51 protein-coding genes, 1 tRNA gene and 2 pseudogenes (1 of these 54 only partly in view) are annotated in these 55734 nt (G+C 71.1%); 19 read left to right on the plus strand and 35 right to left on the minus strand.

The annotated features are described in order from the left end of the window. From ACOFKX_RS01150 to ACOFKX_RS01160, 3 genes are all read left to right on the plus strand, one after another. The coding region (locus tag ACOFKX_RS01150) for an efflux RND transporter permease subunit (protein WP_419825270.1) at nucleotides 1-1761 on the plus strand (1761 nt) is incomplete at its 5' end. Next, complete coding sequence (locus tag ACOFKX_RS01155) at nucleotides 1758-5042, plus strand: efflux RND transporter permease subunit (protein ID WP_419825271.1); 3285 nt, start codon at nucleotides 1758-1760, stop codon at nucleotides 5040-5042. The genes ACOFKX_RS01150 and ACOFKX_RS01155, both read left to right, overlap by 4 nt. Further along, nucleotides 5039-6541: an efflux transporter outer membrane subunit gene (locus ACOFKX_RS01160; RefSeq protein ID WP_419825272.1), complete on the plus strand. Its 1503-nt coding sequence runs from the start codon at nucleotides 5039-5041 to the stop codon at nucleotides 6539-6541. The genes ACOFKX_RS01155 and ACOFKX_RS01160 overlap by 4 nt, the downstream gene beginning before the upstream one ends. Here the strand turns inward: ACOFKX_RS01160 and ACOFKX_RS01165 are convergent. From ACOFKX_RS01165 to dinB, 3 genes are read right to left on the minus strand one after another with little or no spacing between them, the layout of a single operon-like run. Beyond that, on the minus strand, nucleotides 6538-7230 hold the full coding sequence (locus ACOFKX_RS01165; protein WP_419825273.1) for a glutathione binding-like protein: 693 nt from the start codon (nucleotides 7228-7230) through the stop codon (nucleotides 6538-6540). The two genes, ACOFKX_RS01160 and ACOFKX_RS01165, sit on opposite strands and share 4 nt — an antisense overlap. Before the next feature lie 10 nt (nucleotides 7231-7240). Beyond that, nucleotides 7241-8005 (minus strand): 3'-5' exonuclease, encoded by a 765-nt coding sequence (locus tag ACOFKX_RS01170; RefSeq protein WP_419825274.1) that lies wholly within the window; start codon nucleotides 8003-8005, stop codon nucleotides 7241-7243. After that, the gene (dinB, locus tag ACOFKX_RS01175) at nucleotides 7993-9111 is read right to left on the minus strand and encodes a DNA polymerase IV (RefSeq protein ID WP_419827308.1); all 1119 of its coding nucleotides are present in this window, start codon (nucleotides 9109-9111) and stop codon (nucleotides 7993-7995) included. Before dinB ends, ACOFKX_RS01170 begins: the two co-directional genes overlap by 13 nt. A gap of 83 nt (nucleotides 9112-9194) precedes the next feature. Here dinB and ACOFKX_RS01180 point away from each other — a divergent pair, with 83 nt between their 5' ends. Continuing rightward, nucleotides 9195-9470 carry a hypothetical protein gene (locus ACOFKX_RS01180; protein WP_419825275.1) on the plus strand — a complete coding sequence of 92 codons (276 nt, stop codon included), beginning with the start codon at nucleotides 9195-9197 and terminating at the stop codon, nucleotides 9468-9470. On the opposite strand, the gene ACOFKX_RS01185 is transcribed toward ACOFKX_RS01180, so the two are convergent. After that, a complete protein-coding gene (locus ACOFKX_RS01185) occupies nucleotides 9412-10350 on the minus strand; it encodes a YihY/virulence factor BrkB family protein (protein WP_419825276.1) in 939 nt (312 codons plus the stop codon). The two genes, ACOFKX_RS01180 and ACOFKX_RS01185, sit on opposite strands and share 59 nt — an antisense overlap. Nucleotides 10351-10541: 191 nt before the next feature. On the opposite strand from ACOFKX_RS01185, the gene ACOFKX_RS01190 reads away from it, so the two are divergent. Beyond that, nucleotides 10542-12623 carry an autotransporter assembly complex protein TamA gene (locus ACOFKX_RS01190; RefSeq protein ID WP_419825277.1) on the plus strand — a complete coding sequence of 694 codons (2082 nt, stop codon included), beginning with the start codon at nucleotides 10542-10544 and terminating at the stop codon, nucleotides 12621-12623. Then, nucleotides 12623-16798: a translocation/assembly module TamB domain-containing protein gene (locus tag ACOFKX_RS01195; protein WP_419825278.1), complete on the plus strand. Its 4176-nt coding sequence runs from the start codon at nucleotides 12623-12625 to the stop codon at nucleotides 16796-16798. The genes ACOFKX_RS01190 and ACOFKX_RS01195 overlap by 1 nt, the downstream gene beginning before the upstream one ends. 1 nt (nucleotide 16799) lies before the next feature. On the opposite strand, the gene ACOFKX_RS01200 is transcribed toward ACOFKX_RS01195, so the two are convergent. Together ACOFKX_RS01200 and ACOFKX_RS01205 are read right to left on the minus strand one after the other, a co-directional pair. Continuing rightward, nucleotides 16800-17516, minus strand: coding sequence for an endonuclease/exonuclease/phosphatase family protein (locus ACOFKX_RS01200; RefSeq protein ID WP_419825279.1), 717 nt, complete (start codon nucleotides 17514-17516; stop codon nucleotides 16800-16802). Next, nucleotides 17516-17767: a hypothetical protein gene (locus ACOFKX_RS01205; protein WP_419825280.1), complete on the minus strand. Its 252-nt coding sequence runs from the start codon at nucleotides 17765-17767 to the stop codon at nucleotides 17516-17518. The genes ACOFKX_RS01200 and ACOFKX_RS01205 overlap by 1 nt, the downstream gene beginning before the upstream one ends. Nucleotides 17768-17854: 87 nt before the next feature. On the opposite strand from ACOFKX_RS01205, the gene ACOFKX_RS01210 reads away from it, so the two are divergent. Further along, on the plus strand, nucleotides 17855-18193 hold the full coding sequence (locus tag ACOFKX_RS01210; protein WP_419825281.1) for a hypothetical protein: 339 nt from the start codon (nucleotides 17855-17857) through the stop codon (nucleotides 18191-18193). After that, nucleotides 18190-19443 carry a flavin monoamine oxidase family protein gene (locus tag ACOFKX_RS01215; protein WP_419825282.1) on the plus strand — a complete coding sequence of 418 codons (1254 nt, stop codon included), beginning with the start codon at nucleotides 18190-18192 and terminating at the stop codon, nucleotides 19441-19443. The genes ACOFKX_RS01210 and ACOFKX_RS01215 overlap by 4 nt, the downstream gene beginning before the upstream one ends. Here the strand turns inward: ACOFKX_RS01215 and ACOFKX_RS01220 are convergent. The 11 genes from ACOFKX_RS01220 to ACOFKX_RS01270 all read right to left on the minus strand — a co-directional run bounded on the left by ACOFKX_RS01220 (nucleotide 19402) and on the right by ACOFKX_RS01270 (nucleotide 29554). Continuing rightward, nucleotides 19402-20814, minus strand: a complete 1413-nt coding sequence (locus ACOFKX_RS01220; RefSeq protein WP_419825283.1) for a hypothetical protein — start codon at nucleotides 20812-20814, stop codon at nucleotides 19402-19404. The genes ACOFKX_RS01215 and ACOFKX_RS01220 overlap by 42 nt on opposite strands. A 73-nt stretch (nucleotides 20815-20887) precedes the next feature. Then, entirely contained in the window at nucleotides 20888-22951 is a 2064-nt protein-coding gene (locus tag ACOFKX_RS01225) for a S9 family peptidase (RefSeq protein ID WP_419825284.1), read from the minus strand. Between the two features lie 20 nt (nucleotides 22952-22971). Beyond that, nucleotides 22972-23253: a hypothetical protein gene (locus tag ACOFKX_RS01230; protein WP_419825285.1), complete on the minus strand. Its 282-nt coding sequence runs from the start codon at nucleotides 23251-23253 to the stop codon at nucleotides 22972-22974. A 108-nt stretch (nucleotides 23254-23361) separates the two neighbouring features. Then, nucleotides 23362-24159 carry a TrmH family RNA methyltransferase gene (locus ACOFKX_RS01235; protein ID WP_419825286.1) on the minus strand — a complete coding sequence of 266 codons (798 nt, stop codon included), beginning with the start codon at nucleotides 24157-24159 and terminating at the stop codon, nucleotides 23362-23364. A 16-nt stretch (nucleotides 24160-24175) separates the two neighbouring features. Next, a complete protein-coding gene (locus ACOFKX_RS01240) occupies nucleotides 24176-24469 on the minus strand; it encodes an HPr family phosphocarrier protein (RefSeq protein ID WP_419825287.1) in 294 nt (97 codons plus the stop codon). Continuing rightward, nucleotides 24466-24873 carry a PTS sugar transporter subunit IIA gene (locus ACOFKX_RS01245; protein ID WP_419825289.1) on the minus strand — a complete coding sequence of 136 codons (408 nt, stop codon included), beginning with the start codon at nucleotides 24871-24873 and terminating at the stop codon, nucleotides 24466-24468. Before ACOFKX_RS01245 ends, ACOFKX_RS01240 begins: the two co-directional genes overlap by 4 nt. Before the next feature lie 11 nt (nucleotides 24874-24884). Then, on the minus strand, nucleotides 24885-25802 hold the full coding sequence (rapZ, locus tag ACOFKX_RS01250; RefSeq protein WP_419825290.1) for an RNase adapter RapZ: 918 nt from the start codon (nucleotides 25800-25802) through the stop codon (nucleotides 24885-24887). Then, entirely contained in the window at nucleotides 25799-26215 is a 417-nt protein-coding gene (locus ACOFKX_RS01255; protein ID WP_419825291.1) for an HPr kinase/phosphorylase, read from the minus strand. Before ACOFKX_RS01255 ends, rapZ begins: the two co-directional genes overlap by 4 nt. Next, entirely contained in the window at nucleotides 26212-27786 is a 1575-nt protein-coding gene (locus ACOFKX_RS01260; RefSeq protein WP_419825292.1) for a HAMP domain-containing sensor histidine kinase, read from the minus strand. The genes ACOFKX_RS01255 and ACOFKX_RS01260 overlap by 4 nt, the downstream gene beginning before the upstream one ends. Before the next feature lie 34 nt (nucleotides 27787-27820). After that, complete coding sequence (locus tag ACOFKX_RS01265; RefSeq protein WP_419825293.1) at nucleotides 27821-28525, minus strand: response regulator transcription factor; 705 nt, start codon at nucleotides 28523-28525, stop codon at nucleotides 27821-27823. Nucleotides 28526-28570: 45 nt separating this feature from the next. Further along, nucleotides 28571-29554, minus strand: coding sequence for an alpha/beta hydrolase (locus tag ACOFKX_RS01270; protein WP_419825294.1), 984 nt, complete (start codon nucleotides 29552-29554; stop codon nucleotides 28571-28573). A gap of 103 nt (nucleotides 29555-29657) precedes the next feature. Here ACOFKX_RS01270 and guaB point away from each other — a divergent pair, with 103 nt between their 5' ends. The 3 genes from guaB to ACOFKX_RS01285 all read left to right on the plus strand — a co-directional run bounded on the left by guaB (nucleotide 29658) and on the right by ACOFKX_RS01285 (nucleotide 32956). After that, the gene (gene guaB, locus ACOFKX_RS01275; RefSeq protein ID WP_419825295.1) at nucleotides 29658-31115 is read left to right on the plus strand and encodes an IMP dehydrogenase; all 1458 of its coding nucleotides are present in this window, start codon (nucleotides 29658-29660) and stop codon (nucleotides 31113-31115) included. A 117-nt stretch (nucleotides 31116-31232) separates the two neighbouring features. After that, nucleotides 31233-32390 (plus strand): RsmB/NOP family class I SAM-dependent RNA methyltransferase, encoded by a 1158-nt coding sequence (locus ACOFKX_RS01280; RefSeq protein ID WP_419825296.1) that lies wholly within the window; start codon nucleotides 31233-31235, stop codon nucleotides 32388-32390. 32 nt (nucleotides 32391-32422) lie between these two features. Further along, nucleotides 32423-32956 (plus strand): tetratricopeptide repeat protein, encoded by a 534-nt coding sequence (locus ACOFKX_RS01285; RefSeq protein ID WP_419825297.1) that lies wholly within the window; start codon nucleotides 32423-32425, stop codon nucleotides 32954-32956. Between the two features lie 27 nt (nucleotides 32957-32983). Here the strand turns inward: ACOFKX_RS01285 and ACOFKX_RS01290 are convergent, their stop codons facing one another. The 5 genes from ACOFKX_RS01290 to ACOFKX_RS01310 all read right to left on the minus strand — a co-directional run bounded on the left by ACOFKX_RS01290 (nucleotide 32984) and on the right by ACOFKX_RS01310 (nucleotide 39010). After that, nucleotides 32984-33301: a hypothetical protein gene (locus ACOFKX_RS01290; protein WP_419825298.1), complete on the minus strand. Its 318-nt coding sequence runs from the start codon at nucleotides 33299-33301 to the stop codon at nucleotides 32984-32986. Between the two features lie 75 nt (nucleotides 33302-33376). Then, entirely contained in the window at nucleotides 33377-34216 is an 840-nt protein-coding gene (rsmA, locus tag ACOFKX_RS01295) for a 16S rRNA (adenine(1518)-N(6)/adenine(1519)-N(6))-dimethyltransferase RsmA (RefSeq protein ID WP_419825299.1), read from the minus strand. Between the two features lie 22 nt (nucleotides 34217-34238). After that, nucleotides 34239-35261, minus strand: coding sequence for a 4-hydroxythreonine-4-phosphate dehydrogenase PdxA (gene pdxA, locus ACOFKX_RS01300; RefSeq protein WP_419825300.1), 1023 nt, complete (start codon nucleotides 35259-35261; stop codon nucleotides 34239-34241). After that, on the minus strand, nucleotides 35258-36637 hold the full coding sequence (locus ACOFKX_RS01305; RefSeq protein ID WP_419825301.1) for a peptidylprolyl isomerase: 1380 nt from the start codon (nucleotides 36635-36637) through the stop codon (nucleotides 35258-35260). Before ACOFKX_RS01305 ends, pdxA begins: the two co-directional genes overlap by 4 nt. Nucleotides 36638-36730: 93 nt before the next feature. After that, entirely contained in the window at nucleotides 36731-39010 is a 2280-nt protein-coding gene (locus tag ACOFKX_RS01310) for an LPS-assembly protein LptD (protein ID WP_419825302.1), read from the minus strand. A 187-nt stretch (nucleotides 39011-39197) separates the two neighbouring features. Between ACOFKX_RS01310 and ACOFKX_RS01315 the strand changes: the two genes are divergently transcribed. From ACOFKX_RS01315 to ACOFKX_RS01325, 3 genes are read left to right on the plus strand one after another with little or no spacing between them, the layout of a single operon-like run. Beyond that, a complete protein-coding gene (locus ACOFKX_RS01315) occupies nucleotides 39198-40664 on the plus strand; it encodes a leucyl aminopeptidase (RefSeq protein ID WP_419825303.1) in 1467 nt (488 codons plus the stop codon). A 14-nt stretch (nucleotides 40665-40678) separates the two neighbouring features. Next, nucleotides 40679-41119 carry a DNA polymerase III subunit chi gene (locus ACOFKX_RS01320; protein WP_419825304.1) on the plus strand — a complete coding sequence of 147 codons (441 nt, stop codon included), beginning with the start codon at nucleotides 40679-40681 and terminating at the stop codon, nucleotides 41117-41119. 56 nt (nucleotides 41120-41175) lie between these two features. Next, entirely contained in the window at nucleotides 41176-42591 is a 1416-nt protein-coding gene (locus tag ACOFKX_RS01325) for a lipopolysaccharide biosynthesis protein (protein WP_419825305.1), read from the plus strand. Here the strand turns inward: ACOFKX_RS01325 and ACOFKX_RS01330 are convergent. The 9 genes and pseudogenes from ACOFKX_RS01330 to ACOFKX_RS01370 all read right to left on the minus strand — a co-directional run bounded on the left by ACOFKX_RS01330 (nucleotide 42569) and on the right by ACOFKX_RS01370 (nucleotide 48863). Next, nucleotides 42569-42709, minus strand: a complete 141-nt coding sequence (locus ACOFKX_RS01330) for a hypothetical protein (protein ID WP_419825306.1) — start codon at nucleotides 42707-42709, stop codon at nucleotides 42569-42571. The genes ACOFKX_RS01325 and ACOFKX_RS01330 overlap by 23 nt on opposite strands. Nucleotides 42710-42911: 202 nt before the next feature. After that, nucleotides 42912-43041: pseudogene (locus ACOFKX_RS01335) on the minus strand (IS3 family transposase); the annotation flags it as partial. Nucleotides 43042-43054: 13 nt separating this feature from the next. After that, nucleotides 43055-43132 (minus strand): annotated as a pseudogene (locus ACOFKX_RS01340) (hypothetical protein); the annotation flags it as partial. A gap of 342 nt (nucleotides 43133-43474) precedes the next feature. Further along, nucleotides 43475-43550 (minus strand) — tRNA-Glu (locus tag ACOFKX_RS01345). A 41-nt stretch (nucleotides 43551-43591) separates the two neighbouring features. Next, complete coding sequence (locus ACOFKX_RS01350) at nucleotides 43592-44965, minus strand: class II 3-deoxy-7-phosphoheptulonate synthase (RefSeq protein ID WP_419825307.1); 1374 nt, start codon at nucleotides 44963-44965, stop codon at nucleotides 43592-43594. A gap of 33 nt (nucleotides 44966-44998) precedes the next feature. Then, nucleotides 44999-46156 carry a non-hydrolyzing UDP-N-acetylglucosamine 2-epimerase gene (gene wecB, locus ACOFKX_RS01355; RefSeq protein WP_419825308.1) on the minus strand — a complete coding sequence of 386 codons (1158 nt, stop codon included), beginning with the start codon at nucleotides 46154-46156 and terminating at the stop codon, nucleotides 44999-45001. After that, on the minus strand, nucleotides 46132-47652 hold the full coding sequence (cysS, locus tag ACOFKX_RS01360; protein WP_419825309.1) for a cysteine--tRNA ligase: 1521 nt from the start codon (nucleotides 47650-47652) through the stop codon (nucleotides 46132-46134). The genes wecB and cysS overlap by 25 nt, the downstream gene beginning before the upstream one ends. A 17-nt stretch (nucleotides 47653-47669) precedes the next feature. Continuing rightward, nucleotides 47670-48584, minus strand: a complete 915-nt coding sequence (locus tag ACOFKX_RS01365; RefSeq protein WP_419825310.1) for an XdhC family protein — start codon at nucleotides 48582-48584, stop codon at nucleotides 47670-47672. A gap of 9 nt (nucleotides 48585-48593) precedes the next feature. Beyond that, entirely contained in the window at nucleotides 48594-48863 is a 270-nt protein-coding gene (locus ACOFKX_RS01370) for a hypothetical protein (RefSeq protein ID WP_419825311.1), read from the minus strand. Nucleotides 48864-49024: 161 nt separating this feature from the next. Here ACOFKX_RS01370 and ACOFKX_RS01375 point away from each other — a divergent pair, with 161 nt between their 5' ends. Together ACOFKX_RS01375 and ACOFKX_RS01380 are read left to right on the plus strand one after the other, a co-directional pair. Then, nucleotides 49025-49669, plus strand: coding sequence for an RBBP9/YdeN family alpha/beta hydrolase (locus tag ACOFKX_RS01375; RefSeq protein WP_419825312.1), 645 nt, complete (start codon nucleotides 49025-49027; stop codon nucleotides 49667-49669). A 60-nt stretch (nucleotides 49670-49729) separates the two neighbouring features. Beyond that, complete coding sequence (locus ACOFKX_RS01380) at nucleotides 49730-50524, plus strand: transporter (RefSeq protein ID WP_419825314.1); 795 nt, start codon at nucleotides 49730-49732, stop codon at nucleotides 50522-50524. 3 nt (nucleotides 50525-50527) lie between these two features. Here the strand turns inward: ACOFKX_RS01380 and phoB are convergent, their stop codons facing one another. The 4 genes from phoB to ACOFKX_RS01400 form a co-directional block, all read right to left on the minus strand. After that, nucleotides 50528-51217, minus strand: a complete 690-nt coding sequence (gene phoB / locus ACOFKX_RS01385) for a phosphate regulon transcriptional regulator PhoB (RefSeq protein ID WP_419825315.1) — start codon at nucleotides 51215-51217, stop codon at nucleotides 50528-50530. Between the two features lies 1 nt (nucleotide 51218). Continuing rightward, nucleotides 51219-51920, minus strand: coding sequence for a phosphate signaling complex protein PhoU (phoU, locus tag ACOFKX_RS01390; RefSeq protein ID WP_419825316.1), 702 nt, complete (start codon nucleotides 51918-51920; stop codon nucleotides 51219-51221). A gap of 63 nt (nucleotides 51921-51983) precedes the next feature. Further along, nucleotides 51984-52889 (minus strand): PstS family phosphate ABC transporter substrate-binding protein, encoded by a 906-nt coding sequence (locus tag ACOFKX_RS01395; RefSeq protein ID WP_419825317.1) that lies wholly within the window; start codon nucleotides 52887-52889, stop codon nucleotides 51984-51986. A 39-nt stretch (nucleotides 52890-52928) separates the two neighbouring features. Next, nucleotides 52929-54143, minus strand: coding sequence for an ATP-binding protein (locus tag ACOFKX_RS01400; RefSeq protein ID WP_419825318.1), 1215 nt, complete (start codon nucleotides 54141-54143; stop codon nucleotides 52929-52931). A 137-nt stretch (nucleotides 54144-54280) separates the two neighbouring features. Here ACOFKX_RS01400 and ACOFKX_RS01405 point away from each other — a divergent pair, with 137 nt between their 5' ends. The 3 genes in view from ACOFKX_RS01405 to ACOFKX_RS01415 are tightly spaced (at most 7 nt apart) and all read left to right on the plus strand, a layout consistent with a single transcriptional unit that may run on beyond the window. Next, nucleotides 54281-54688 carry a hypothetical protein gene (locus tag ACOFKX_RS01405; RefSeq protein WP_419825319.1) on the plus strand — a complete coding sequence of 136 codons (408 nt, stop codon included), beginning with the start codon at nucleotides 54281-54283 and terminating at the stop codon, nucleotides 54686-54688. Between the two features lie 7 nt (nucleotides 54689-54695). Continuing rightward, nucleotides 54696-54983, plus strand: a complete 288-nt coding sequence (locus ACOFKX_RS01410) for an HPr-rel-A system PqqD family peptide chaperone (RefSeq protein WP_419825320.1) — start codon at nucleotides 54696-54698, stop codon at nucleotides 54981-54983. Beyond that, a protein-coding gene (locus tag ACOFKX_RS01415; protein WP_419827309.1) for an HprK-related kinase A crosses the window boundary here: on the plus strand, nucleotides 54980-55734 show its 5' portion. Its footprint extends 85 nt past the window's final position; only the first 755 of its 840 coding nucleotides appear in the window; it begins with the start codon at nucleotides 54980-54982; the stop codon falls past the right edge of the window. Before ACOFKX_RS01410 ends, ACOFKX_RS01415 begins: the two co-directional genes overlap by 4 nt.

Raw genomic sequence — 55734 nt, forward strand, 5'->3', positions numbered from 1 at the left:
ATCGTCGGGCGGCTGTTCCGCGAGTTCGCGGTCACACTTGCGATCACCATCCTGATCTCGGCGGTGGTGTCGCTGACGCTGACGCCGATGCTGTCGGCGCGCTGGCTGCAGCGGCCGCAGGACGAGAAGCCGAATTGTCTGTCGCGCGCCTCCTCCCACTTCTTCGAGCGCGTCGAGGGCCATTACGAGCGCGGCCTTGGCTTCGTGCTGGCGCGCCAGTTCCCCATGCTGCTCGTGGCGATCGCCACGCTGGTGGTGACGGTGCTGCTCTACCTCGTCATCCCCAAGGGGCTGTTCCCGACGCAGGATACCGGCCAGATCCAGGCGCGGCTGGTGGCCACCACCACCGTCTCCTACGCGCGGATGGACGACCTTCAGAAGCAGGCGGCGCGCCAGATCCTCGCCGATCCGGCGGTGCGCTCGCTGTCCTCGTTCGTCGGCGTCGACGGCTCGAACAACGCCGCGATCAACTCGGGCACGATGCTCGTCAACCTGAAGGACGATCATTCCGGCAGCATGGCGACCGTCATGGACCGCTTGCGCCGTGCGGTGGCGCGGGTGCCCGGCCTCACCCTCTACACCCAGCCGACGCAGGACCTGACGATCGACGCCGAGAGCGGTCCGACCATGTACCGCCTCTCGGTGGAGGGATCGAACACGGCGGACGTGGACGCGGAAGCGAAGCGCATCGTCGCAGCGCTGCGCGGTTCGCCAAAGGTCAGGAACGTTACCACCGATGCGGGGGAGACCGCGCCCGCCGCCTTCGTCGAGGTGAACCGCGACACCGCGTCGCGCGTCGCCGTCACCGCCAGCGCGGTGGACGACGCGCTCTACTCTGCGTTCGGGCAGCGCATCGTCTCGACGATCTTCACCGAGACGGCGCAGTATCGCGTGATCCTGGAGGCGGTGCCCGGCCTCGTCACCGATCCCGCCTCCTTGGGCCTGCTCCATCTGAGCAGCACGGGAGGCACCACGCCGCTCAACGCCATCGCCACCATCCGCGAGGGCCGCTCGCCGCTGCGCGTCGCGCACGTCGCGCAGTTCCCGGCGGCGACGATCGGCTTCGATACCGCGCCGGGGGTTTCGCTCGGCACGGCCACCGGCGCGATCAGCGATACGCTCGCCAAGCTCCACCTCAAGCAGGGCGTCACCACCAGCTTCCTCGGCGCGGCGGGGGCGTTCGGCAACTCGCTCAACAACCAGCTCTGGCTGATCCTGGCGGCCGTGGTGTGCGTCTACATCGTGCTCGGCGTGCTGTACGAGAGCTACATCCACCCGGTCACGATCCTCTCCACCTTGCCGTCGGCCACCGTGGGCGCGCTGCTGGCGCTGTGGATCACAGGGCACGATCTCGACATCATCGGGATCATCGGCATCGTGCTGCTGATCGGCATCGTGAAGAAGAACGCGATCATGATGATCGACTTCGCGATCGCCGCCGAGCGTGACGAGGGGATGGCCCCGCTGGACGCGATCCGCCGCGCCGCCACGCTGCGCTTCCGCCCGATTCTGATGACGACGCTGGCGGCGCTGTTCGCCGCCGTGCCGCTGATGCTGGGTCTGGGCGAGGGGGCGGAGCTTCGCCGTCCGCTCGGCCTCGCGATCTTCGGCGGGCTGCTGGTCAGCCAGCTCCTCACCATCTTCACGACGCCGGTGGTCTATCTCTACTTCGATCGCGCGCAGGCGTGGCTGAAGCGGCGCGGGGCGCCGCCGGGCGGCGTCGAGCGGCCACCGCTGCTCGGGCCGGAAGCGCAGCGGTGAACCTCTCCGCGCCGTTCATCCGGCGGCCGATCGGCACGGTGCTGCTGACGATCGGGCTGGCGCTCGCGGGCATTTTCGCCTTCTTCCGGCTGCCGGTGGCGCCGCTGCCGCAGGTCGATTTCCCGACAATCTCGGTGAGCGCCACGCTGTCCGGCGCCAGCCCCACGACGATGGCGCAGTCCGTGGCGACACCGCTCGAGCGGCGGCTCGGCATCATCGCGGGCGTGAACGAGATGACGTCGCAGTCGTCGCTGGGCTCGACGCGGATCACGCTCCAGTTCGATCTGTCCAAGAACATCGACGAGGCCGCGCGCGAGGTGCAGGCCGCGATCAACGCCGCCCGCGCCGACCTGCCTGCGACGCTGCGCCAGAACCCGACCTACCAGAAGGTCAATCCCGCCAACCAGCCGGTGGTGACGCTGGCTTTGACGTCGGACACGCGCTCGGCGGGCGACATCTACGATGCCGTGTCCAACATCATCCAGCAGCGCGTCAGCCAGATCCCCGGCGTCGGCGACGTGGAGCTCGGCGGCGGTTCGTTGCCCGCCGTGCGCGTGTCGGTCAATCCCTATCGGCTGGCCTCCTACGGCATCGCCATGGAGGACGTGCGCGCCGCGATCGAGGGGAGCAACGCCAATCGGCCCAAGGGATCGATCCAGGGGCCGGACGGCCGCGCGTGGCAGGTCTACACCAACGCCGCCGGCCGCCACGCGGTGGACTATCGCAGCCTCGTCATCGCCTACCGCAACGGCGCGGCGGTGCGGCTGGGCGACGTGGCGGACGTGATCGACAGCGTGGCGGACACGCGCACGCTGGGCCTGTTCAACGGCAAGCGCGCGATCGTCGTCAACATCACCCAGCAACCCAACGCCAACCTCATCAAGATGGTCGACGCGATCCGCGCCGCGCTGCCCGCGCTACGCGCCCAGCTTCCCGCCGACATCAGGTTGGAGGTGGCGTCGGATCGCACCAGCTCGATCCGCGCGTCGATCCACGAGATCGAGGTGACGGTGGTAATCGCGCTCATCCTCGTGGTGCTCGTCGTCTTCGCCTTCCTGCGCGACGTGCGATCCACCGCGATCCCGGCGCTCGCCACGATCGTGTCGCTGCTCGGCACCTTCGGCGTGATGTGGTTCATGGGGTTCAGCCTTAACAACCTGTCGCTGATGGCGATCACGGTGGCCACGGGCTTCGTCGTCGACGACGCGATCGTCGTGCTGGAGAACACCACCCGCCATCTGGAGGAGGGCATGGGGCGGATCGAGGCGGCGCTGAAGGGCGCCTCCGAGGTCGGCTTCACCGTGCTGTCGATCTCGATCAGCCTCGTCGCGGTGTTCATCCCGCTCTTGTTCATGGGCGGCATCGTCGGCCGGCTGTTCCGTGAGTTCGCGGTGACGCTGTCGGCCGCCGTGATGATCTCGCTTCTCCTCTCGCTCACCACCACGCCGATGCTGTGCGCCTGGCTCTTGAAGCCTCGCGACGTGGAGAAGCGGGAAGGTCGCGTCGCGCTCACGCTGGAACGCGGCTATGCGCGCGTCGAGCGCGCCTATGAACGCTCGCTCGATTGGGCGCTGGCGGTGAAGCCGCTCGTCCTGCTGCTGCTGGCGCTGACGATCGGGCTCACCGTCTACCTCTATATCGTGGTGCCCAAGGGGTTCTTCCCGCAGCAGGATTCGCCCATCCTGTTCGCCGGCGTACGCGCGGACGAGAGCGTGTCCTTCCAGTCGATGCAGGACAAGCTCGGCCAGGTCGTCGGCATCATCCACCACGATCGCGCCGTCGCGGACGTCATCGGCTTCACCGGTGGCAGGCGCGCGGGCGGCGCCTTCATGCTCGTGCAGCTCAAACCCAAGGGCCACCAGCGGCGCGAGGCGGCGCGCGCGGTGATCCAGCGATTGCAGCGCAAGCTCGGTCGGGTGAGCGGCATCCGCCTGTTCCTGATGCCGATGCAGGATCTGCGCATCGGCGCGCGCCAGTCCAACGGCACCTACCAGTACACGCTCGTCGCCGACGACGCGGCGACGCTGCGGATCTGGGCGCAGAAGCTCACCGACGCGCTCACCAAGCGGCCGGAGCTGACCGACATCGACAGCGACTTGACGCAGAACGGCGTCGAGAGCTTCGTGAATATCGATCGCGACGCGGCCTCGCGGCTGGGCATCTCGCCGCGCGACGTCGACAACACGCTGTACGACGCGTTCGGCCAGCGATCGGTCGCCAACATCTACGAGGACGTCAACCAGTACAGCGTCATCCTCGGGTGGGACCAGGCGTTCACCGCCGGCCCGCAGAACCTGCCCGACGTACGCGTCGCGGTGAACGAGGCGGCGGATCGGGCGGCGGTGGAGAACACGACGGCGGCCACGGCGGGCAACAGCCTGTCGTCGGGCGCGACCAGCACCGCCAACGACGGCAGCGAGGCGACGGCCGCTGGCACGGGCCAAGCGAGCACCGTGCCCACCAACCCGGCGTTGCGCGATCCCTCCACCGGCATCGCGCTCAGCACGACGGCGCGGCAGATGGTGCCGCTGGACGCCATCGCGCGCTTCGGCGATCACGCCACCGAGGCGCAGGTGAACCACACCGGCACCCAGGTCTCCACCACCATCTCCTTCGATCTCGCCGACGGCGTGGCGCTGAGCCAGGCGCAGGACGCGATCGCCGACGCGCAGGCGCAGATCGCGATGCCGTCCACCGTCTACGGCCGCTTCTCGGGCCAGGCGGCGACGTCGCAGCAGAGCCAGGGGCAGCAGCCGCTGCTGATCGCGGCGGCACTCGTCACCATCTACATCGTGCTCGGCATGCTCTACGAGAGCCTCGTCCACCCGATCACCGTGCTCTCCACGCTGCCGGCGGCCGGCGTCGGCGCGGTGCTGGCGCTGATGGCAGCGGGCATGGAGTTCACCGTGATCGCGCTGATCGGCGTCTTCCTGCTGCTCGGCATCGTCAAGAAGAACGCCATCCTCATCATCGACTTCGCACTCGACGCGCAGCGGACGCGCGGGCTGAGCGCGGAAGCCGCCGCGCGCGAGGCCAGCCTGCTGCGCTTCCGCCCGATCCTGATGACGACGCTGGCGGCGGCGCTCGGCGCGTTGCCGTTGGCGATCGGCTTCGGCGAGGGCGCGGAGCTCAGGCAGCCGCTCGGCATCGCGATCGTCGGCGGGCTGATCGCCAGCCAGCTCCTCACCCTCATCACCACGCCCGTCGTCTACGTCGCGCTGGACCGCTTCACGCGGCCGCGCCCGCGTCGGGGGCCGGCGTTGCAAGAGCTGACCGCATGAAGCCGCTACGACCCGTCGTCATCCTGCTGCTCGCTTGCGGATGCTCGCTCGCGCCACATTATGCCCGCCCCGCGACCGCGCTGCCGCAGACGTGGAAGACCGCGGAGGGCTGGAGCCGCGCCGTGCCCGCCGACCAGGCGCCGCGCGGCGACTGGTGGACGGCGTTCGGCGATCCGCAGCTCGACGCGCTGATGCGCCAGGGCGACCAGCACAACCAGACGGTGGCGCAGGCCGCCGCCACCTACGCGCAGGCGCGCGCGGCGGTGCGCGAGGCGCGCGCCAGCCTGTTCCCGGTCGTCTCGCTGGACGGCTCGGTGACGCACACCCGTTCGGGCTCGGGCCGCACCATAGTCAGCGGCGGTACGGTGAGCGGCGGCGGCACGACCACCACCGGCACCGGCACGACGACGGGTACCGGCACCGGCTCCACCACCGCCGTCGCGACCTCGGGCGCGCGCAGCACCACCAACTACCGCGTCAACATCGGCGCGACGTGGGAGCCCGACCTGTTCGGCGCGATCCGCAACTCCGTCTCCAACGCCGCCGCCACCGCCGAGGCGCGCGGCGCCGACCTCGCCTCCGCGCAGCTCGCCCTCCACGGCGAACTCGCGACCGATTATCTCTCGCTGCGCGGCACCGATGCCCAGCTCGCCGTCCTCCAGGCGACGACCGACGCCTACCGCCGCTCGCTCCAGATCGCGACCAATCGCTACGACGCCGGCATCGTCGCGCGTACCAACGTGTTCCAGGCCCAGTCGCAGCTCGCCTCCGCCCAGTCCGATCTGGAGGGGCTGAAGCGCACGCGCACGCAATATGAGGATGCGATCGCGGTGCTGGTCGGCGAGCCGGCGGCGAGCTTCCGGGTAGCGGCCGTCGCGAACTGGCGGCCGGTGGTGCCCGACGTGCCGCCGGTGCTGCCTTCCACGCTGCTCCAGCGCCGACCGGACATCGCGGCGGCGGAGCGCGCGGTCGCCGCCGCCAACGCCGCGATCGGCGTCGAGCGCGCCGCCTTCTTCCCCGACATCTCGCTCTCGGCGGATTATGGCTTCAACGACAACTCCATCGCCAAGCTGTTCACCTCCGCCGCCTCCTTGTGGTCGGTGGGTGCGCAGGTCGCGCAGACGCTGCTCGATTTCGGGGCGCGGCGAGCGCGGGTGGCGCAGGCGCGCGCGGCCTACGACGCGGCGGTGGCGGGCTATCGCGGTACGGTGCTCACGGCCTTGCAGGACGTGCAGGACAATCTCGTCGCGCAGACGATCCTGGCGCGGCAGGAGACGCTGCTGCGCACCGCGTCGGAGGCGGCGGATCGCTCCGAGGCCTCGATCCGCGACCAGTATCGTGCCGGCATCGTCGTGTTCACCGACGTGGTGACCGCGCAGGCGACCGCGCTCAACGCGCGTCGCGCGCTGGTGCAGGCCCAGCTCGACCGACAAACAGCCGCCGTGGCGCTGGTGCAGGCGCTGGGCGGGGGGTGGACCGCCTCGCCGGCGACCCGCTAGCCCTTGCCGTGCCCGAACAGGATGCGCCGGCTCTCCTCGTCCGAGACGCTCGGCGCCTTGTTGATCTCGTCGGCCAGCGCGTAGGCGCGCTGCGTGGCCGAACGCGCCGCGATCACCTCGAACCAGCGCTTCAGGTTGGGGAAGTCGGCCAAATCCTGCCGCTGGTTCTTGTACGGTACGATCCACGGATAGGCGGCCATGTCGGCGATCGTATAGTCGTCGCCCGCCAGGAAGGCGCGATCCGCCAGCCGCCTGTCCATCACGCCGTAGAGCCGCGCCGTCTCGCGGACGTAGCGATCGATCGCGTAGGAAATCTGCTCGGGCGCGTACTGGGTGAAGTGATGGTTCTGCCCCGCCATCGGCCCCAAGCCGCCCATCTGCCAGAACAGCCACTGGAGCACCTCGGCGCGGCCGCGCACGTCGGCGGGCAGAAAACGCCCGGTCTTCTCGGCGAGGTAGAGGAGGATGGCGCCACTCTCGAAGAGCGACACGGGCGCGCCGCCGCCGACAGGCTCGGTGTCGACGATCGCGGGAATGCGGTTGTTGGAAGCGATCGCCAGGAAGTCCGGCGCGAACTGCTCGCCCTTGGAGATGTTCACCGGATGGATCCGGTAGGGGAGGCCCGCCTCCTCCAGGAGGAGCGTGACCTTGTGGCCGTTGGGCGTCGTCCAGTAATGAAACTCGATCATCGTTCTGTCCTCACAGCAGAAGTCCCTGCATCGGCCCGCGTTCCTGCCGCATGCCGCCACGCCCGCGCCGCTCGATCTCGGTGGTCGCCGAGAAGCGGACATCCTCGTCGCGATCGCGCGCGTATCGCTCCAGCGCCTCGTCCTCCAGCTCGGTCCAGTGCCTGCCCCGCTCGGCACCTGCGGGGACGCGCGGTAACAGCCCCGGCTCTTCGGACCAGGCGATGAGCTGCTCGACCGACGCCTCGGCGAGCATGTCGCGCAGGTGGTGCGCGCTGACGTAGGCGTCGGGCATGGCGCGGTGGACGGGCAGCCCGATCGCGCGGTCGAGCCCCGTCGGCATCCGCCAGTAGCGCAGCACCTGGTTCGAGAAGGAGGGCGCCGACGGCCACAACCGCAGCGCGCATTTCCACGTGCAGATCCAGCGCGCGCCGCCGGAAAGCTCGGGCGTGCAGAAGCGCTGCTCGAAGCTCGCGCGGTGCGCCGCGAGCGCGAGCACGCCGGTCTCGGGCTTGAGCACCGCCGGCGCGACATCCGGCCATAGCCCGGCGCCTTTCACGTCGGCGTCGATGATGTGATGCACCGCCATCGTCACGGGCGGGATCGCGCGCTGGGGATCAACGAGGAGCGCGCCGCGTGCCGCGCTCACCGCCCAGCGGCCGTCCGCCTCCTGCACCACGTCCTGCCAGCCGATCTCCACCACGCCATGCGCGGGCGGACGCGAGCCGGTGGTCTCGAGGTCGACGACGCGGATGCGGGGAGGGGTCACGTGCCGCATATAGGCGCGGGCGCGGCGTCGAACAGCGCGAGCTGCCGGTCCTCGGCAACCGGCCGCGCCGGCCGCGCGCCGTCTAGCGCGGAGAGGGTAAGGCCGAGGAGGCGCACCGGCCGCTCCATCGGGCAGAGCGCGGCGAGCAGTCCGGCCGCGGCGCTCGCCAGCGCGGCGCGGTCGGCGATGGGATCGGCGAAGCTGCGCGCGCGAGTGACGATGCGAAAATCGTTGTACTTCACCTTCAGCGTCACCGTTCGCCCGCGCGCCTGCGCCCGCGCGATCCGCTCCCAGGCCGCGTCGGCAATCGGATCCAGCGCGGCGAGGAGGTCGGACGGCGCGGAGAGATCGTCGGTGAAGGTGCGCTCCGCGCCCACCGACTTCCTGATGCGGTGGGATCGCACCGGCCGCTCGTCGAGGCCGCGCGCCGCGCCGTAGAGGTAATCGCCCCAGCTTCCGAAATGCTCGCGCAGCCACTCGGCAGGCTTCGTGGCGAGATCGCCGCCGGTGGCGATGCCAAGCCGCGCCATCTTCTCCGCCGTGCGCGGGCCGACGCCGTGAAAGCGCGCGATCGGCAGCGACGCGACGAACGCCTCCGCCTTGCCGGGCGTGATGACGCAGAGTCCGTCCGGCTTGTTCTGGTCCGACGCGAGCTTGGCCAGGAACTTGTTGTAGGACACGCCGGCGGACGCGGTGAGGCGCGTCTCCGCGAGGATGTCCGCGCGGATTGCCTTGGCGGTATTGGTGGCCGAGCCCAGGCCGGCGGCGTCGGCGGTGACGTCGAGATAGGCCTCGTCGAGCGACAGCGGCTCGATCAGGTCGGTATAGCGACCGAAGATGGCGCGGATCTGTCGGGACACCTCGCGATAGGCCTCGAAGCGCGACTTCACGAAGATCAGGTCGGGGCACAGCCGCCGCGCCGTCACCGAAGGCATCGCCGACCTCACCCCGAAGCGCCGCGCCTCGTAGCTCGCCGCCGCGACGACGCCGCGCCCGCTCGATCCGCCGACCGCCACCGGCTTGCCCCGGAGCGCAGGATCGTCGCGCTGCTCCACCGACGCGAAGAAGGCGTCCATGTCGACGTGAATGATCCGCCGATGTCCATCCGCCGGCATCTGCGGGATATAGGCCGCGCGCGGCGTTCCCGGAACCGGCGCGGGCACGGGCGCGTCTCAGCGCCATGACGAGGAGCGAGGCGATGCTGCGGGACTTGGCGGGAACTTTGCTGGCGGGTGCGGTCAACCAGGCGCCGGGCGCGCCTGGAGGTAGCGGCGATCCGCTGGCATCGACGCTGATCGGCACGGGCGCGACGCTGGCGATGACGCGCGGGCGCCGGCCGGTCGGCCTCGTCCTGCTGGCGGCGGGCGGTTACCTGCTGCTCCGCGACGTGCGCCGCGCACGGGCGACGGCCGTGCTCAACCCGCCGCCGGCGCCGCGTCCTGTGCCGGCTGCTGGGCACCCTGCCACCGCTTAGGCGGCGTGATGACGGCGTTGATCGTCGCGCCGAGCAGGATCGCGTAGGACGAGACGAACAGCCACATCAGCAGCACGACCACGGCGGAGAGCGAGCCGTAGGTGGCGTTGTAGTTGCCGAACTGCGAGACGTAGAAGCCGAGCGCGATCGTCGCCGCGAGCCACAGGAGTGTCGCCAGCGCCGAACCCATGCTCTGCCACTGCCATCCCGCCGGCGCGCGGGCCGGGCCGAAGCGATAGGCGGCGCCGATCGCCGCCGACGCCAGCAGCGCCGCCACCATCCAGGTGCCGACCTGGACGAGGAACGCCACCACCGGCCCGAGGAAGGCGGTGATCGTCGTCACCCAGGCGAGGGCGGTGGCGGCGAACAGCCCCGCCACCACGGCGACGACCGCGCCGATGATGATGCCGAAGGAGACGAGCGTCGTCCGTACGAGGCTGCGATCCTCCTCCTGCGCGTAGATGACGTTGAGCGCGGCCATGATCGCGGAGGAGGCGCGCGTCGCGCCGTAGATCGCGAAGAACAAGGCGACCACCAGCCCCAGCCCGGTCTTGCCCGAAGAGGCGGTGACGATCCCGACGAGCTGATTGACGATCAGCTCGGCGGCATCCTTCGGAACCACCGTCACGATCGCGCGGATGTGGTCGGCGATCGAGCTCGGGTCCGCGACGAGGCCGTAGGTGAGGATCACGGCGGCGAGCAGCGGCGCCAACGACAGGAAGCAGTAGAAGGCGACGCCCGCCGCCATCAGCCCAATATTCTCGCTGCCCATCCGCGTCCACAGCCGGCCGAGAAAGCGCCTGGATCGGGCGAAGCCGGTCCCGCGAGGCTCGGCGGCATCGCCTATCGTTCGTGGACCGTGCCCGGACCCGTTGGCCATCCGTCTTCCTCCCCGCTCGTTCCGGCCCCAACCCGCGAGCGCGCGCAGGTGTCCCGTCCGCCCCGAGTGGCCTTGCGAGAAACGGGTGTGCGCAACCGCCGATTTGGCTAAGGCTCCGCGAACGAGGGGCGCGAACGCGCAGGCGTGTGGGGGAGGCCTTGGCGGAAGGCGGCGGGGAAAGAGCGGGAGGCTTGCGTCGTCGCGCCGCCGCGCGTCGCCGCGTCGCGCTGTGCTGCGCCGCGCTGATCGCCTCGCCGCTCGCGGCGCAGAAGCAGGTGCCCGCCGGCGCGATCGGCCCCGCGCAGCCGCCGCAGGCGATCGATCCCGCGAACGATCCGAGTTTCGACGCGGTGCTGCCCCCGCTCGATCAGGTGCAGGCGCCGCCCGCCGCGCCAGCTGTCGCCGCCACCGCGTCCACGCCGGCGGACGCGATCGCGCCGCCGCCCCCCGCCGATCCGGCGCTGACCGCCCCGCTGCCGTCGCTCGCCGGCTTTGATCCCACGCCCGACATCGGCAAGGCCGCCGTGCCTTCCAAGGACGAGGCGCGGATCCGCTACACGGTGACGCTGGAGGGGCTGAAGGAGATCGGCCTGGCCGCCGACTTCAAGGCCTCCTCCGCGCTAGACAAGGGCCAGAAGGCCGCCAACGCGGCGCAGGTGCAGGCGCGCGCCGTCGAGGATGTCGGCCTCGCCGAGAAGCTTATGCGCGCGCAGGGCTATTACGATGCCCAAGCGAGCTTCACCGCGCTGCCGGTTGCGGACCGGGCGAGCGAATATGCCGTCACGATCACCGCCACTCCGGGCATGCGCTACGATTTTACCGCCATCGCGATCACCGGCGCCGCGCCCGAGCCGACGCGCATCGCGCGCGATGCGCTGGCGCTCAAGGTCGGCGATCCAATCGTCGCGACGCAGGTGCTCGCCGCCGAGGCCAATGTAGGCCTCGTGCTGCCGCAACAGGGCTATCCCTTCGCCAAGACGGGCGATCGCGACATCGTGCTCGACGACGCCGTCCACGGCGGCGACTATACGCTGCCGCTCGATGCCGGGCCGCGTTCCATCTTCGGGGGCTTGCGCACGGAGGGGGACGATATCTTCCGCCTCGACCACCTCGCCGTCTTCCCACGCTTCGAGCGCGGCGAGCTGTACGACCAGCGCGGCGTCGAGGATCTCCGCCAGGCGTTGGTCGCCACCAGCCTGTTCTCGTCGGTGGCGGTGCAGCCGGTGGACAGCGGCGCCAAGGACGCGGCAGGCAACGCGATCGTCGATCTGATGGTCACGCAGCACAAGGGACCGTGGCGCGTGTTGTCGGGCTCGGCGGGCTACGGCACCGGCGAGGGCGCGAAGGTCGAGGCGGCTTGGACCAACCGCAACCTCTTCCCGCCCGAAGGCGCGCTGACCGTCAGCGCGATCGGCGGCACCAACCAGCAGGGCGCCAACGTCGCCTTCGTGCGCTCCAACGCCGGCCAGCGCGACCGCACCTTCACGATCTCGGGCGGGTTCAACCGTTCGGACTACGACGCCTACCAGGCCAACACGCTCAACCTCGACGTGGTACTGGCGCGGCAGTCCACTCCGATCTGGCAGAAGCGCTGGACCTGGTCGGTTGGCGTATCGGTCATCGGCACCAACGAGCAGGGCGCGGCGCTGACGCTGGACGGCGACCGCCCGCGCCGCAACTACCTGATCGGCGCGATCCCGCTGCAGGGCGGCTACGACAGCTCGGACGACCTGCTGAACCCGACCAAGGGGTTGCGCGCCAACCTGAAGATCAGCCCGGAGACGTCGCTGCAGTCCGGCCTGCACGGCTATGCTCGCGTGGAGGCCAATGTCGCCAAGTACCAACCGATCGGCAAGTCGATCGTGCTCGCGGCCCGCGTGCGCGTCGGCTCGATCCTAGGCGTGAGCCTGGACGACATCGCGCCGTCGCGTCGGCTGTACTCGGGCGGTGGCGGATCGGTGCGCGGCTACGGCTTCCAGAAGATCGGGCCGCAGGACGTGCAGGACAATCCGATCGGCGGCCGCACCGTCACCGAGTTTGGCGCGGAGCTGCGCTACCGCTTCGGGAATTTCGGCATCGTGCCGTTCCTGGATGCCGGCCGCATCGGGCTCGGATCGACGCCCGGCATCGGCGGCCTGCAATACGGCGCCGGCATCGGTGGCCGCTACTACACCAATTTCGGGCCGCTCCGGCTCGATGTCGGCACGCCGCTCAACCGGCGGGCGGGGCAGAGCCGGATCGGCGTGTACCTCTCGATTGGGCAGGCCTTCTGATGGCGGCGCGGATCGCGAAGTGGGTAGGCGTCGTCCTCGGCGTGCTGGTCGCGCTGGTGCTGGCGCTGCTGCTGTTCCTGAACACCGGGCTGGGCAAGCGCTTCATCGGCGGGCAGCTTGCCGGGTATACCACCGCGTCCGGCATCAACGTCCGCGTCCACGACGTCGAGGGCTCGATCTACTCGCGGTTCACGCTGCACGGGCTGGAGGTTCGCGATCCGAAGGGCGTGTTCCTGTCGGCGCCGGCGGTGACGATCGACTGGCATCCGCTCGCCTACGTCCGTTCGCACATCGATCTGCGCGAGGTGCTGGCGCACGAGATCGTGCTCCACCGCCTGCCCGAGCTGAAGCCCGTGCCGAGCGACCCGAACGCGCCGACCATCCCCGATATCGACCTGACGCTGGGCCACCTCAAGGTCGATCGTTTCGTGGTGGAGCCGGCGGTGGACGGCAGGCGCCACATCGTCTCGGCGGAGGGATCGACGACGATCGCCGATCGCCGCGCGCAGATCGCGCTGGACGCGGGCGCGGTGGTGGCACCGGGCGTCGCGGGCGGCGATCGCCTGCACCTGAAGCTCGACGCCGTGCCCGACGCCAACCGGCTGCTGCTCGACCTCAAGCTCGCCGCGCCGGCGGGCGGGCTGGTGGACGGCTACGCGCATCTCGGCCGCCCGCTGGCGCTGTCGGTGGGCGGCAAGGGCGATTGGGCGGCGTGGAACGGGGTGCTCTCGGGCACGCTGGGCGGCGCACCGCTCTCCGACGTGACGCTCACGGGGCGGAGCGGCACCTTCCGCGCGCTGGGCAGCCTCCAGCCCGGCATCATGCTCACCGGGCCGGCGGCGCGGCTGGTGGAGCCGACGATCGCACTGGATGCCACCGCCACGCTCGACAAGCGGCGCGCCGACACGCGGCTCAAGCTGCGCTCGGCGTCGCTGGCGGTGGACGCGGCGGGCCTGCTCGATTTCGCGGAGAGCCGGTTCGGCAATTTCCGCGTCAATGCGGCGCTGCTCAAGCCCGGCACGATCGCCGCCAACCTGTCCGGTCGCAACGTGAAGGCGGCGCTGGTGCTCGACGGCGCCTTCGCGCGGCCGGTGATCGACTATCGGCTGAGTGCCGACGCGATCGCGTTCGGTACCACCGGCGTGGAGAAGCTCGCCGCGGCGGGCAAGGCGCGGATTAACACCGACAAGATCATCGTGCCCGTCCACGCGACCGCGCTGCGCGTAACCGGGCTCAACGCGGCGGCGGGCGGGCTCGTCACCCATCTCGCGATCGATGGCGACCTCGCCTATGCCAAAGGCCAGCTCTTCTCCGACAATCTGCGCCTGCGATCGGACAGGATCGATGCCACCGCGCTGATCCTCGCGAACTTCGGCACCGGCACCTATACCGGCGCCTTGAAGGGCCGCGTCAACGACTATGACGTGAACGGCCTCGGGCGCATCAATCTCGTTACCGACGCCAAGCTGGTGCCGACGCCGGGCGGCGGCTTCGGCATCAAGGGCCGGGTGCGGATCGTCACCAAGCGGATCACCAACGCGACGCTGGCGCAGCAGCTCGGCGGCAACGCGGTGATCACTGCCGATGTCGGCTACGATCCCAAAGGCGGCGCCACCGTGCGCAACCTCAGGCTCGCCGCCCCCGATTTCCGCATTACCGGCGGGGAGGCGAGCTACCGCCTGTCGGACGGCGCGATCCGCGCCAGCGCGGTGGGTTCGTCCAAGACGTACGGGCCGTTCTCGTTGATCGCGGCGGGCACGGCGGCCAACCCGCGCGTGGTGCTGAAGGCGGCGCGGCCGGGTGTCGGCATCGGGCTCACCAACCTCGATGCCACGCTCACCGGCACGGCGGCCGGCTACCGCGTGCTGGCGACTGGCGGATCGCAATATGGCGCCTTCGATGCCGACGTGCTGGTGCGCGCCGGCAAGGGGCCGCTGGCGGTGGACGTCAACAGGCTGCTGATCGCGGGCATCACCGTGCGCGGCAGCATCGTGCAGGCGGCGGCGGGGCCGTTTGCGGGCATGCTCACGATCGCCGGCTCCGGCGTCAACGGCCAGGTGCGGCTGGCGGCGGCGGGCAGGAACCAGCAGGCGTTCGTGAACCTGCGCGCGGCCGGCGCGCGGCTGCCGGGGCCGGACGGGCAACCGGTGACGATCGGCTCGGGCCTCGTCAACGCGGTCGTCACGATGCTGCCGGGCGGCCCGTCCGCGCGCGGATCGCTGGCGCTCGTCGATCTCCGCACCGGCGAGACGATCGTGAAGTCCGCCCGCGCCACCTTCGACTATGCCGGCGGACGCGGCCGCGTGGCGCTGACGGCGGCGGGCACGGCGGGCGTGCCGTTCGACGTGGCGGCGCAGGCGGCGATTGCGCCGGATCGCATCCTCGCCAACCTGCGCGGCACCGCGAACGGCCTCGCCTTCCATCTCGCGCGGCCCGCCGTCGCGGCGAAACAGGGTGGCGACTACGTCCTCGCCCCCGCCACGATCGTGCTGCCGCAGGGGAAGGTGACGGTGAACGGACGCTACGGCAGCCGCATCGAGGCGCACGCCAGCATGGCGGGCATGGACATCTCGATCGCGCAGGTGTTCGCGCCGACGCTCGGCATCGGCGGCAAGGCCAGCGGCACCGTCGACTTCTCCGCGCCGAGCGCGTCCGCGATTCCGACCGCGCGCGCGCGAATCGACGTGACCGGCTTCACGCGCACCGGCGCACTCACCGTGTCGCAACCGATCGACGCCGCGCTGCTCGCCACGCTCGATCCGGCGGGTGGTGCGCGGCTCGCGGCGCTGCTGCGCCGGCAGGGCGCCGTGCTCGGCCGCGTGCAGGCGCGTCTCGCGCCGATCCCGGCGGGCGGCGGGACGTGGACGGCGCGGCTGATGCAGGCGCCGCTCTCGGGCGGTATCCGGTACAACGGGCCAGCGGAAGCTTTGTGGTCGTTGACCGGGATCGCCGGGCAGACGGTGTCCGGCCCGCTCGCCGTCGGGGCAGATTTCGGTGGGCGGCTGGACAGCCCCAACCTCACGGGCGTGATCCGCGCCAACCAGCTCCGCTACGAGAACACGACCTACGGCACGACCATCACCGACGTTCGCATCGACGGCCGCTTCACGCAGAGCCAATTCGTGTTGAACGCCTTCCAGGGCAAGGCCGGCGACGGCACGGTCTCGGCGCAGGGCCGCGTCGGCATCGATGCGGCGGGCGGCTTCCCCATCGATATCCGCGCGAAGCTGGATGATGCGCAACTCGCCAACTCCGACGCGGCGGCGGCGCGCGTGTCGGGTTCGATCGCGGTCACCAACTCCAAGGCGGCGGGCGGGCTCGTCAAGGGCGACATCCGCCTCTCCCGGGCCAAGTACCAGATCGCCTATCAGGGCGCGGGCGCGGTGCCCGAGCTCACCGGCATCCGCCGCAAGGGCGCGCCCGCGCCCAAGCCCGTCGCGGGGCCGGCGCCGACCAACTGGAAGCTCGATCTCCACATCCATGCCGACAACCAGATCTTCGTCACCGGCATGGGGCTCGACTCCGAGTGGAAGACCGACATGCGGATCGGCGGCACGACGGGTAAGCCGAGCGTCGTCGGGCGCCTGCAGGTGGTGCGCGGCACGTTCAGCTTCTCCGGCCGCCGCCTGACGCTGGACGACGAGAGCGCAATCACCTTCAACGGCCCGCTCACCGATCCCGAGCTCGCCATCGTTGCCTCGACGACGGTGCAGGCGGTGACGGCGACGATCACCATCGGCGGCCACGCGCAGCGGCCGCAGATCGGCTTCTCATCGACTCCCTCGCTGCCGCAGGACGAGGTGCTGTCGCGGCTGCTGTTCGGATCGTCGGTGACGTCGCTGACGCCGGCGCAGGCGCTCCAGCTCGCCGCCGCGCTCAACTCGCTGCGCAGCCCGGGCGGGGGCGGGGGCTTCAACCCGCTCGGCAAGCTCAAAGGAGCGGCGGGGCTCGCCAACCTGTCGGTGCTGGGCGCCGATCAGCAGAGCGGGCGCGGCACCGCGTTGTCGGCGGGCAAGTACATCTCCAACAACATTTACGTGCAGGTCATCACCGATGCGAAGGGCTTTACCCAGACGCAGCTCACCATCGGGCTCTCCAAGGCGCTGAGCCTGCTCAGCCAGGCGGGCGGCTATCTCGGGCCGAGCGTCTCGCTGCGCTACTCGAAGCAATATTAGCTCATCGCAGCCGCACCTCCGCCCACACCGGCAGGTGATCGGAGGCGCGCGCCGCGAGCGGGCTGCGGTGGGTTCCGGCATCAATCACGGCAAGGTCGGGCGTCGTCATGATCCGGTCGAGACGCGCCACCGGACGGCGCGCGTGGAAGCTCGGCGGGGTGGCTGCGAAGTGGAAGGCGCGCGCGAAATCGCGCAGGCAGCCGCCGCCCAGGCTCCACTCGTTGAGATCTCCGGTCAGCACCGTCGGCAGGCGCTCGGCGCAATCCTCGACATGCCCGATCACCGCGCGGGCCTGCCGCCGCCGCCATAGCCCCGAGAGATCGAGGTGCATGCCCACCAGCCGCAGCGCCACGCCCCGAACGCGCACCTCCGCCATGACGGCGCCGCGCGGCTCCAGCACCGGCAGCGGCCACACGCGGCACGACAGGATCTCGGCGTCGCGGCGGACGAGGATGGCGTTGCCATGCCAGCCAAGCCCGCCGGGTCGGATGTCGAACGGCACCGGCTGCCATCCCCCTTGGGCAATCAGCTCGAACGGCAGCGCGGTCTGTCGCGCGCCGAGCCGACGGTCCGCCTCCTGCAGCAGCACGACGTCGGCGGAGAGTTCGGCCAGCACCGCGAGGATGCGCTCGGGCCGACGCAGCCGGTCGGTGCCCATGGCCTTGCGGATATTGTAGCTGGCAATGCGGACGTGGCCGGCATCGCGGGCGGGGTGCATCACCGCCTATGCTCGCGCGCGCGAAGCCACAGCCAGGACAGCCCCGCTACCGCGGCGCCGCCGGCGAGCAGCATCAGCGCGCCGTTGTCGCCCGCCGTCCGCGTCACCGCCATAGCGCCGCGCCGGTAGAGGTCGCGCCCGGTATCGAACGCGCCGCGCGCGGCCTCCGGCACATCGTCGAGGGCGTCGCGCACGCCGTCCGCCAGCTTGGCGCGTAAACGGCGGTCGCTAAGGCTACGATCGTCGGTCATGCGCGTTGTGTCTCCCGTCCGTCACGGGGCCGAACGCCCGATCGGACGCTTCGTTCTGGGCCGGGAGAGACAGTCATGCGAGCGTGGATGGCCGCGGCGGTGGGCGCGATGCTGACGGCACCGGCGCTGGCTGCCCCGCCGGTAATGCCCAACGCCTTCAACGATCGCCTCGCGCGCCTGTCGCCGACCGATCGCTTGGGCGCGCTTCGGCGCGCCGTCACCAGCGGTGACAAGCGATGCGGCCGGCTCGACGCGGGCGACTATCGCGGGCCGTGGGGGAACCTGCGGGTGTGGCAGGTGCACTGCACGCCGGGCGGCGACTACAATGTGTTCGTGGGCCCGGCCGGCGAGATCCAGGTGCGGAGTTGCGCCGAGCTAAAGGGGCTCGACTTCATGCAATGCGCGCAGCGGCGGCCGAAGCGGTGATCGACATTGCCATCGTCGGTGCCGGCGCCGCCGGCGTGGCTGCGGCGCGCTCGCTTGCACGCGACGGGCGGCGGGTGGCGCTGTTAGAGGCGTCGCAGCGGATCGGCGGCCGTGCGCGGACGGAAGCGGTGGCGGGCATGGCGCTCGATCTCGGCTGCGGCTGGCTGCACTCGGCCGAGCGCAACGCGTGGACGCGGATCGCGGAGGAGGCGGGCTATACCGTCGATCGCACGGCCGCCGCCTGGGGCCGGCAATGGCGCGACCTCGGCTTCTCCGCCGCCGATCGCGCCGAGGCGGAGCGCGCGCGCGAGGAGTTCGCGGAGCGGGTGGCGGGGCTGACGCGATCGGACCGTGCCGCCGACGCGCTAGAGCCCGGCGGCCGGTGGAACCCGTGGCTTCAGGCGATCAGCGGCTACGTCAACGGCGCCGCGCTGGAACATGTGTCGGCCGCCGACTACCTCGCCTACGATCGCGCCGCGAGCGACTGCAACTGGCGGGTGCGCGAGGGCTATGGCGCGCTTGTCGCCGCGTCCCTGCCGGCGACCACCGAGACGCATCTCGCCACCCCCGTGACGTCGCTGGCGCTCACGCGCGTTGGCGTCGCGCTCGCCACTCCGCGCGGCACCGTCGAAGCGCGGACGGCGATCGTGACGGTGTCGAGCACGGTGCTGGCGGACGAGCGCCTCCGCCTGCCGCCACAAGCCGCCGATCACGTCGAGGCCGCGGCCCGGCTGCCGCTCGGCGTCGCCGACAAGCTGTTCCTGGCGATCGACGATCCGGCGATGTTCGAGCGCGAGACGCACCTGCTCGGCGATCCGCACGACGCGAACACCGGCAGCTACACGATCATGCCGATGGGGCGCCCGGTGATCGAGACCTTCTTCGGCGGCCCCGGCGCCGAGGCGCTGGAGCGAGAAGGAGCGGCTGCGGCCCAAGCCTTCGCGCTCGACGAACTGGCGGCGCTGCTCGGCAGTGGCGTGCGCCGCGTCCTGCGCCCGATCGCGGCGAGCGCATGGCGGCGGGCGGATCATGTCGGCGGCTCCTACAGCCACGCGCTGCCGGGCCACGCGGCGGCGCGGGCCGTGCTGGCGGCGCCCGCCGAAGATCGCCTCTTCTTCGCGGGCGAGGCGACGCACCCAACCGACTACTCGACCGCGCACGGCGCCCACGACAGCGGCGTGCGCGCAGCGGCGGAGGCGCAGGCCGCGCTAGGCGGGGATCGCCGCCACCGGCAGCAGTCCGCTTCGTAGCAGCACCGACAGCAGGCAGGCGCCGGTCGTGGCGGCGATCGTCGCGCGCAGGCGGCGGCGATCGACGTCCTCGCACGCCCCCAGCATCGCTGCCGCCAGCATCGTCGCCGCCATCAGCCACAGGTGGTAGCGCAGGTCCGACGCGATGCTGACGATCGCGAAGCTCGCCGTCATCAGCGTCGCCGACGCGGCGAGCGCCAGCCCTACGTCGCGCGGCGGCTGACGCGGCGTGGCGGCGAGCGTCCACCAAAGCCCACCGGCGAGCAGCCACCACACAGCCGGTACGCCCGCCGGCGTCGCGGCCACGCCGGCGGCGAGCCGCGCCAGCCACGCGGTGAACGCCCGCGCCGGCTCGCCGATCTGGTGCGGATTGGAGAGCGACACGGGCGGCGCGGTCGCCAGCCGCTCGGAGTAGGGCACGGCGACGCGGAGATTGTCGTTGAGGTGCGCGAGCCGGTGCGCGGCCCAGGCCGCCGGGTGCGCGGCGATCATCTCCAGCCACTGGCGTTCGATCGGCGGCGCGTCCTCGTCGCGGTCGAAGGCGAGCGTGGTGGCGATCGCGCCGCACTTGCTCGTGTCGCCCAGCGGATCCCAGTAGAAGGGGGTGTAGCAGCGGACCGCCTCGGCGCGCGCCCATAGCGTCGATGTGAGGCCGGGCAGCGTCGCCAGGCCCGCGCGATGCGCGATCCCCGCCATGTCGAACAGCGGCAGCGTGCGCTCGACATGCGATCGCTCGGCACCGAGCAGGCGGTGGTTGATCGGTCCCGACACGCCGATCCCCGCCATTACCGCGAGCCCGAGCAGCGCCACGCGCGCCGCCGGCCGCCGCGCACCCCATCCGCACAGGCCGAGCGCGAGCGGCGCGACCGCGAATACGGCGTTGGCGCGCAACAGCCACGCATAGGCGACCAGCCCGCCCGCGAGGCCGGTCGCCCACAGCGGCATCCGCCGCCCGCCGAGCCGATACCAGCCGACGATACCCGTCGCCGCCACCAGCGCCCCGATGAGCTGGCAGTCCTTGAGCACGCAGCCCATCCAGTCGGTGACGATCGGGAACAGCCCGCCCGCCAGCACCGCCGCCGCCGACCGCATGGCGCCGCGCCTTGCCAACGCGCCTGCCAGGAGGCCCAACCCCGCCCAATAGAGCCCGAGCTGCACCGCGAGCATCGGCGCCGATCCCGACAACCGTGCCCGCCCGAGCAGCGACCACAGCACCGCCATGATCGGCGGGTGCCAATCGTCGTAGCGCCCGGCGAGCGCCTGCCTGTATTGAACCATCCCATCGTAGGTGATGACGCCCGGCGTCGCCGCGAGGAACAGCGCCATTCCGATCGCGGCGGCGCCAGGCAGGAAGCGCGCGTGGCCGGTCACCCGCATGACCTGGAACCGCCGTCTTCGGACGTCAACCGCGCGGCTTCACGGGCGGGCGATGGCGGGCGACGCTCTAGCCGATCGCCGCCAGCATGAAGGCGAACGCCTCCGCCTGCTCGACGAGCGAGTCCCACCGGCCGGATTTGCCGCCGTGCCCCGCGCCCATGTTGATCTTGAGGAGCAGCGGGTTGTCGTCCGTCTTGGACGCGCGCAGCCGCGCCGCCCACTTCGCGGGCTCCCAGTAGGTGACGCGCGGATCGTTGAGGCCGCCGGTGATCAGCATCGGCGGGTAGGGCTGCGCGCGGACATTGTCGTACGGGCTGTAGGACGCGATCAGGTCGAAGGCGGCGGCGTCCTCGATCGGGTTGCCCCATTCTGGCCACTCGCCGGGCGTCAGCGGCAGCGTCGCGTCCAGCATGGTGTTGAGCACGTCGACGAACGGCACGTCCGCCACGACGGCACCCCACAAAGCGGGATCGGAGTTGGCGACGGCGCCCATCAACTCGCCCCCCGCCGAACCGCCGTTGATCGCGATGTGGCCCTCGCCCGTCCAGCCCTGCGCCACGAGGCCGCGCGCGACGTCGACGAAGTCGTTGAAGGCGTTCTGGCGGTGCACCGTCTTGCCGTCGAGATACCAGCGATAGCCGAGATCGTCGCCGCCCCGGATATGCGCGATCGCGCACGCCCAGCCGCGATCCAGCAGGCTCAGCCGCCCGCCCGAGAAGCCCGGCGGGATGGCGATGCCGTAGGCGCCGTAGCCGTAGAGGAAGAGCTTGCCGGTGCCGTCGCGCGGATAATCCGCCGGGTAGACGATCGAGACGGGCACCTGCGCACCATCCCGCGCCGTGACGGTCAGCCGCTCGGTGGCGTAGCGCGTGGGATCGTAGCCGGACGGTATCGCGCGCACCTTCCGCGTCGTCAGCGTGCGCGCGTCGGGATCATAGTCGAAGACCGTGTCGGGCGTCACCATCGAGGCGTAGCCGATGCGGTAATCGGGCGTGTCGGACTCGGGATTCGTGCCGAGCGCGGCGGTGTAGCTCGCCTCCGGAAAGGCGACGCGATGCTCGGCGCCGTCATAGCCGCGCAGGCGGATCTGATCGAGGCCGGCGACGCGCTCCTCGATCGCGAGGTGGCGCACGAAGCTGGAGACGCCGCGCAGATACACCTCGTCGGAGCCCGCGATCACCGGCTCCCAGGTCTCCGGCGTCTGCGGGTCGGCGGAGGCGAGGCGGAAGTTGACGTGGTCGTCGTTGGTGAGGATCCATAATCTGCCGTGTGCGGCGTCGACCGAATATTGCCGCTTCGTCACCCGGCGGGAGACGAGCAGCGGCTCGATGCCCGGGTCGGCGGCGGGGATCAGTCGCACCTCGCTCGTCTCGTGATCGTTGGTGCCGACGACGATCCACGCGCGATCGGTGGTGCGCGAGACGCCGACGTTGAAGCCTTCGTCCTCGATCTCCTCGTAGAGCATCGCGTCGCCGGCCGGATCGTCGCCCAGCCGGTGCAGCCGGGCGCGGTAAGTGCGCCACTTGTCGTTGACCTCGGAGTAGGCGATCGCGTCTGAACTCGCGAACCAAGCGATGGCGCCGTTGGCGATGGCGGTGACGGTCTCGACGTCCGCGCCGGTCGCGAGGTCGCGGATGCGCAACGTAAAGCGCTCGGCGCCGCTCGTGTCCGCCGACCAGGCGGCAAGGCGGCCGTCGGGGCTGATCGCCAGCGCGCCGAGCCGAAAATAGACGTGGCCCGCCGCCTCCGCCGCTTCGTCGACGATGACCTCGTCGTTGCCGCCGCCGTCGGCGCGCCTGCGCCACCAGCAGCGATACTGCGCGCCCGGAGCGAACGCCCACCAGTACAGCCACTCGCCGTCGCGGCGCGGCACCGAGGCATCGTCGTCCTGGATGCGGCCCTTCATCTCGGCGAACAGCGCGTCGACGGTGGGCCGCAGCGGCGCCATCGCTGTCTCGAAATAGGCGTTCTCGGCGGCGAGATAGCCGAGCACGTCGGGATCCTCGACGGTCGGGTAGCCGGGATCGCGCAGCCACGCATAGTCGTCGGTGACGGTGCGGCCGTGGTGCGTGACGGCGTGCGGCCGGCGCTCGGCGACGGGGGGCGGGGGAAGCGTGGCGGGATCGATCATGGCGGCTCTCTACGCCGGCCTCACCCCGCGTCCATCCCCAGCATCCACTCGGCGAGGCGGACGGCGGCGACGCGGCCGCTCGGCGCCTTTCCCTCCACCTCGGCGCGATGGATCATGATCCAGCGCAGGCACTCGGCGCGGCTGGCGAAGGCGGGAAACTGTCGCAGCGCCGGCCGCCGCGTGACCGCGTCGATCAGGAAGCGTCGCACCGGCGCGCCACCGGCGCGCGTGGGCATCGTCACCGCCGGCACCCAGTAGGCGAGGTCGGGACGAAGCACGGCAAGGTCGGTGACGATCAGCATGGACGCTTCCCTGAAGGCTGTAGGACGGTGCGGCTGATCCGGATCAGGCCCGGTGCATTACCCGGCTATGAGTGATCGGAGGCGATGATCGACGATGCCGCTGCTGATCTAAACCGCCAGTGACAGGACGGTATAGGCCATCACCGCGGTCGCTACTGCCGCGTTGAGGCTGTCCGCCTTGCCGCGCATCGGCAGCTTCACGCGTAGGTCGCACGCATCCTCATATTCGGCCGGCAATCCCCTGGCCTCGTTGCCGACAAGGAGGAAGGTGGGGGCGGGATAGGTGGGCTCGCGATAGTCGATCTCCGTGCGCAGGCTGAGCGCGACCAGCGTGCCGGGGCCGGCGCGCAGCCAGCCGATGAACTCCGCCCAGGATGCGCGCGCGATCGCCTGCGTGAACACGGCGCCCATCGAGGCGCGCACCGCCTCCAGAGAGAAGGGATCGACGCACTCGTCCACCAGGATCAGCCCGCCCGCGCCCACCGCGTCGCCGGTGCGCAGCATGGTGCCGAGATTGCCGGGATCGCGTAGCGCCTGCGCCACCAGCCAGATGCCCGACGCACCGCGATCGAGCGCGGCGAGATCGGTTTCGAACTCGTCGTAGACGCCGAGCACCGTCTGCGGGTTGTCCTTGCCCGAGAGCTTGCCGAGAATGTCCGCCGTCGTCTCGACCGCCTCGCCGCCAGCCGCCTCGCAGGCATTTGCGATCCGACGGAGCAACGGATGGTCCCGCATCTCGCGGGCATGGAAGATGTAGCGGGGGAGGCGTCCTGCCTCCTCCGCCTCCGCAACGATGCGCAGCCCCTCGGCGAGGAACAGTCCTTCCTCGCGGCGGTGCCGCTTCTCGCGCAACGCGCGGACCCGCTTCACCAGCGGGTTGGAATAGGCGGTGATCTCGCGGGGCATGACAGACGGCGGGGCGTCAATCCTCGCCGAAGCGATCCTCGACGAGGGCCACGAGCAGCCTCAGCGCCTCCTCGGCATTGTCGCCGGACGCGCTGATCGTGACGTGATCGCCCATCGCGGCGCCGAGCATCATCAGCCCCATGATCGACGTGCCGGCCACCGACGAGCCGTCCTTCTCCACCGCGATCTCGGCGTCCTGCGCGGAGGCGAGCGTCACGAACTTGGCGGACGCGCGCGCGTGGAGGCCGCGCTTGTTGGCGATCAGCACCGTCTTTGTCAGGGGCTCGCGGCTGACCGGCGCCGCGCTCACGCCGCCGCCTCGCCCAGCACTTCGGAGGCGACCGAGATATATTTCCGTCCCGCATCGCGTGCGGCGGCCACGGCGGCCTTGATCTTCATCGTGCGGCGCGCCGACGACAGGCGGATCAGCATCGGCAGGTTGACGCCCGCGATCACCTCCACCCGCTCGGGCTTCATCAGGGATATGGCGAGATTTGACGGCGTGCCGCCGAACAGATCGGTGAGGATGATCGCGCCGGTACCGCGATCGACGGCGGCGACGGCTGCGGCGATGTCGTCGCGGCGCGCCTCCATAGCGTCGTCCGGCCCGATGCAGATCGACGCGATCGCCTCCTGCCGGCCGACGACATGCTCCATCGCGGTCACGAACTCCTCGGCCAGTCGGCCATGCGTCACCAGCACCAGACCGATCATTCCACTACCCGCTATCCGCTTCCAGCGATCGGCATCCCGTCACCCCCGTGCGTTACGTCCCGTACGTGCAGGGCGAGATCGCGATGGACGATGGTGGGCGAAAAGCCGCGCTCGCGCAACCGCGCGGCGATCGTTTCGGCGATGTGGACCGAGCGGTGTTTCCCTCCGGTACAGCCGAACGCGACGGTGACGTAGCTCTTTCCCTCGCCCTCGTAGCGCGGCAGCAACAAGCCGAGCAGCTCCTCGATGCGCGTCAGCGATTCGGCGTAGGCGGGATCGCCGGCGACATAGGCGGCCACCGCCGGATCGAGCCCGGTCCGGGGCCTCAGCGCCGGCACCCAGTGCGGATTGCGCAGGAAGCGCATGTCGAAGACGAGGTCGGCGTTCCTCGGTACACTCCGCGAGTAGCCGAAGGACAGGATGGTCAGCGTCGTGCCGGCCTGTCCCGCCGCGAACAGCGCGCGGATCTGCTGCTGGAGCAGGTTGGCGCTGCTGTCGGTCGTATCGATCAGGTGATCCGCGGCGCGGCGCACCGGATCGAGCAGCTCGCGTTCCCGCGCGATGCCGTCCTCGGCGGGCCGGTCCGGCGCCAGCGGGTGGCGGCGGCGTGTCTCCGAATAGCGGCGCTGGAGCTCGGCGCCGGCGCAGTCGAGGAAGAGGATGTCGGCGTCGGCGCCCTCGTCACGCAGCCGGCGCACGCGCTCGGCGATCGCCTGCGGATCGAAGCCGCGCGTGCGGCTGTCGATGCCCATGGCGAACGGCCGGTCGTCACCGCCCGCCGGTGCCGCGGGTGCGTCGAGCAGCCGGTTGAGCAGGGTGAGCGGGAGGTTGTCGACGACCTCCCAGCCGGCATCTTCCAGCGTCTTGAGCGCGGTCGACTTGCCGGCGCCCGAGAGGCCGGTGACGAGCAGGACGCGCCGCTCGGTCATGCCGGCAACGCCTTCAGCATCCACTCGACCTTGATCGGCGCGGACGGCTCCAGCGCCGCGACGCGGCCCGCCGGCAGCACGACGCCCGCCACCATGCGCGTCTCGGGCTCGGGCAGGCGCGGCGGCGCGACGTCGCAGGCGACGACCAGCGCCACCTCCGCGCCGATCTCGTACGGCATCGACAGGATGCCGACCCCGCGAACCTCGATGCGGCCGGCGATGGTGGCCGGCGCGCTCGCCCATAGCCGGCCGTCGCGCGGCTCGACCATGGTGTAGTCGTCGCACACCAGCGTCGCGCCGCGATCGATGAGGCGCAATGCGAGATCGGATTTCCCGCTGCCAGACGGCCCCGCGATCAGGATCGCACGGCCTTCGATCGCGACGCAGGAGGCATGGATGGTCTCCGCCGTCATACCGGTGGCGCCGAGGACAGGGTGACGACGAACTGCGCGCCCTGCCGCCCGTCGGTGCGATCGGTGACGGTGATGCCGCCGTCGTGCCCGTCGGCGATGGCGAGCGCGATGGCGAGGCCTAGCCCGGAGTGGCGGTCGCCGGGCTTCGCCTCCGGCCGGTCGGTGTGGAAGCGGCGAAAGATCGCCGCGCGCTGGTCCATCGGAACCCCCGGCCCCTCGTCCTCGATGGTGAGGCGCACCTTGCCGCCGACCTCGATCGCGGCGATCTCGACGAGGCCGCCGGGCGGCGAGAAGCTGACCGCGTTGTCGAGCAGGTTCGTCACCATGCGTGCCAGCCGGTTGCCGTCGCCGAGCACGACGGCGCTATCCACCAGCGGCCGCGCGAAGGCGACGCGCACGTCGCGGTTCTGCCCGCGCCCCTCGCGATAGGCGAGCAGCGCTTCGATCAGCGGACCAAGATCGATCGCCTCGAACCGCGCGCGCGACAGCTCGCCGTCCAGCCGCGAAACATCGGCGACGTCGGTGACGAGCCGATCCAGCCGCACCACGTCGTCGCGCACGATCCCGATGAGCTGCGCCTGAAGCGCGGGGTCTTCCACCATCGCAAGGCTGTCGACCGCCGAGCGCATGGAGGCGAGCGGATTCTTGAGCTCGTGCGACACGTCGGCGGCGAACGCCTCCACCGCGTCGATGCGCTTGCGAAGCGCGCCCGACATGTCCGACAGTGCGCGGGCGAGCAGCCCGATCTCGTCGCGGCGCGAGGGCAGGCGCGGCACCTGCACCTCGCGCGCGCGGCCGAGGCGGACGCGGTGCGCGGCGATCGCTAGGCGTCGGAGCGGCCGGGCGATGGTGCGCGCGAGATATAGCGAAAGCCCAATCGAGATGGCGAGCACCGCCGCGATCACGACGCCGATGGCGAAGCGCTCGGCGCGCACGATCCGGGTGATGTCGCGGGCATTGTTGGTGGTGAGCAGCACGCCGACTTGCCGCACCGCGAGCGCCGCGGAGATCACCGGCGTGCGATCGGGCGCGACACGGTGCGCGGAGACGACGGTGCCAGGCCGCGCGCGCGCCGCTACCGCCTCCGGCCAGGCGGCGGCGACGTCGCGAGATGGCTCGACGAAAGGATCGAGCGGATCGGTGCCCATCACGCTGTCGAACGTCCGGTCCATGAAGCGCGCGACATGCTTCTTCCACGGCTCGGCGTCGGGATCGTGAAGCTGATAGGTGGCGGGCGAGAGCATCCAGCTGTCCAGCGTGCGCGTCCCCGTCGCCGGATCGTAGATGCGCAGCCGCTCGCCATCCACCGCCGCGATGCGCGCGGCCAGCGTGGCGCGCGCGGCGGCGGGCGCGGCGGCGAGCGCGAGGCCGATCATCTGCACGTCGCTCGTCGCCTGATCGGTGCGTTCCTGGCCGACGCGGCTGCGATAGCTGTCGAGGTAGAAGAAGCTTCCCGCCAGCATCGCCAGCACGAAGATGTTGACCGCCAGGATGCGACTGGTGAGGGACCAGCGCGCCCACCACGCCACGAACGGCCGCTCCTCGGCCGCGCGGGGGCGGGGGAGCCCCATCTCGTCCGCGCGGGCGCGCGATTGGCTGATTTCGTCACTCCTCGGCAAAGCGGTATCCCACCCCGTAGAGCGTCTCGATCGCCTTGAACTCCGGATCGGCGGCGCGGAACTTGCGGCGCAGGCGCTTGATGTGGCTGTCGATCGTGCGATCGTCGACGTAGACATCGTCCTGGTACGCGGTATCCATGAGCTGATCGCGTGACTTCACGAAGCCCGGCCGCTGAGCCAGCGCCTCCAGGATCAGGAACTCGGTGACCGTGAGCACCACGTCGCGGCCGCGCCAGCTCACCTTGTGGCGCGCGGGATCCAGCGCCAGCGAGCCGCGCACCAGTCGATCGGCGGCGGGCGGCTGCGCGTCCGCCGGCGCCGCGCGCGCGTCGCTGCGGCGCAGGATGGCGCGGATGCGCGCGATCAGCAGCCGGATCGAGAAGGGCTTGGCGATGTAATCGTCCGCGCCCATCGCCAGCCCCAGCGCCTCGTCGAGCTCGTCGTCCTTGGAGGTGAGGAAGATCACCGGCACCTGGCTACGCTCGCGCAGGCGGCGCAGCACCTCCATGCCGTCGATGCGCGGCATCTTGATGTCGAGCACGATCAGATCCGGCGGATCGGCCGCGAAGGCGCGCAGCGCCACCTCGCCGTCGGTATAGACGCGCACGCCGAAGCCCTCCGACTGGAGCGCGATCGAAACCGACGTCAGGATGTTGCGATCGTCGTCGACGAGGGCGATCTGCGCGGCCATCTCGCGGCGACGTAGCAGACGCGCCCGCGTCCGCAAACGGACGAGCTATCCTCCGTGCCGCGCTGCCCATAGCCGGAACTGGTCGGGCCAGGCGGCGCCGGGGTTCGCGGCCGGCAGCCCGACGCCGAAGCCGTGGCCGCCCTTCTCCAGCAGATGCGCCTCGATCAGTACGCCCGCGCCGTGGCAGGCGGCCACCCAGGCGATCGAACAGGCCGGGTTGACGATCGGATCGTCGAGCGCGTGGACGAGGAAGCAGGGCGCCGTCTCCTTGCCGATCCGCGTGACCGGCGAACGCTTCGCCACCAGCGCGGCGTCGGGATCGGGGCCGAGCAGGTTCCTGCGCGAGGCGATCTCGGCGCAGGGCGGCTGCAACGTCGTCACCGGGTAGGCGAGGCCCACGAAGGCGGGCTTGGGCGAGGCGCGATCGGCGGCGTCGACGGCCTCGTACAGCGGCTCGTCCCAGCCGGTCGCGAGACTGGCGGCGAGATGGCCGCCCGCCGAGAAGCCGAGCACGCCGACGCGATCGGGCGCGACGCGGAGCGCGCCGGCCTGCGCGCGCGCGACGCGCATGGCGCGGATCGCGTCCTGCACCGGCGCGTCGGTCCGATTGGTCCAGCCTTCCGCCGGCAGGCGGTAGCTGAGCACGAGCACGGTGTAGCCCATCGCGGTCAGCCGCCGCGCCACCGCCGTGCCTTCGTTCTGGACCGACACATAGGCGAAGCCGCCGCCGGGGATCGCCACGATGGCGGCGCCGTTGGGTTCGGCGGCGCGGTAGACCGAGAGCACCGGCGCCGCCACGCCGCGCAGCCGGAACTCGCGCCGGCCGCCGCCGCCCTCTTTCTTGAGCGAGGCCTCGGGCAGCTCCACGGGCAAGCCCGGCGGATCGCCCGGCCACAATCGGATCGTCTCGGTGCCGGCATTGTCCTCGATCGGCGGCGCGGCGGCGATCACGCCCGCGCCGGCGGCCGCCGCGAGCAGCGTGCGGCGGTCGATCGCGCCGAACGGCGCCGCGTCGGTTTTCCGGATCATGCGCGCTGATCGCGCACGCGCCGGCGGGTGGCAAGCCGCGCGGCCCCCGCCTATAGGGAGCCGACGACTCTTGCCCTTCCCCTCCCGCGAAAGCTCGTCGCCCATGGACATCCGCCTCGGCCTCACCTTCGACGACGTGCTGTTGCAGCCCGCCGAGTCCGAGGTGCTGCCGTCGATGGCGGACACGCGCACGCAGGTGACGCGCGAGATCGCGCTCACCATCCCCGTCCTCTCGGCGGCGATGGACACCGTCACGGAGGCCGACATGGCGATCGTGATGGCGCAGCTCGGCGGGCTGGGCGTGCTCCACCGCAACCTGACGGTGGATGAGCAGGCTGCCGCCGTGCGCGCCGTCAAGCGCTACGAATCGGGCATGGTGGTGAACCCGATTACGATCGCGCCCTCCGCCACGCTGGCCGAGGCGCAGGCGCTAATGACGCGGCACCGCATCTCGGGCGTGCCCGTGGTCGAGGCGTCCGGGCGGCTGGTCGGCATCCTCACCAACCGCGACGTGCGCTTCGCCGGCAATCCGAGCCAGCCCGTCTCCGAGCTGATGACCGCGCAGAACCTCGTGACGGTGCCGCTCGGCACCGGGCAGGAGGAGGCGCGCCGCCTGCTCCACCAGCGCCGCATCGAGAAGCTGCTGGTCGTGGACGAGGATTATCGCTGCGTCGGCCTCATCACCGTCAAGGACATCGAGAAAGCCGTCACCTATCCATCCGCCACCAAGGATGGAACCGGGCGGCTTCGCGTGGCGGCGGCGACGACGGTGGGCGATACCGGTTTCGAGCGCACGGAGGCGCTGGTCGACGCCGAGTGCGACCTCATCGTCATAGACACCGCGCACGGCCACAACCGCGACGTCGCGCGCGCCGTCGCGCGGGTCAAGCGGCTCTCCAACCAGGTGCAGGTGGTCGCCGGCAACGTCGCCACGGCGGAGGCGACGCGCGCGCTGATCGACGCGGGCGCGGACGGTGTTAAGGTGGGCATCGGGCCGGGCTCGATCTGCACCACCCGCGTCGTCGCTGGCGTCGGCGTGCCGCAGCTCACCGCGATCATGGACGCGGCGGAGGAGGCGGCGAAATCCGGCGTGCCGGTGATCGGCGACGGCGGCCTTCGCACCAGCGGCGACATCGCCAAGGCGCTTGCGGCGGGCGCGTCCACGGTGATGGTGGGCTCGCTGCTCGCCGGCACGCAGGAGGCGCCGGGCGAGAGCTTCATCTTCCAGGGCCGTGCATACAAATCCTATCGCGGCATGGGCAGCGTGGGCGCGATGGCCAAGGGCTCGGCCGATCGCTATTTCCAGCAGGATATCAAGGATCAGTTGAAGCTCGTGCCCGAAGGCATCGAGGGGCAGGTCGCCTATAAGGGCCCGGCGCGCGACGTCATCCACCAGCTCGTCGGCGGCGTCAAGGCGGCGATGGGCTATACCGGCAGCCACACGCTCACCGAGTTTCGCGAGCGCGCGCGCTTCGTCCGCATCACCAACGCGGGCCTGCAGGAGAGCCACGTCCACGACGTCGCGATCACCCGCGAGGCGCCCAACTATCCGACGCGCTGAGCCAGCTCTCGCGATGATGCCCGTTAGCTCTGAGCTCGTCGAAGGGCCGCTCGGTTCCGTCTGGAGGAGGGCAGGGCTTCGACGGGTTCAACCCGAACGGCTTGCGGTTTCGGCGCGATGACCCCGCAGGCTCGCGCACAGGCGGCGATCGAGGTGCTCGACGGCGTGATCGAGGCGACGCGCGGTGGCGGCGCGGCGGCGGACACGATCGTCCAACGCTACTTCAAGCAGCGTCGATATGCGGGCTCCAAGGACAGGCGGGCGGTGCGCGAGCTCGTCTACGCCGCCATCCGGCGGGCGGGCGACCTACCGGTGTCCGGACGCGCGGCACTGATCGGCGTAGCCGGTGACGAGCCGTCGCTGGCGGCGCTGTTCGACGCGTCGCCCCACGCCCCGGTCCGCATCGTTGACGGTGAGCCGATCGCGCCGGCGGGCGAAGGGCCGGCGTGGCTCGATGGCCGGCTCGACGGGATTGGTCTGCTCGGGCGCGCGCCGCTCGACGTACGCGTCAACACGCTCAAGGCGTCGCGCGAGACGCTGGCGATCTCCGGCTCCGCGCCGACGCCGCACGCTCCCGACGGCCTGCGCCTGCCCGAGGGCACGCGCGTCGAGGCGCTGCCGGAGTGGCGCGACGGGCTGATCGAGGTGCAGGACGAAGGCAGCCAGCTTGTCGCCATCGCCTGCGACGCCAGGCCGGGCATGACCGTCGTCGATCTCTGCGCGGGCGCGGGCGGCAAGACGCTGGCGCTCGCCGCCGCGATGCGGAACGACGGCGCGATCGTGGCGGCCGACACCGATCGCGCGCGGCTCTCGCGCCTGCCGCCGCGCGTGGAGCGCGCCGGCATCGACATCGTCACCACTGCGCTGCTCGATCCCGGCCGCGAGGCGCCGGCGCTCGCCGATCTGACCGATCGCGCCGACCTCGTCGTGATCGACGCGCCCTGCTCGGGCACCGGCACCTGGCGGCGCAATCCCGAGGCGCGGTGGCGCCTAAGCGAGGAGCGGCTGGCGCGGCTCGTCCATACGCAGGCGCGGCTGCTGGAGATTGGCGCGGCGCTGGTCCGTCCGGGCGGCGCTCTCGCCTATATCGTCTGCTCGTTGCTGGGCGAAGAAGGGGCGGAGCAGGCCGGCGGTTTCCTCGTTCGGCATCGCGGTTGGCGGGTGGACCAGATTGCGTTGCCCGCCGGCACGCCCGACGGCGCTGGCCTTCGCCTCACGCCCGCGCAGGACGGCACCGACGGCTTTTTCGTCGCGCGCCTCCGGCGGCCATGCTAGTCGGCGGCGCGACCGTCCCGCCGGAGACATTCATGCGTTTCGCCGTTCCCGCCGCCGCCCTGTCGCTGACGCTGCTCGCGGTATCGAGCGGCGGCAGCGGGCAGAAGCCGGATGATCAGGTGGCGCCGCGTTCCACTGCTCTCCAGCGGCGGGGCGAGGGTGCGCTGGCGGCGGGCAACCCTGCGGCCGCCAACGATGCACTGGAGGCGGCGATCGTCGCCGATCCGCGCAACCGCGCCGCCTTCGTGGCGCTCGGCCGCGTCGCGCAGGCGCAAGGCCTGCCGGGCAAGGCGATCCGCTACTATAAGGACGCGCTCCAGCTCGATCCCAATGATCCGAGCGCGGTCGGCGGCGAGGGCGAGGCGCTGGTGCAGCGCGGCGCCGTCGATCGCGCCAAGGCGAACCTCGCCAGGCTCCAGACGCTGTGCAAGGGCCCGTGCCCGCAATCCGCTTCGCTCGCCGCCGCGATCGCGAAGGGGCCGCCACCCGCGGTGCGGACCGCGCAAGCTAGCGACAAGGTGCCGCCCAAGGGGCAGGAGACGACGGCGGCGCCCGCCAAGAACTGAGGCGCCGCCACCCGTCTGGCGGCGGTGCTACCAGTTCCGCCCGTTGTGCTTGGCCCGGTAGATGTGGCGGCTGGCGCGATCCTCGCGATGCTGGAGCACGGCGCGGTCGTAGCCGTTCAGGTGGCCGCCGTTGCGATAGCGCATCCGCGTTTCCTGGCGATGGATCGAATGCTGCTGGCGCTCGATGCGCCGCGCCTCGTGCGGGGTGAGCTGGCCGGTGCGCAGGCCGTGCTCGATGCGGCGATCCTGATTGTAATGGCGCTGGTCGACGGGCTGCGACTGGGCGGCGCCGGCCGCGATGCCGATCCCGGCGGCGGTGATCATGATGCGGTGTAGGATCTTCATGCTACGCTCTCCTTCTGTCGCCTGAACTAGGCGCGGTGCTCTGAACGCGCGAGGAACCGGCCTTGCAGCCGCGGTTCAGGACAGGGCGGCGGCGAGCGCCACGAACTCCTCGACCATCAGCGTTTCCGGCCGCCGCTCCGCCGCGATGCCGAGCGTCGCGAGCGCGTCGAGCGCGTGCGGCATGGACTTCAGGCTCTGGCGCAGCATCTTTCGGCGCTGGCCGAACGCCGCGGCCGTGATCGCCGAGAGCCGCCCCGGACCGACGCCCTCGGGCGCCGCGTGCGGCACCAGGTGAACCACCGCCGACATCACCTTGGGCGGCGGCACGAAGGCGGAGCGGTGGACGGGAAGCGCGATCCGCGTCTCCGCCCGCCATTGTGCCAGCACCGACAACCGGCCGTAAGCGCCGGAGCCGGGTCGCGCGACGATGCGATCCGCCACCTCGCGCTGGAACATCAGCGTGGCGGACGCCCACCAGGGCGGCCAGGGGTCGGCCTCCAGCCAGCGCACGAGCAGCGCGGTGCCGACATTGTAAGGCAGGTTGGACACGATCCTGACGCCGCGTTCCAGCCGCGCCGGCTCGTCGAGCGCGAGTGCGTCGCCCTCCACTACGTCGAGCCGACAGGGCGCGGCGGCGGCGATCTCCGCCAGCGCGGGCAGGCAGCGGCGGTCGCGCTCCACCGCCGTCACGCGCGCACCGGCGCGGAGCAGCGCGCGGGTGAGGCCGCCGGGACCCGGACCGACCTCGTAGACCTGCTGCCCATCGAGATCGCCCGCCGCGCGCGCGATCCGGTCGAGAAGCTGGGGGTCGGTGAGGAAGTTCTGGCCGAGCGCTTTCGATGCGGCGAGCCCGTGCGCGGCAATCACCTCGCGCAGCGGCGGCAGCGCGTCGAGGCCGCTCGCGGCCTCGCTCACGCCGGTCGATCGTCGGCCGATGTCACGCCGCCGCCAAGCGCCGCTCCGCCGCCTCGGCCGCCATGCGGATCGCGGCGACGGTGGCGCCGGGCAGGGCGCGGTTCATGCCGGCGATCTCGAAGGCGGTGCCGTGATCGGGTGAGGTGCGCACAATCGGCAGCCCCAGCGTGATGTTGACGCCCTCGTCGAAGTGCAGCGTCTTCAGCGGGATCAGCGCCTGATCGTGGTAGCAGCACAGCGCCGCGTCGTAGCGCGCGCGGGCGCGGGGATGGAACATGGTGTCCGCCGCCAGCGGCCCGGCCACGTCGAGCCCCTCCTCGCGGAGCTGCTCCACCGCCGGGATCAGCACCTCCACCTCCTCGCGCCCGAGCGCGCCATGCTCGCCGGCGTGCGGGTTGAAGCCCGCGATCGCGAGGCGCGGCGCCGCGATCCCGAAATCGCGCTGGAGCCCGCGCGCCACCACGCGCGCGCGGGCCACGATCGCGTCGACGGAGAGCAGCGCGGAGACATCGGCGAGCGCGACGTGCGCGGTGAGGCACACGGTGCGCAGGCTCGGCCCCGCCAACATCATCGCGACGTTGCCGGGCGACACGCCGCAACGTTCGGCGACGAACTCGGTCTGGCCGGGATGGGTGAAGCCGATCGCGTAGAGATCGCCCTTGGAGACGGGGCCGGTGACGACTCCGCCCGCCGCCCCCGATCGCGCGAGGCCCACCGCCATCTCCAGCGCCATGATCGCGCAGCGCGCGCCGGGCATGTTGGGGTGGCCGGACACGATGTCGCCGGCGTCCTCCACCTCCAGGATCGGCAGCGCGTCGGCGAAGCGGCCGTGCGCCTCCGCCGGGTCGCCGATCCGCGCCAGCGGACCCGGCCACACGGCGGCGATCGCGCGCGGATCGCCGACCGCGAAGAAGGGGCGCAGCCCCTCTGCGTCGCGCCGTTCCCACGCCTTCGCGATGCATTCGGGCCCGATCCCCGCCGGATCGCCCATCGACACCGCGAGCGGCGCGGCGGGGCCGGCACCGTCCGGGCGAGCCTCGCTCATCGGTACTCGATCACCGCGTCGCGGCGCAGATCGCGCAGGTAGCGACGCGCGCGCAGGTTCACGCGCTGTTCGGTCATCTGGTTGTAGATCGCGTCGAAGGAAGGCGCGCGCGCCTCCTCGGGATCGTCGCGGCCGCACACCACCAGCACGCGGATGCCGTCCTCCACCGACCCGAACGGATTGGTCGCCTGGCCGATCGAGAGCTGCGCGATCTGCTGCTGGAGCGCGACCGGCAGGTCGCGGATGCGGACGTCGTCATTCTCGACGACGGCGGCGTCGAAGCGGGCGGCGACGTCCTTCACCGCGCCACAGCCCGCCATCTTGTGAGTCGCGTCCGCGAAGGCGGAGACGCGCGGCACCGCGGTCGCCTGCGCGGTGCCCTTGGGGAAGGCGATCGCCATCTGCTTCAGGCTGAGCGTCGCGTCGCGCGGGTCGGCGGTCAGCACCTGGCGCTGGTCCGACACCGCGATGATTGAGTAGCCGCCGGGCACCGCGATCGGCGCGGAGACCTGGCCGGGCTGCATGTCCGTCACCATGCCCGCGATCGGCTGTGGGAGCTGCTCGGCGCGCACCCAGCCGAGATCGCCGCCCACCGCCGCGGTGGAGGCCTCGGAATATTGCCGAGCGTAGGCGACGAAGCTGCCACCCTTCTTGAGTTGCTCGAACACGCGGTCAACATTGGCGTGGACCTGCGCGTCGGTCTCGGGAGTGGCGGAGACGAAGATCTCGCCGACATGATATTCCTTGGCGCCCTTCGACGCCTTGAGGCGCGAGATGACGCCCTTCACCTCGTCGTCGCCCACCGACACGAACGGCTCCACCTTGCGGCCCAGCACGCGCTGCCAGGCGAGTTCGCCCTCGATCTGACGCTTCATCGAGGCGGCAGACGTGTTCTTGGACTTGAGGAAGGCGGTGAACTGGTCCGGCGTCTGCTTGAACTGCGTCGCCACGCGCGCGAAGGTCTGGTCGATGGCGTCGCGGTCGACGGTGATGTCGTTGGCCTTGGCTTCCTGGATCTCCAGCGTCTCGTCGATCAGGTTGCGCAGTACCTGGAGGCGGAGCTGGGCGGTCTCGTCGGCCGAAGGCGTCGTCTGGCTGTTGGCGGCGAGCACCAGGTTCAGCCGCTGGTCGACGTCGGTGTCGGTGATGATGAAGCCGTTGACGATCGCATTGGCCTTGCGGACGTAAGGATCGTACTTGCCGAATATCTTCACGTCGGTCGGTAGGTTGAGCGGGTTGTCGGCGGCGGGCGCGACATCGTCCTGGGCAACGGCGTGGCTCGCGACCGCGAGCGAGAGCAGGGCGGCGATCAGCCGGGCCGATGTCAGCCGGGTTGGAGCGCGGCGCGGCCGCGGCGTGGAGAAGTCGAAGGTCACGATATCCTCTGTCTTCCCGTCCGCGGCGCGTGCGCGTCGCAGGCCATGCGCGGACCGTGCCCGCCCCGTCGCACCCGGATGCTGAACCCGGGCTTAGCGGCCAAGGTTCTTGAAGGCCAGTTGGAACTGCACCGTGTTGCCGCGCCGCGCGTCGCCGAACGCGGCGAAGTCGCGGCGGTACTGCACCGAGGCGCGGAAGCAATCGTCCTCGTAGGCGACGCCGGCGCGCGACTGCACCGGATCGAAGCCGTTGGCGGTGGACGACAGGAAGTTCTGCTCGTCCCTGGCGTTGGTGAGGTCGAAGGTGGAGGAACCGAAGAACGACCAGTGCCTGAGGAACGACACGCGCGCGCCGACGCGCACCTCCTCGTGATCGCGCAGATCCTCGATGGTCGGGCTGATGTGGCGGTTAAGATCGAGGTAGCCGATCAGCAGGTAGGTCTTGGCCGTGCCCAGCGTGGCGTCGATCTCGTTGCGGCGGAAGGCGAGATCGCCCTTGTCCAGCCGGTAGCGATGGATGATGCTGACGAAGCTGCCGTAGCGCAGCGTCGTGCGCCCGACCACGTCGGACCAGTTGGCGTTGAGCCCGGTGCCGTCCGGGAAGATCGCGCCGGGGCCGGCGACGCGGTAGCTCTGGCCGATCACCGAGCGCCACTCGAAGCGCGGCAGGTCGAGCGCGTATTCCAGCCCGTAGGTGGCACGCGTGTCGCCTTCCCAGCGATCATAGCCGTTGAAGCGGTTGAGCGCGAAGAGGTTCGAGTCTTCGAGGTCGATCGCGCGCGCGTCCTCGTTGGGGATGGCGAAGTTCCTGGTCTTCGGCCCCGCGACGAGCTGCACGCGCGGCGTCACCCGCTGCGTGCCGCCCAGGAATTCGCCGACGAAGGGCCAGCGCACGTCGGCCGCGACCGCCGCGATGCCGCGCGTCGCCCAACCCCGATCGCCACGATAGATGACGGTGGTGGTCTCGTCGTTGTGGACGCTGTGGTAGAGGTCGCCGCGCGCGTAACCGGTGAAGGTGACGATCTGGCCGCCACCGGTCAGCAGCCACTTCTGCCACTGGCCGCCCGCAAAGGCGCGCTGCGTATCCTGCCCGTCGTCGCGGGTGATGGCGAGCGTGTTGGCCTGGAGCGTGAATGTCCCGCCGAGCAGGCTCTCGCCGATGCGGCGCCGGTAGTCGATCAGCGGCAGCGCGATCGGCTGGCGCTTCTGATCCTGCCCCAGCACCAGCGTGCGGAACCGCCAGCCAGCGATCGACAGGTAGCTGTCGTCGTCGATCCGCTCGGCCTTGAGCACGGTACGCAGCCGATCGTCGTCGGAAATGTCATAGCGGCGCAGGAAGGTCTTGTCGGTCACCTCGCGCACCGATCCGCTCAGCGTCCAGTCGGGGCCGAGCTGGTAGCGGCCGCTGGCGTCTAGATAACCGCGGAAGGCGCGCGAGCCGTTGGCCTGATCGTTGACCGCGCGCGTGCTGTAGGTGGCGTAGCCGTGCACCTGGAAGGCGCCGGTGCCGCTCAGCTGGCGGTACTGCCCCTCCAGCATTGGGGCCACGGCGGAGAAGAGGTGCGGCGTGATCGTCGCGTCGCGGTTGGGCGCGAGCCGCCAGTAATAGGGCGTGGCGACCTCCAGCCCGTTGCGGCTATTGTAGCTCAGGTCCGGCACCAGCAGGCCCGAGCTGCCGCCGTCGCCGGTGCCGTCGGGATGCGAGAAGGCGGGCAGCCAAACGAACGGCACGCCCAGGAAGCGCAGCCGCGCGTCGCGGTAGGAGACGCGGTGGCGCGCGGGATCGTAGACGACGCGCTCGGCGGTGATCTCCCATAGCGGCTGCTTGGGGCAGCCGCCCTCGGTGGTGACGTCGCACGGCGAGTAGGCAGCGCGCTCCAGCGTGTAGACGCCGGCCTCGCGGCGGCCCTTAGTGGCCGCCATGCGACCGCCATTCTCCAGCACCAGCAGCATGTTCTGCGCGACGCCGTCCTTCAGGTCATCGGTGAGCTCGGCCTCGTCGGCGTAGGAGATGTCGCCCTGGGGGTTCTCGATCGCGACCCGACCGCTGGCGTGCGCGCGGCCGGACTGCCTGTCCCACACCACCCTGTCGGCGCGCAGCCGGTTGCCTTGCCGGATCATGCGGACGTCGCCCGTCGCGGTGACGAGCTTGGCCTGATAGTCGTACTCGATCGCGTCCGCGGTGAAGGCGACTTCATTGTCGGCAAGCGGGCGCGGTGCGTCGGACACCGACAAAGCCGGGATTGACGCGGGCCGTGCGACGTCCGCGGCCGCCTGCGACGCGGCGGGCGCGGGGGCGAGCGCGAGGACGAGGGGCAGCGCGGTCGCGACCAGGCCGGCCGCCGGCCGGGCGTTCGGGCAATCCAGCTTCACTCGTCCCCCGGTGCCCTACGGCATCCCTGTCGCCGCCGCTATCGCACCCGTCGCGACGCTCCGCAATCTGGAGAAGTTGGCGGCGAAAGCGGCAGGGTGGCGCACGCGGACGCGAGAGGCCATATGCGGCGCTTCGTCGCGGCCGTCGCCGCCCCAGAAAGGCCAGTTCTCGCCGATGCCATCTCCGATGCTTTCCGTCCGCTTCGCCGATGCGCGTCCCGCCGGTTCCCACGTTCTCGTCGTGCCCGTCGCCTCGGGCAAGGTCGAGCCGGGCGCGCTCGGCGCGCTGGGCGACGCCGCCGCCTTCGCCGCGCGCGCGGCCGCCGCCGCGCGTTTCGAGGGCGAGGCGGCGTCCGTGGCCGAGATCTACGTCGCGGCGGGGGAGGGCGCGTCGCGCGTGCTGCTCGTCGGCACGGGCGCCGGCGACGACAAGGGCTACGAGAAGGCCGGCGGCGCGATCGTCGCGCGGCTGCTCACCTCGGGCGAGACGACCGTCGTGGTCGATCCCGGCGGGCATCAAGAGGCGGGCGCGAAGCTCGCGCGGCTGGGCTACGCCGCGCTGCTGCGCTCGTGGCGCTACGACAAGTACCGCACCACGCAGAAGCCGCGCCAGAAGCCCGGCCTCACGGAGCTGGTGATCGTCAACGCCGGCGCCGAGGCGGAGGCGGACTTCGCGCGCCGCGCCGCGCTGGCCGAAGGCGTGTTCCTCGCCCGCGAGCTCGTCACCGAGCCCGCCAACATCATCTATCCCGAGAGCTTCGTCGAGCGCGTGCGCGGCCCGCTGGAGGCCGCCGGCGTCGAGATCGAGGTGCTCGATCCCGCCGCGATGGCCGCACTCGGCATGGGCGCGCTGCTCGCGGTGGCGCAGGGCTCGGCCCGGCCCGGCCGGCTGCTCGCGATGCGCTGGCGCGGATCGGGTGCGGAGCCCACCGCCTTCGTCGGCAAGGGCGTCACCTTCGACACCGGCGGCATCTCGATCAAGCCCGCCGCCGGCATGGAGGACATGAAGTGGGACATGGGCGGTGCGGGCGCCGTCGCCGGTGCGATGCTCGCGCTCGCCCGGCGTAAGGCGAAGGCGCACGTCATCGGCGTGTGCGGCCTCGTCGAGAACATGCCAGACGGCGCCGCCACGCGGCCCGGCGACGTGGTGACGTCGATGTCGGGGCAGACGGTGGAGGTCATCAACACCGACGCCGAGGGGCGGCTGGTGCTCGCCGACGCGATGACGTGGGTGCAGCGCACGCACAAGGTGAAGACGGTCGTCGACTTGGCCACGCTCACCGGCGCGATGGTGGTCAGCCTCGGTCATGAGTATGGCGGCCTGTTCTCCAACGACGACGGCTTGGCGGGCGACTTGATCGCGGCAGGCGAGGCGGCGGGCGACCGGCTGTGGCGCTTCCCGATGTCGGACGCGTACGACAAGCTGATCGACAGCCCGATCGCCGACATGAAGAATGTCGGCCCGCGGCCGGCGGGATCGATCACCGCCGCGCAATTCCTCAAGCGCTACGTCGAGGAGGGGGTGCGCTGGGCGCATCTCGATATCGCCGGCATGGTATGGGCGGCGAAGGCCGGCACGCTGTGGGACAAGGGCGCGACCGCGTTCGGCGTGGCGCTGCTCGATCGCTTCGTCGCCGACACGCTGGAGGGCTGATCGGGGAGAGGCCCGTGCAGGTCGATTTCTACAGGGTTGGCGGAGCGGTCGCGCCGGTGCTGGCGTCGATCGCCGGGCGCGTACTGGCGGGCGGCGGGCGGCTGCTGGTGGTCGCCGAGGAGGCGGTGGCGGGGGAGCTCGACGCCGCGCTATGGGCGGTCTCGCCCGAGAGCTTCCTGCCGCACGGCCGCGCCACCGCCGGCGATCCCGGCGCGGACCAGCCGGTGCTGATCGCGCAAGCGTGCGAGGCGCCCGCCAACGGCGCCCGCCACGTCGCGCTGGCCGATGGCGCGTGGCGCGACGGCGCGCTCGACTTCGATCGCGCGTTCCACCTCTTCGGGGAGGAGGCCGTTCCCGCCGCGCGCGAGGCGTGGCGCGGGCTCGGCCGAGTCGAGGGCGTGACGCGCAACTTCTGGTCGCAGGACGAAGGCGGCCGCTGGCGCAAGACCGGCTGAGCAGGCGCGGCCGGCGGGAGGTTTCCGCCCCCGCGCCCCGCTGCTACAGCGCCGCGATGGACGGCTCCCGATCCGGCCCGCCGCCCGCCGGCCTGCCCACTGGCACCGAGGCGGACGTCGCCGCCGATCTCGGCGCGTTCGAGGCCGGCGTCGCCCGGGACGAGGGGGCGGAGCCCGCTCACCGCGTCGTCTTCCGCCGCATGGCGCGCAACGTCGGCTGGCTGCTCGGCGGGCGCGGCTTCCTCGGCGTCGCGAGCCTGGGCTACCTGGCGCTGCCGGCGCGTGCGCTCGGGCCGCGCGACTTCGGGTTGTTCATGCTGATCCTCGCCTACGGGCAGACGATCGCCAACCTCGTCTCCTTCCAGTCGTGGCAGGCGGTGGTGCGCTATGGCGTGCCGCATGTCGAGGCCGGCCGCCGCGACGCGCTCGCCCGATTGGTCGGCGTCGCCGCAGCGCTCGACTTAGCGGTGGCCTTGGTTGGCGCGGGCCTCGGCGTCGTCGCGCTGCCCCTCGCTGGCCACTGGCTCGGCTGGACGACGATCCCGACCCGCGCGGTGGCGGCGTTCGTGGCGCTGCTGCTCCTCTCCACCGGCACGGCGGCGAGCGGCGTGCTGCGCCTCGTCGACCGCTTCGATCTCCTTACCTACGCCGAGGCGGTGGGGCCGACGATCAGGCTGGGCGGTGCCGCGCTGGCGTGGTGGCTCGGCGCCACGCTGCCGGGCTTCCTCGCTATCTGGGCGGGCGCCGCGATCGCGCAGGCGGCGGCGACCTGGGGCTGCGCCTTCGCCGCCGGCGGCACGCGCCTCGCGCTCGGCGGCGCCGCCTTCCGCCAGGCGGTCGTGGAGAACGGGCGGCTGCTTCGCTTTCTCGTCCAGACCAACCTGTCGGCGTCGCTGGGCCTGCTCAACCAGGTCGGCACGCTGGTGGTGGGGGGCGTCGCGGGGCCGGCGGCGGCGGGCGGCTTCCGGCTCGCCGCCAAGCTCGCCAAGTCGCTCGCCAAGCCCGTTCAGCTCGTCGCGCGCGCTCTCTTCCCCGAATTCGCCCGGCTAGTGGCGGACGAGGGCCGGCGCGACGCCGCCACGATCGTGCTGCGCCGCGTTACCTGGGCGGCGACGGCGGTGGGCGCGGTGACGGTGATCGTCGTGGCGCTGGCGGGGCGCTCGATCCTGCGGCTCGTCACTGGGCACGATTACGGCTTCGCCTACCCCTATCTCGTCGCCTTCTCGATCGCGGCGGCGATCGAGGTGTCGGGCTTCGCGCTGGAGCCCTTCCTCAACGCCAGCGGGCGGGCGGGGCGCGTGCTCGGCGCACGGGCGATCGGGGCGGGAGCCTATTACGCGCTGCTAGCCGTCCTCGTCCCCGTCTTCGGCGCGATCGCAGCCGCCGTCGCGCTGATCCTCGCCAACGCGCTGGTGCGGCTGCGGCTCACGTTCGATGTCGCGCGCCTGCTCAGGCGGCGGCATCCAGGCTGAAACCAATCACTACGGCAGCTCGCACCACAAGCCAGATGTCGAGCGCCGCCTTGCTGGTACGGTCGGCGTCGGTGCCGGCGCTGCCGTCGGACGCAAGGCTGCGCAGCGTCAGAGACATCGCGGCTGTCACCCTGTCGCGCGGCACCAGCCTAGCGAGACGCTCGATCGGGCGCCACGCGCGAGCGGGTCGGTGCGTATCAGCTCGGCGAAGTCATGAGGCTCGACCTTATCGATCGGTCCTCCCGGCCCCCAGCGCGCCATGACGTGCTCCAAGAAGCTCTACCGGTCATGACATGACTGGAGTTCGGGGCTGGTATGGTGCCTCTCGGGGCGGTGTCGACCACCAGCGCCAGGCACTCCCGCGTAAGTCGTCGACCACCGCCAGATGCGGATGCGCCGGTCGCTGATCAGCGTGTCGCTGACTAAATCGAGGCTCCAGCGCTGGTTCGGCCCCCTACGGTAACGCGCTGCTGATGCTGTGCTTACGGCACACGTCGACGCTCTTCATCCCGGCCTCCTGCTCACGCAGAACCGCGATGATCTGCTCCTCGCTGAACCTGGTCTTCTCCCTACAAAAGTGGACTCTGGCTCAAGCTGGAGGAGTTCAGGGGAGCACGTCACTGTTGGAACTGCTTTCGACATTGATCCTAAGACACTTGTCCTGCGGGCTCACCGCATAGGGTGTGCCGAAACCTCGCCCAAATCACATAAGCTTGGCGGCTGATCCCGCGCCTAGCCGAGCTGCTGGTTCGAGGGACCGGCCGGATCGCGCGAGCGCTGCCCTCCGCGCTTTTCCGCTGCCGTTCAGGAGCGCTTATTACCGAACCGCTTCCGTAATCCACTCGCCCCGGCTGGTCCGGCGACTCTAAGCTGGCGATAAAGCTGGTGACCCCTACGGGAATCGAACCCGTGTTTTCGCCGTGAGAGGGCGACGTCCTGGACCGCTAGACGAAGGGGCCGTGCGGAAGAGGGCGCTCTCTATGGGTGCCACCCCACTCCGTCAAGCGGCGTGGCGCTCACGCTCCCGCAACTCGTCGTTCAGCATGTCGGCGAGCAGAAAGGCGAGTTCCAGCGATTGTCCGGCGTTAAGACGCGGATCGCAGTGCGTGTGGTAGCGTGCCGCCAGACCCTCATCGGTGATGGCGATGGCGCCACCGGTGCATTCGGTGACGTTCTGCCCTGTCATCTCGATGTGGATCCCGCCGCCATGCGTGCCCTCGGCCCGGTGCACTGCGAAGAACCCGCGTACCTCGGCGAGGATGCGCTCGAACGGCCGCGTCTTGTAGCCGGCGGGCGACTTGACCACGTTGCCGTGCATCGGATCGCACGACCACAGCGGCAGCCGCCCTTCGCGCTTCACCGCGCGCACCAGCGGCGCCAGCCCCGGCTCGACTTTGTCGTGCCCGTAGCGGGTAATGAGCGTCACGCGCCCCGGCACGCGCTTGGGATCGATCGTGTCGAGCAGTCGCAGCAGCGTGTCGGGATTTAGACTGGGGCCGCACTTGATGCCGATCGGGTTGCCGATGCCGCGCAGGAACTCGACATGCGCCGAGCCTTCGAAGCGCGTGCGGTCGCCGATCCAGACCATGTGCGCCGAACAATCATACCAATCACCGGTCAGCGAATCGCGCCGGGTCAACGCCTGCTCGTAGGGCAGCAGCAGCGCCTCGTGGCTCGTGTAGAAGTGCGTGCCCTGAAGCTGCGGCACGGTCTCGGGATCGAGCCCGCACGCCGCCATGAAGTCGAGCGCGTCGCCGATCCGGTCGGCCAGCGCTTGGTAGCGCTCGGCCCAGGGCGACCGCCCCATGAAATCCAGCGTCCAGCGGTGGACTTGGAGAAGGTTGGCATAGCCGCCTTGCGCGAAGGCGCGCAGCAGGTTGAGCGTGGCGGCGGACTGGTTGTAGCCGCGCACCATCCGCTCGGGGTCGGGGATGCGGCTCTCGGGCGTGAACGCGATGTCGTTGACGTTGTCGCCGCGATAGGAGGGCAGGGAGACGCCGCCCACCTCCTCCATCGGCGCGGAGCGCGGCTTGGCGAACTGGCCCGCCATGCGGCCGACCTTCACCACCGGCAGCTTGGACGCATAGGTGAGCACCACCGCCATCTGGAGGATGACGCGGAAGGTGTCGCGGATGGTGTCCGGGTGGAACTCGGCGAAGCTCTCGGCGCAGTCGCCGCCCTGCAGCAGGAAGCCCTTGCCCGCCGCGACCGTCGCCAGCTCCGCGGTAAGCGCGCGCGCCTCGCCTGCGAAGACGAGCGGCGGGAAACGCGCGATCCGCGCCTCCACGTCCGCCAGTACGGCGGCATGAGGATAGTCGGGAAGTTGCCGCGCCTCGTGCGCGCGCCAGCTGTCGGGTGCCCAGGAGGTGACCATGACGTCCATCCTTTCTCGGTCGGAGGCCTTGGTTCAAGCGGGTCGCGATAGCAATGGAGGATCGTTCACGCGTGACTTCGCGAAATATTCTTCGACCTGATGGAGGATGCGCGCCGCCGCGATACCCTTTCCATACGGGAAGTTCGGACGGGCCATCACCGCATGGTCGGCGGGGTCGTCGAGGATGCGCGTCGCCGCCGCCACGATCGCGTCTCGATCGGTGCCGACGAGGCGGAGATTGCCCGTGGCCAGCGCCTCCGGCCGCTCGGTGACGTGGCGCAGCACTAGCGTCGGCACGCCGAGCGCGGGCGCCTCCTCCTGGATGCCGCCGCTGTCGGTGAGGATCAGGTGCGCGGAGGCCATCGCCGCCACCCAGTGCGGGTAGCTCAGCCCGGACGTCAGCATGATCGCCGGATGATCTGCGAGGCGCGCGCGCACCATGTCGCCGACCGCCGGGTTGGTGTGGACCGGAAACGTCACCACGACGTCGCCCCGATCGGCGAGCGCGAGCACCGCCGCGCAGATGCCCTCGACACCGCTTCCGAAGCTCTCGCGACGGTGACAGGTCACCAGGATACGCCTGGGGCACCCACGTTCGGGCAGGGCGAGGCGGTCGCGCATCCACAGCAGCGCGTCGATGCCTGTGTTGCCGGTGATGATCGTGGCGCCCTCGCAACGCTCGCCTGCCAGTTTGGCGGCCGCCTCCGGGCTCGGCGCGAAGAGCAAGGTCGCCAGCCGATCGATGGCGATACGATTGCGCTCCTCGGGCCACGGGTCGGCGAGGTCGCCCGATCGCAGCCCGGCCTCGACATGGCCGAGCGGCACGCCGAGCGTCGCGGCGGCGCGGGCACCGGCGAACGCAGTGCTGGTGTCGCCTTGGACGAGCACCATGTCCGGGAGATCCTGCGCCAACCGGGCGACCAGCGCGGCCTTGAGGCGGGTGGCATAGGTGTCGGGGCAGCTATCGTGCGCGACTTCGATCCGCTCGTCGGCCGCAAGGCCGAAGGCGGCGAGCGCCTCGTCGAAGAGCACGCCGTGCTGGCCGGTGGCGAGGATGCGGTGGTCGATGCGCGCGCGGCCCGTCGCGGCGAGCGCAATCGGCGCGATCTTGATGGCCTCGGGGCGCGTGCCGACGATGCTGAGCAGCCGGATCGGCCGACCCTCCATCAGTCGGTGAGCGCCGGGCGCCATTCCCAGCGCACCGTGTCCCCGTCCATGATCTCGACCCCGGCGGCACCGAGCCGGTCGCGCGCGGCGTCCGCTGCCGCGAAATCCTTGGCGGCGCGCGCCGCCTGGCGGTTGCCGAGCAGCGCCTCGACCGCGCCAGCGTCGAGCGACGCCGTCTCGGGACGCAGCGACAGGTCCGCGCGCGCGGTGCGCAGCAGGTCAAGCCCGAGTGCGGCGTCGAAACTCGCGAGCAAACGACGCTTCGCCCGCGCGTCCAGCCGGCGGTCTGCGAGCATCGCGTCGAGGACGGTGAGCGCGACGGGCGTGTTGAGGTCGTCGGCCAGCGCCGCGTCGAAGCGATCGACATGATCGGCGGCGGCCGGCGGCAGTTCGCACTCGGACTGATCGCGGAAAACATCGAGCGCGGCGCCGCGACTGAAGCGCTGCTCGGCCGCCCAGCCGTCGATCGCCGCGTCGGCGGGCGCGGCCTTCGCGACGGTGCCGACCAGCCGCTTCAGCCGGGTCAGCGCCGCCGACACCGCGTCGAGCGAGAATTCCAGCTCGGAGCGGTAGTGCGCGGACAGGCACAGCAGCCGGTAGGCGAGCGGATGGACGCCGCGCGCGACGAGCGCGCCGAGCGTCGCGACGCCGCCCTTGGACTTCGACATCTTTCCCGTGCGATCGACGAGGAAGTTGTTGTGCATCCACCAGTTCGCACCGGTGTCGGCCGAGCAGGTGAAGGCTTGGTTCTGCGCGATCTCGTTGACGTGGTGGATCTCTCGGTGATCGATCCCGCCGGTGTGGATGTCGAAGCGGCGGCCGAGATACTTCATGCTCATCACCGAACATTCGAGGTGCCATCCCGGCGCGCCGGGGCCCCAGGGCGACTGCCACTCCATCTGCCGGCGCTCGTCGGGCGGCGAACGGCGCCAGATCGCGAAGTCGTGCGGCTGCCGCTTGCCCTGCACCTCGCCGATGCGGCCGACCTCCGGCCCTTCGGGCGCCGCGCGGGCGAGGAAGCCGTAGTCGGGCACCTTGGAGGTATCGAAATACAGGCCGCCCGCAATCTCGTAGGCGGCGCCGTGCTTTTCGATCGCGCGAGCGAAGGCGATCATGTCCTGGATATGATGGGTCGCGACCGACCAGATCGAGGGATCGAGGACGTTCAACGCCTTGAGGTCCGCCTTGAAGAGGGCGGTGTAACGGGCGGCCACCTCCCACGCCGTCTCTCCGGCCGCCTGTGCGGCCAGCTCCATCTTGTCGTCGCCGGCATCCGCGTCCGACGTGAGGTGACCGACGTCGGTGATGTTGACCACGTGCGTGGTGGCGTAGCCTTTCCAGTTGAGCGTCCGGCGCAGCGTGTCGGTGAACACGTAGGCGCGCAGGTTGCCGAGATGCGCAGCCGAGTAGACGGTGGGGCCGCAGGAGTAGAGCCGCACCATGTCCGGATCGATCGGCCGGAACGGTGCCGCCTCGCGCGTCAGGCTGTTGTAGAGGGTGAGGGGCTTGGCCGTGCTCATCGCCGGCGCTTACCTCGTCACCCCCGGTCCGAGAAGGCCCGGACCGCGCCCGCGGCCACGGACAGCGCGATCTCGGCGGCGCCGATCGCGCCGATCGGCACGCCTGCCGGCCCCTCGATGCGGCCGAGCGCGGCCTTGTCGAAGCCCATCGCGGCCAACCGCGCCAGCCGCCCGGCGTGGCTCTTGCGCGATCCGAGCGCGGCGATGTAGCCTGCTTCGGACCGCAGCGCGGCGGCGAGCGCGGGATCGTCGATCTTGATGTCGTGGCTGAGCGTCACGACGGCGGTCGCCGGATCGGGACGGGCGGCGACCACCGCCTCGTCGGGCCAGCGATCGTCGAGCGTCGTTCCCGGAAAGCGATCCTCGGTCAGGAAGCGCGCGCGGGGGTCGATGATCGTCACGCCGAAGTCGAGTTCGCTGGCAAGCGTCGCGAGCGACTGTGCGATCTGGACGGCGCCGACGATGAGCATGCGGCGGGGAGGGCGATAGGTGTTGACGAAGCCCTCGCCGGCACCTTCGACGGTCACGCCGCTCCCATCGTCCGTCGTCAGGACGAGCGCGCGACCGTCGGCGCGACCGGCGGCGATGCGATCGAACAGCGCGGGCGCGAAGCCGCGCTCGCCGACCGGCTGGACCATGACCTCGATCTCGCCGCCGCAGGGAAGCCCCACCTCCCACGCAGCAGCGTCGGCGACGCCATAGCGTAGGCGCCGGGCGTCGCCGCCCGCGATCACCTGCGCGGCGTTGGCGAGCACCTCGCCCTCGACGCACCCGCCCGAGACAGAGCCTTCGAAACGGCCATCGGCGGCGACGAGCATATGGCTGCCGCGCGGGCGCGGCGCCGAGCCCCAGGTCCGCGTGACGGTGGCGAGCGCGAGCGGCTGATCGCGCCACTCCGTCGCGCGCGCGAGAAGACGGTCGATATCGGACATGAGACCGATCTAGCGCGGCGCGGCGTTCCCGCAAGGCGACCGGGACGTAGCGGGCGCCGCGTCGGCACGCATCGCCACATCCTCCAGCCCCGCCTCGCCGAGCCGCGCCGACGCGGTGAGGAGCGCGTTCGAAGGCAGCGCCGATCGCACCGGGCTGGAGCAGCAGCGCGAGCGTGCGCTGTTCGCGCGGAGGGTCGCGGCGAACCAGAGGTGGAGCAGGAAGCGACCTCCATCGCCCACGTTCGTCACAAGTCGATCGACATAGGCGTACTCCGGCATCTTGCTGAGCCGCGAACAAGTCGCAACACGGTTCGTCGTGCCCGAAACTCTTGCCTGGAGCGAAGCGGTCAAACCTTGCGACGAGATGAATGGCCTAGCCATGGACTCGACTGTCCATGCGCATAGCTTGAGTGTGCCACAGGAGAGGCGAGGAGGTTGCCATGTTCCAGGATCGGCTCAGTCGCACGCCCACCTGCCTGACGCTGCCGGGGCTGGACGGCAGCGACGCGAGGCACTGGCAGTCGCTGTGGGAGCGCGAGCGCCCCGGTATCGAGCGCGTCGATCTCGGCAACTGGTCGAATCCGTCGCGCAACCAGTGGATCTCGCGGCTGGAGCGTGTGCTCGCACGGGCGGACGGTCCGGTCGTGCTGGTCGCGCACAGCCTCGCCTGCCATCTCGTCGCCTGGTGGGCGGGTATGGCGGGAGAGGCGGCGTCGCGACCGGTGGCGGGCGCGATGCTGGTGGCGCCGCCGGATCTCGATCGTGTCGCTATCGATCCGCGCATCGCCGACTTCGCGCCCGTGCCGAGGACGGTGCTGCCCTTCCCGGCCGTGCTCGTCGCCTCGCGCGACGATCCCTGGTCGAGCTTCGCGCGATCGCGCGAGATGGCTGGCAATTGGCTCGCCGCCTTTTGCGATGCGGGCGCGCTTGGCCATATCAATAGCCAGTCCGGGGTGGGTTCTTGGCCCGACGGGCAGGCTGTGCTCGATCGGCTGCTGGATCATGTCTGCGCGCGCGGCGACCATCGCATGGACGAGGGCGTTGCTCCCGCACGGCCGACGATGGAGGCGATGATCGCCGCCTGACGCCTTGCACCCCGCGTCGCCCTCCGCCATCGCGGCGGTCGGGCAGGCGGGGGAAAAGCCATGCGGATCTGGCCGGTCGCGGCGGCGCTGGTATCGTTCGGGAGCGCAGCGCATGCCGCGCGCGAATTCTGTCCCGATCGTCCGGGCGAGAGCACGCCAGCCTGCACGCTTGATCCCGGAACCCTGCAAGTAGAAGCGGGCCTCATTGATTACGCGCACACCCGCACCAGCGACGAGGTGGAGGACCAGACGCTCGTCGGCGATTCGCTCGTCCGGTACGGCGTCGCGGATCATGCCGAGCTCAGGCTGGGCTGGACCGCCTATGGCGTCGATCGTACCCGCGATCGGGTGGACGGCTCGGTCGATCACCGCCACGGCGTCGGCGACGTTACGCTAGGCCTGCGCCGCAACCTCTATGATCCGGACGGCAGTGGACTTTCGATCGCCGTCCAGCCTTTCGCCACGCTGCCGACAGGGCACATGCCGATCGGCGCGGGGACTTGGAGCGCGGGCATCCTGACGCCGATTGTCGCGGAACTCGACGACAAATGGTCGCTGACGGTGGATCCCGAGCTCGACGCGGCGGCGGACGAGGACGAGCATGGTCGCCATCTCGCTTATTCGGGCGTGCTCGATCTTCAGCGCAAGCTCACCGACGACCTGTCGCTCGTGGCCGAGGGCTTCGTGCAGCGCGACGACGATCCACAGGCGCACCAAACCCTCGCGTCGGCCAACCTGCTTGCCGCCTACCAGGTCGGAAAGGACAGCCAGGTCGATGTCTCGCTCTACAAAGGGCTCAACCGCCAGACGCCGCGCGTCGAACTGATCCTCGGCGTCGTCCACCGCTTCCGCTAGGCGCTATCCCGCGTCGAGCGCGTAGCCCGCGGAACGCACCGTCCGGATGATGTCGGGCAGGCGGCCGTCGTCGTTGATCGCCTTGCGCAGGCGGCGGATATGCACGTCGACGGTGCGCGGCTCGATATCCGCCTCGCGGCCCCACACTGAATCGAGCAGCCGCTCGCGCGAGAAGACGCGGCCGGGATGCTCCAGGAAGTGGCGGAGCAGCCGGAATTCGGTAGGCCCGAGCGCGACGCCGTCGCCGTCGCGGCGCACGCGGTGGCTGGCGAGATCCATTTCGATCCCGCCATAGGCGAGCGAACCGCCGGCCAGCGCCGGACGTACGCGGCGCAGCACGGCCGCGACGCGCGCCACCAGCTCGCGCGGGCTGAACGGCTTGGTGACATAGTCGTCCGCGCCGGTGGCGAGGCCGCGCACGCGATCCTCCTCCTCGCCGCGCGCGGTCAGCATGATGATCGGCACGTTGGCGGTCTCGTCGCGCCGACGCAGGCGCCGGCATACCTCGATACCCGAGGTGCCTTCGATCATCCAATCGAGCAACACTAGGTCGGGCGCGTGCTCGGCGGCGAGCACCAGCGCCTCGTCGCCGTCGGCGGTACGCTCGACGGCGTAGCCTTCGCGCTCGAGGTGGAAGGCGACGAGTTCGGCGAGCGCCGCATCGTCCTCGACGAGCAGGACGGTGCCGGGCACGTCAGGCGGCCGGCGCGTACGGGTCGGCGCCGCGCGTCCGCTCGACGAGCTGCTCGCCCGTCGCCGCGAAGTAGACCATCTCGGCGACGTTCGTGGCGTGATCGCCGATCCGCTCAAGGTTCTTGGCGATGAAGAGCAGGTGGGCGGACGGGGTGATCTCGGCCGGGCTCTCCATCATGTAGGTGAGCAGCGAGCGGAACAGCGTGTCGTAGAGATCGTCGATCTGCTTGTCGGCGCGGCACACCTCGATCGCGGCTTCTGCGTCGCGGGCGGCGTAGGCGTCGAGCGCGGCGCGCACGAGGTCCGATACGGCCCGCGCCATCGCCGGCAGAATCGCCAGCGGCTCGGCGCCGCGCAGCTCGGCCAGCAGCGGCACGCGTTTGGCGATGTTCTTGGCGTAATCGCCGATACGCTCGACGACGCCGGAAATCTTGAGCGCGGCGACCACTTCGCGAAGATCGTCGGCCATCGGCGCGCGTAGCGCGATCAGCCGCACGACCTGGCGCTCGACCTCGGCTTCCAGCTCGTCGATGCGGCGATCATCCTCGACGATGCGCGCGGCCTCCTCTATATCGAGCTGGGAGAGCGCCTGGATGCTGCCGCCGATCGCGGCTTCGGCGCGACCGCCCATCTCGGACACCAGGCCCCGGATCTGGCCGAGATCCGCGTCAAACGCCTTCACCGTATGGCCGGTCGTCGCCATGTCACACCCTCCCGGAGCCTTCGCGCAGCCCGTGCGGGCGCCTTAGCATCGTGAATGTTACAATTAGGCGGCACCCGCGATCGAGGCGAGCGCGCGCTTCGCCGTGGCGCGCTTCGATCCGCCCAGCGGTACCAGGCCAGCGCGCGCGAACGCCCCGCCTGGATCGATCGAAGCGGCGAACAACCGCAGCAGCGCCGCCATTCCTGGAACGCTGCGCGCCTCGCCCGCCTTAACCATCAGGAACAGCGGGATGCGGAGCGGGTAGCGACCGGAGGCGATGGTCTCGGCGGTAGGCGTCACGCCGTCCACGGGAACGACGCGCAGCCCCTCGCGCGTGGCGTAGGCGAACGGGACCAGGCCGATGGCACCCGGTGTCCGGGCGACCGTCGTCGCGACGAGTTCCGCATCGGCGCCGAGCGGGTGGTAGCCGCCGTCGCCGCGCGTTCTCGCAGGCAGGGCGAGCCCATCGCCGGAGATCGTGCGCGCCGCCGGCCCGTAGAGCGCGATGGAAGCAGGAGCGAGTCCCACGTCGATGTCGGACCAGCGCGCCGCCGGCCCGGAGACGGCCGCGGCGAGCTGCGCGCGCGTGAGCACGGGCGGCCCCTCTCCGGTGCGCGCGACGATCGTCAGCGCGCTCCACCCGAAGCGGATCTGCGCGATCCGTGCCACGCCGTAGATCGCGCAGCCACGCCGCTCCGCCGCGCTCAGCGGGCGCGTGGCGATCACGAGATCCGGGTGCGCCGCGCCGAGCCCGCCGCAGAAACGCGCGATGCCGCTGGCGCTGCCGTCCGCCTGCGCCAGCGGCGCGATCGAGTCGGCGGCCGCCAGCGTGAAGCGCTCCGCGACATCCTCCGCGAAGGGAAGTCCCGCAGTCGCGCCGACCAGGCGGATCTGGTGAGGCCCCGGTCCGGCCACCGGCGCGCGGGAGCAGGCGGCGAGCAGCAGGACGGAGAGCAGGGCGAGGCGCATCGCCGCCGCCATAGCCGCGGAGCGTGCGCGCTCCCAGCCTCAGGCAGCGTCGCCCCGCGCGATATCGCGCGCCACGGGCAGCAGCACCGTCACGCAGGTGCCGATGCCACGCGTGCTGGCGATGTCGAGGCGGCCGCGATGCCGTTCGACGATATGCTTGACGATGGCGAGACCGAGCCCGGTGCCGCCGCCGGCACGGCTGCGGCTCGGATCGGCGCGGTAGAAGCGCTCCGTAAGGCGGGGCAGGTGACGCGCCTCGATACCCTCGCCCTCGTCGGCGACGACGAGCCGCACCATCGTATCGCGGTGCCTGGAGAGCGACACGCGCACCGGTCTCGCCGGATCGCCATATTTCAGGGCGTTGCCGACGAGGTTGCTGACAAGCTGCGATATCTGCGCGCGATCGCCCGCGATCGGCGGCACGCCGTCGTCCACCTTGATCACGATGCGATCGCGTCCCGCGTCGCCCGCCATGTCGGCGACCTCGCGCACTACTGCCTCCAGCGCCACCGCATCGGCGGGTGCCCGGTGGCGATCGCCCTCGATCCGCGACAGCGAGATCAGATCATCGACCAGCCGCTGCATCCGTCGCGCCTCGCCGGCCATGATCCCGAGGAAGCGCGCGCGGACGGGCGCGTCCTCGGGGCGGTCGGCATCCTCCAGCGTCTCGATGAAACCGATCAGGCTGGCGAGCGGAGTGCGCAGCTCGTGGCTGGCATTGGCGACGAAATCGACACGCATCCGCTCGGCGTCGCGATGCTCGGTGCGGTCGACGAGGCGGACGAGCCGGTGATCGCCCGGCAGATCGCGCACGCTGAGCGTCCAGTGCCGCCCTGGCTCCCCGATGCCGGCAAGATCCACGCTCGCGCGATCGGTCGCGCCGTTGCGCGCGAACAGGTCGGCGGCGGCGGGGTGGCGGATCGCCAGCCGCACGTCCTCGTCGATGATATGGGGGCCGAGCAGTGTGGTGGCGGCGGCGTTGGCGTGGAGGACGCGGCCGTCCTCCACGATCAGCAGGGGATCGGCGACGGCCCCGATCAGCGCGTCGAGGCCGGGCGTGGGATTGAACGCGGCGGGCGGCTCGGGCGTCGGCGCGAGCTCCTGATGACGCAAGCCGACGATTGTGGACGCCGCGCCGATGCCGCCGAACACGCCGAGCGTCAGGGCGAGGGCATCGGCGCGCGCCAGCATCGCGAGCAACCCCGCCACCAGCACGAGCGTCGCGCCCGCGATCGCGAGACCGGGGCTACGCATCGCCCGCGATCGTCCCGCTTTGCATCCCTCGCGCCATCTGGTCCGCCATATTCCGCTTACCCGGCCGACGCTTTTGCGAATATGGAGGTCCGCGATAGCGCATAGCCGGGGGTGTCATGGCGCGGGAAGATGACAGGATGGCTTCGCCGGCGGAAGGCGCCGGCACGGGTGGCGATACGGCCGCGCCGCGCCGCCGCGTGCTGATGCTGGGCGCGGCGGCGGCGTCCACGGTCGTCACCATCCGCCCGGCGCTCGCGCAGACGGCGGGATCGGTGCTGAACTGCAAGATACCGATCCCCGATCCGCCGCACGGCAGCCAGCACATCGCGGCGGACGGCAAGCTCGTGCCGGCGCAGACCGCCGGCTCCTTTGCACCCGCGCCGCGCCCCGTGACCGGCCAGGAGGCCAAGGCGATGATGCAGGGCGCCTCGCCGCCGGGCTTCGATCCGCAGGCGCGCGAGGCGTATGTCAACTATATCCGCCGGCTCCAGCACGGCACCAGCGGCTTCACCTGCTACGCCTCGCTGCAGACGCCGCGCCCCTGATCGCGCGATGCCCGATCCCGTGGCCGAGGCGCGCTTCGCCGCCGATCCGCCCGAGCATCGGATCACGGTGAACCTCGACGCGCTCGTCGCGATTTATCACCGGCCATCCGGCGCGACGCACCTGCTGGCGGCTCCGTCGCCCGAGCTGCTCGACGCGCTGGTCCAAGCACCGGCCGACGCCGGCGAGCTGCTGCGCCGGTTGGCGGATCGCTTCGACATTGGCGACGCGAACCCTGAGGCGATTGCCGCCCGCCTCGGCGAACTGGAGGAAGCCGGGCTCGTCCGGCGCGTCTGATGCACGAGTTCGGCGTGCGCGTCGGGCCTGTGGGCTTTCGCATCGGATCGGCTTGGCGCTCGCCCGTGCGCGCGCTCTCGCGCCTCTACCGCGATTATCCGCCGCTGGACGGCGTGCCTGATCTCACCGTCCGGTTGGAGCCGACACGGCCGTGGCGGCGCTGGCTGCGCCCATCGGTGGCGATCGCGGGCGACTATTGGCTGCCCGACGCGCTGCCCCTGCCGCTCGCGCACGGGTTGCTTACCGCCGAGATGGGGATGAACCTCCAGGTTGCGCTCGGCTGGCGGCGTCACCTGCTGCTCCACGCCTCGGCGGTGGAGCGGGACGGGCGCGTGCTGCTGATGACGGGTGCGTCCGGCTCGGGCAAGTCGACGCTGTCGGTGATGCTGGCGGAGGCGGGATGGCGCTTCCTCGCCGACGAGTTCGCGTTCGTGGGGCTCGACGACGGTCGCGTTCACCCGTTCCCTCGCCCCGCCAGCCTGAAGAACGAGAGTATCGCTGCGGTCGGCGCGGACGGCCCGGTGCTGGAGGGTACGCCCAAGGGCCGCATCGGCTATCGCCGCCCGCCCGCCTCGGCGCTCGCGCGGATGGGGGAGGCGGCACCGCCCGCGTTGCTGCTGTTCCCGCGGTTCGGCTATCCGCAAGCGCTGGCGCCGGTGCCGCCCAGCGAGACGTTCGTGCGGCTGACGCAGGCATCGACCAACTATGTCGCGCTCGGCGAGGCCGGGTTCATCGCGCTGACGAGGCTGGT

This window comes from Sphingomonas sp. (assembly GCF_965200105.1).
Lineage (GTDB): Bacteria > Pseudomonadota > Alphaproteobacteria > Sphingomonadales > Sphingomonadaceae > Solisphingomonas.

Bases quoted from the DNA above. Each gene is read 5' to 3' on its own strand.
- ACOFKX_RS01185 (WP_419825276.1), bottom strand. From the start codon at position 10,350: ATGGCCAACGGGTCCGGGCACGGTCCACGAACGATAGGCGATGCCGCC.
- ACOFKX_RS01315 (WP_419825303.1), top strand. From the start codon at position 39,198: ATGCTTTCCGTCCGCTTCGCCGATGCGCGTCCCGCCGGTTCCCACGTT.
- ACOFKX_RS01375 (WP_419825312.1), top strand. From the start codon at position 49,025: ATGTTCCAGGATCGGCTCAGTCGCACGCCCACCTGCCTGACGCTGCCG.
- ACOFKX_RS01245 (WP_419825289.1), bottom strand. From the start codon at position 24,873: ATGATCGGTCTGGTGCTGGTGACGCATGGCCGACTGGCCGAGGAGTTC.
- ACOFKX_RS01380 (WP_419825314.1), top strand. From the start codon at position 49,730: ATGCGGATCTGGCCGGTCGCGGCGGCGCTGGTATCGTTCGGGAGCGCA.
- ACOFKX_RS01170 (WP_419825274.1), bottom strand. From the start codon at position 8,005: ATGCGGCACGTGACCCCTCCCCGCATCCGCGTCGTCGACCTCGAGACC.
- guaB (WP_419825295.1), top strand. From the start codon at position 29,658: ATGGACATCCGCCTCGGCCTCACCTTCGACGACGTGCTGTTGCAGCCC.
- ACOFKX_RS01270 (WP_419825294.1), bottom strand. From the start codon at position 29,554: ATGATCCGGAAAACCGACGCGGCGCCGTTCGGCGCGATCGACCGCCGC.
- ACOFKX_RS01160 (WP_419825272.1), top strand. From the start codon at position 5,039: ATGAAGCCGCTACGACCCGTCGTCATCCTGCTGCTCGCTTGCGGATGC.
- ACOFKX_RS01195 (WP_419825278.1), top strand. From the start codon at position 12,623: ATGGCGGCGCGGATCGCGAAGTGGGTAGGCGTCGTCCTCGGCGTGCTG.
- ACOFKX_RS01205 (WP_419825280.1), bottom strand. From the start codon at position 17,767: ATGACCGACGATCGTAGCCTTAGCGACCGCCGTTTACGCGCCAAGCTG.
- pdxA (WP_419825300.1), bottom strand. From the start codon at position 35,261: ATGAGCGAGGCTCGCCCGGACGGTGCCGGCCCCGCCGCGCCGCTCGCG.
- dinB (WP_419827308.1), bottom strand. From the start codon at position 9,111: ATGCCGGCGGATGGACATCGGCGGATCATTCACGTCGACATGGACGCC.
- ACOFKX_RS01400 (WP_419825318.1), bottom strand. From the start codon at position 54,143: ATGCGTAGCCCCGGTCTCGCGATCGCGGGCGCGACGCTCGTGCTGGTG.
- ACOFKX_RS01230 (WP_419825285.1), bottom strand. From the start codon at position 23,253: ATGCTGATCGTCACCGACCTTGCCGTGCTTCGTCCCGACCTCGCCTAC.
- ACOFKX_RS01235 (WP_419825286.1), bottom strand. From the start codon at position 24,159: ATGCCCCGCGAGATCACCGCCTATTCCAACCCGCTGGTGAAGCGGGTC.
- ACOFKX_RS01260 (WP_419825292.1), bottom strand. From the start codon at position 27,786: ATGGGGCTCCCCCGCCCCCGCGCGGCCGAGGAGCGGCCGTTCGTGGCG.
- ACOFKX_RS01330 (WP_419825306.1), bottom strand. From the start codon at position 42,709: ATGTCTCTGACGCTGCGCAGCCTTGCGTCCGACGGCAGCGCCGGCACC.
- rapZ (WP_419825290.1), bottom strand. From the start codon at position 25,802: ATGACCGAGCGGCGCGTCCTGCTCGTCACCGGCCTCTCGGGCGCCGGC.
- ACOFKX_RS01365 (WP_419825310.1), bottom strand. From the start codon at position 48,584: ATGTCCGATATCGACCGTCTTCTCGCGCGCGCGACGGAGTGGCGCGAT.
- wecB (WP_419825308.1), bottom strand. From the start codon at position 46,156: ATGGCGCCCGGCGCTCACCGACTGATGGAGGGTCGGCCGATCCGGCTG.
- ACOFKX_RS01285 (WP_419825297.1), top strand. From the start codon at position 32,423: ATGCGTTTCGCCGTTCCCGCCGCCGCCCTGTCGCTGACGCTGCTCGCG.
- ACOFKX_RS01280 (WP_419825296.1), top strand. From the start codon at position 31,233: ATGACCCCGCAGGCTCGCGCACAGGCGGCGATCGAGGTGCTCGACGGC.
- ACOFKX_RS01325 (WP_419825305.1), top strand. From the start codon at position 41,176: ATGGACGGCTCCCGATCCGGCCCGCCGCCCGCCGGCCTGCCCACTGGC.
- ACOFKX_RS01370 (WP_419825311.1), bottom strand. From the start codon at position 48,863: ATGCCGGAGTACGCCTATGTCGATCGACTTGTGACGAACGTGGGCGAT.
- ACOFKX_RS01410 (WP_419825320.1), top strand. From the start codon at position 54,696: ATGCCCGATCCCGTGGCCGAGGCGCGCTTCGCCGCCGATCCGCCCGAG.
- ACOFKX_RS01165 (WP_419825273.1), bottom strand. From the start codon at position 7,230: ATGATCGAGTTTCATTACTGGACGACGCCCAACGGCCACAAGGTCACG.
- ACOFKX_RS01265 (WP_419825293.1), bottom strand. From the start codon at position 28,525: ATGGCCGCGCAGATCGCCCTCGTCGACGACGATCGCAACATCCTGACG.
- ACOFKX_RS01255 (WP_419825291.1), bottom strand. From the start codon at position 26,215: ATGACGGCGGAGACCATCCATGCCTCCTGCGTCGCGATCGAAGGCCGT.
- ACOFKX_RS01180 (WP_419825275.1), top strand. From the start codon at position 9,195: ATGCTGCGGGACTTGGCGGGAACTTTGCTGGCGGGTGCGGTCAACCAG.
- ACOFKX_RS01350 (WP_419825307.1), bottom strand. From the start codon at position 44,965: ATGGTCACCTCCTGGGCACCCGACAGCTGGCGCGCGCACGAGGCGCGG.
- ACOFKX_RS01210 (WP_419825281.1), top strand. From the start codon at position 17,855: ATGGCCGCGGCGGTGGGCGCGATGCTGACGGCACCGGCGCTGGCTGCC.
- ACOFKX_RS01290 (WP_419825298.1), bottom strand. From the start codon at position 33,301: ATGAAGATCCTACACCGCATCATGATCACCGCCGCCGGGATCGGCATC.
- phoU (WP_419825316.1), bottom strand. From the start codon at position 51,920: ATGGCGACGACCGGCCATACGGTGAAGGCGTTTGACGCGGATCTCGGC.
- ACOFKX_RS01225 (WP_419825284.1), bottom strand. From the start codon at position 22,951: ATGATCGATCCCGCCACGCTTCCCCCGCCCCCCGTCGCCGAGCGCCGG.
- ACOFKX_RS01405 (WP_419825319.1), top strand. From the start codon at position 54,281: ATGGCTTCGCCGGCGGAAGGCGCCGGCACGGGTGGCGATACGGCCGCG.
- cysS (WP_419825309.1), bottom strand. From the start codon at position 47,652: ATGAGCACGGCCAAGCCCCTCACCCTCTACAACAGCCTGACGCGCGAG.
- ACOFKX_RS01200 (WP_419825279.1), bottom strand. From the start codon at position 17,516: ATGCACCCCGCCCGCGATGCCGGCCACGTCCGCATTGCCAGCTACAAT.
- ACOFKX_RS01395 (WP_419825317.1), bottom strand. From the start codon at position 52,889: ATGCGCCTCGCCCTGCTCTCCGTCCTGCTGCTCGCCGCCTGCTCCCGC.